Raw genomic sequence first — 57,671 nt, 5'->3', positions numbered from 1 at the left:
TAAGACAGCAAGGTAATCAGAGAAAAGGCTGGAGCCGAGATGGCTATGGATATTAAACAACTGCAAAATCAACCCAGGGTGAACACAGGTTCAGTCCCCAAGAACACAGCTCAGAGCAGCCAAACAGCTCAGCAAGGTGCTGCTCCGCAGAAAGCTGACTCTGTTGTGGTGTCACAACAGGCGCAGCAACTGCAAGGAGTACAGAGTAAAATGGCCTCCCTGCCGGAAATAGATCAAAAGAAGATCACCGAAATTAAATTGGCGATCGCCGAAGGCAGATATAAGGTTGACCCGGAAAAACTGGCAGCCAACATATCTCAATTCGAATCAGAACTGAACGAACTCAATAAAGGGTCCTGATGCCTGATACCCCGGATATCACCAGCCTGATAGCACAGCAGACGACTCAACTCGAGCGTCTGCTGAACTTGATTGAGCAGGAAAAAAACGCCCTGCTGGATCGCAATGCCGATAATCTGCTGCAACTGGCCAAAGACAAGGGCGACCTACTCAATGAGGTCAAGGCGGTAGATGAAGCGCTCTCTTCTCATCCTGAACAAGTCAAACTCAGTCAGCCACCATTGGCCGAACAGGTCAGTGAAGCTCGCGAACTATTGGCCGCTTGCCAACTGCGCAATCAGGAAAATGCCGGCCTGATAGAACTGAGCATGGCCAGTATCAATCGCCTGGCGCAAGCGCTGCAGGTCAGCCGTAACGCCTCCAGCCTGACCTATGACGGCAAGGGCAAAACCTCAACCATCGCCACTCTGGGTAATGATCTCAAGGCTTGATTAAGACCCGGCTGCTGTTGCTTATAGCTTATTGCGTAAGCTCAACTCTTTAGCGAGAATCACCTCCTGTGGCCCCCTGCCCTAGTCTGAAATCAAGGTGGTTACTCTGGGTACTCGACCCGGAACGCAAAGCTCGGCTCAGAACGTAAAGCTCAGCCCTCAATTCAGCAACGCATCTTAAGCCATAAAAGGCCACAAAAAAGCAGCCAAACAAGGCTGCTTTTTGCTTATGCCAATTGAAGGTGCGAGCCACTCTCTCTACAAAATTTACAAACGAGGACTTATTCGCACCAGCCTAAAAATAAGTGATCTCTTTGACTCGCTGGGGGCGATTTTGCTGCTGATACAGATCCCACACCTGGGCGAAATCCAGCTCCAGTTCGGTCACATAATGATCTCCGGCCGGATAACTGCGCACTACCTTGGCACCGCGGATCACCCCGGAAACCGAGGCCTGGATATTATCGCCTTTCAGCATCCAGTCACTGACCTTGCTGTCGGCCGACAACCGCTGACCATAGACCTGTTCGGCCAATTCACGATAAGCGGCAATCTTGGATGCCTGCATCGCCATCAGCACCTTTTGCGACTGTTCCTTGGCCGGTTGGCTGGCCAGCGGGGCATAGCCTATTGCCGTCAACTTGGGAAAACTGCTCGGCGCCTCAGTCTCCCACTGCACATATCTGTCCTTATCGGCGCAGCCACCCAGAATTAACGCCAGCGCCAGCGTGGCCAATGACAGTGTTTTGTTCCAATGCTTCATTACTTGTCTCCCACTATCCGGCCCTTATCCTCACCACGGCTTTCGTAGCGATAAAGCAGCCCTTCTTTTGACACCACCTTATTGGAAGGCGCCAGGTAGCCGGGCAGCTCTTGCTCCTGTACCCGCACACCGGCTGCCGAAAGCACCCGGTTGTTGTTGACGTTGACAATTCGGCTGTTGAACAGCATTTCACCTTTAGCCTGACTCATGCTGGTGACCAGTACATGCTCCACCGCAATATCGGTCGGCAGTTGCTGCCAATCACGGGTAAGGATGAAATCCCCCTGTGGCGTTACCCGCACCGCATCGGCCAGGTTCAAATCCACCAGGTTGAAACCGCGCTGATGAAAGGCCGTCATCAGCCCCTGCTGCAGTTGTGAAGCGAGCGCATTGCTGCTCAGCATGTCTTCCACCATCACAGGTGTCATCACCAATAGCGGCTGGGTCGACTTGAGAGCGTCATTATGAGCTACCAACTCATCAACCAACTGCTGCGCCAATAGATTGACTGGCGCCGCTTGCGACTTGACCTCGGCCTGCTGTTGCGGCGAAGTCATGCTGCAAGCAGGCAGCAAGAGTAAAGGCAATATACACAGGGCTTTATACATAATATCCATCCCACTTGTACCCTGGCGGGCACTTGCTTTATTGAGGAACCTGGCGACTCTTGGACCTGGCGTGAACCTTGACCGACCTGACTTATGCCGCGCTTTCTCCGAGGTTGTCATTAAGCACCACGGCTAACTCGATTAGCGCCAAGTTCCTTACACTGGGGTAAAGCTATGCAAATAAAATACCAACCTAAGTTAGGGAAGGTGCGAGCAAGTCCCATGTGTGCTCTGCGTCGGCTTACGGGCTTGGATGCAAGGCGTGGTTCGCCGCAAATGGCCTTAGTCCTTTGCAAGAAGCACAACACAGCAGGCAGGCCTGTAAGCCACGCCCTTCGGGGCTTTCACAGCAACCGGCTTTCTGCGTTATCCGACTTTGACAGGCCCCGGCATGCCTTCAGTCAGATGCCTTGAACGCCAATTGCTGTGCAAGCCAGAGTGCCACGAGGACTTATTCGCACCTTCCTTAGGCCTGCAGACCAAGTACAAACAGATGACACCGGCGAACAAACCCAGTTGCCTGGCAGCTTATTACAGGCTTTTACGAAGATGTTTAAGGGGCTTATCTACGCCTTTTCATTACCCACACCCTCATTTGCCCCTTCAATTTACCCACTGGCGGGCAATGGGAACTTATATTCTCAGTTCCCTTATCGGCAAACTCTTGCCGCGCTTTAGTTATGGTCGCAAACTGCTCTGCATCAGCTGTGAATGGATGGCGCTGGCATAAAATTTGAATAGCAAGCGATACCAGTTTAAGTGGCGGCAAAATTCCGTCACCCTGACTCCTATTTTGAGGAACCGTCTTATGAGATTGCGCCCCTTGCTCTTGCTGCCGCTGCTTGGCATCAGCCTGAACGCCATGGCAGAGTGGACCGAGGCCCGAGGTGAAGCCAAAATAATCAATGGCAATTTGACCCAGGCACGGGAAGCGGCAATGGACAACGCCATCAACATGGCCTTGCTCTCCCGTGGCGGCAGTTTTCAATCAACCCAGAGTGTCAGCCAGGGGCGCTTGACCCAAAACGATTTCAGCCTCTCCAGTCAGGCGCAGATAAGCAGTGTCGAACTGGTCAGCGAAATGCGCCAGGGAGACAAGCTCAAGGTGGTTATGCGGCTCGATATTCTCGATGGCCCGGATAACAAGTGCCAAAGCTCAGCCATCAAGGCCGCTATCCTGGTGCCACAGGCCAGTATTAAGGACAGAAGCCAACTGCGTTATGGTCAGTTGGAAAACTTCCAGCGAAGCCTGTCCGAGCGGATAGCGGCAACGCTGGATAAACAATCCTCCACCAGTTTTGCCCACTTACATGCCAAAGAGCGGCTTGATATCAAAGAAGAACTTATCAATATCCGGGGTTACCGTTTGCCGACCTGGATAAGTGAAATTACCGACAGCCAGTATCTGTTGCTGCCGCAAATCATAGATATCTCCACCGAACCGGCCGAGTCCGGCTTTATGGGCCTGTGGGACAGCGAGCCGCAGCGACTGTTTCAGTTGCAGCTCAGCCTCTATCATGGGATCAGCGGCGAGCAGATCTGGTATCAGAACTACAGCATTTCCGCACCCTGGGAGTTTGCCAAAAATGAATCCGTCGCCCCCAACAGCGACAGATTCTGGCGTGCCAGTTATGGGCAGGCCATAGATAAGGTGCTGGCCAATGCCAGTAAAGATATCGATATGGCACTGGCCTGTAGACCTCTGCTGGCGCAGATAGTCGTGCGCCAACAAGATAGAGTGATACTCAACCTGGGGCGACGCAACGGCATCCGCGTTGGCGATCAGTTCCAAATCGTGCTGCAACAAAACCTGCCCGACCGCATGAACCAGATGCGCGCCGTGGCCGGAGAAACCCGGGCGAAAATCACCATAGATCAAGTCACAGAGGAAAGTGCCACCGCAGTGCTCAGCGGTGAAAATGCCGCCCTCAACATTCAGGTGAATGACATCGCGATTAAGATTTAAGCAATTAAATCCAAAGCCTTTTCATCCGGGTGAAAACCAGTATAATCACTGGCGTCTCCCTATAGCTCAACAGGATAGAGCAGTCGCCTCCTAAGCGACCGATCGGGGTTCGAGTCCCTGTGGGGAGACCAGCATTTTCTTTTTGTGCCTGCTTGCACAAATCTCAAGCTTCTTTTGGAACCCATCCACTGCCGATTCAGGCGCTTCAAATTAATGATTTTGTTCTCTGATAGTTTTCTCTTTGGGAAAACGTTGAGTTGGTCATGTGGCCATCGTGGCTTTAAAGCCCAAAACTGTAGTGGCATAGTGAATTTGGCCATCTAAATAGACAGAACATCCAAACCACTTTCTGAGCTGCAAGGAAGCTCGTTGCAGGGTGTCAGTCTCTGATAAATAACGACGGATTTTTGGAGATGAGCCTTTCTGAGACGACTAATCTGCGAGGTTCATGCAAAAACTGCGGTTGCCAGGCATGCCTACGGCAGGCTTAGGCCTGTTTCTGCAAAATCACCAACGGTTTAAGGTTAATGAGGGTGTATTGCTTGGCTTTGTTGCTTACCCCGGCACCATTTACCACCATATTTGGCCTTCATGGCACACATGGCATCCCATCGGCCACTCATGCCACTGTACTGACGGCGAAACTCCTTGGCGGAAGTTATCCAGGCATCGTCACTGATACCAAGCTCAAGCAATAGTTTGGGCCTGGAAGAGGCAATAAAGCCACGCTTGTCTTCCCGCACCGCCCGACCTGTCCAATCAATCAGCTCCAGATAGTCGGCAAAGTGAAACGGAATGCCGCTTTGTTCGGCGGCAGTGGCTGCACCATCAAATTGCGGCAGTGGCTTAAGTGAAACGTTGGCAGTTGCAGGCTCAGCAACTTCTTCTAAGCGCTCCTGAATGGATGTGTAATCAGAAGCTTGCAGCGAATCTGCAATACCGGCGCGAATGGGATTTAAATCCACGTACATCATGCAGGCCAGCAGCGCCTGTTCATCGAGCAGCGCCTGCGACTTAAAGCGTCCTTCCCAGAATACGCCCTTGCAGCCATCTTCTCGATTGGACTTGCGGGCAATATCTTCGTTTAAACAGCGCATAAACCAACTGATACTGCCAAGGCGTTCCTGCCAATCACCAATCAGCGTATCCAACAACATTCGCTCACCTTCTAAGAGACTATCGCCCTTGAGGAACTTTGCCGCTACAGGATTGCCACTAAAGAGCCAGGTCCAACGCTCAATGACTTCAAATGGCGACAACGCTTGTTGTGCAGCAAGGTCGATTTTGAGCACCAAATGGTAGTGATTACTCATGACCGCATAAGCGCAAACGTCGATGCAGAATATTGACGACAACTGCCTGATTTTATCCACTATCCAGCCACGTCTATGCTCGTAACTGCGCCCAGACAGAGCGTCTTCACCACACAAAAATGCCCTTCTCACGCAACGGTTAATCACGTGGTAAAAGGGCGTACTTTAAGCATCTATCAACTGGCGACGGGCAGTGGTCATAACCAACCTCGACTGAGCTTTGATGGGTATTTCACAGCCTAGTCAAGGCTTGGCGAAACATCAAAGAGATTTGGCTGTCCTGTATTTTGTTAACCCCAAAATCGGGGCGGACTGGATGCCCAAAGGGCAGCAAAAACGTGTTGTCACCCCAGGTAACAACCGCAAGCACTACTTGGCTGGAACGCCGCATACCAAGACAGGAAAAGTGCTTTATGTGAGCAGCGCCAGCAAAGCATCGGAGCTGTTTATTGCGGTGCTGGAAAAGCTCAAACGACATTACCGCAAAGCCAAAACTATCACGCTAATTCTGGATAATTACATCATTCACAAGAGCCGTAAAACACTGGCTTGGCTCAAGAGCAACCCCAAGTTCAGGTTGTTGTTTCAACCGGTATACTCACCTTGGGTCAACAAGATAGAGCGCTTATGGTTGGCACTACATGAAACGGTAACCCGTAATCACAGTTGCCGAAACATGCGGGAACTTCTTGGCAAGGTATGGCATTTTATGGAAACCGTTTCGCCTTTTCCCGGCAACGGACACGGCATCGCGAAAATGTAGCAGTATTCGGATCAGCTATTTAGTCGACGCTGGGCGAAACATCAAAAAGATATGGCTGTCCTGTATTGTGTGCCAAATCGACATAGACACCTTCGTTAACGTTAACGGGAGGGTCTAAGAACATACTCTTTAACGGCTTTATTGCCTTCGGCATCCTGTTACAACTGGCACAGATGCTTGCTGGTCTGTCTGAATTTGGCGACTACTTATGGTCACATAACGAGTCCAAAGCTCAAATTAATCAAGTAGGTGGGAAGTTGTTCCAAATCAAATCCATCTAAAACCATCATTATTTTCGATTGTTTTTCAACCTAGAAGCAGAGTAAGATTATCTTTGACTTCACTGCTACTGAGGATGAGTAATGCATACATCACCACTACTAAATAGCTGTTCCAAATAGTAGAGCACTGCACTGATATCGTCTCCAAGTAGTAACTTGACGAAGTTAAAACACCAAGCCTGATGAGCTGGGCTTCAGGAGCAAATGTCCGGAAACTCTTGCGCCACAAGGGTTCAGCAAGATGTAGCACAAATAGAAGCAGTTATTTAGTTTCAGCCGTTCTTAAAATAAATAGTAGGAACATCGCATTATCCAACAACGCTCCGCAAGATTTCTCAGAAATAAAAAAATATTTATAAATTGAAGAAAAAAGTCTACGCATCTTTAATAAGGAAGAAAAAAGGAGATATCACTCATCACTTTAAAGAGCAACCGAAGCCCTATTGAAAATATAACAAATACGCAAAACACATATCAAAAATAATTTAAAACCATTTGGTAAAACCGTAAACAGCTGCATTTGATAACACTAACATTTTAAAATAAAAGAGAAAAATATGTCGAAAGATCTGAGACGTAAAACAGCAATGGTTCTACATCAAATTGAAGAATCTTTAGGCTCCTTTGTAATAACGGAAGGACAAATAGAAAGCTTAAACCTAGAATCTCTTGAAAATATCCATAGAAGGGAAGCTGATAAAGGCAGAGATTTTAATAAATCTTCAATAAAAGATGTTGTAGAAGCAACATATCTTGATGAACTTTTTGGATTTGCGTTAGATATAGCTCAGGACACTTCGACTTTAGACTCTATAAACTATTTATATTCATTATTTCATCAACTCGACATCTATGAAATTCGAAACGCGATATCACACCCCAACCGCCCATTTTGGGATTGTTATTGGTATAGAATTGCAACCATTGCAAGCGATCCGGTTCATGAACGACTCGGGTTATCAGAGATCAAAGAAGCATTAGTTAGCGCTGAATCCGGTACCATAACATCTCCGCCTGACGAATGGTTAAATAGAGTAATATGGCAGATACCTAATAACCTACCAAAGCACTTTGAACATGGATTGACAGGTCTAATAGGTAGAAGCAAAGAGTTAATTGAACTGAAAAAATATATATCAAACCCAAGGGTTAATACTTTAGCTCTAGTGGCACCAGGAGGAGCTGGCAAAACAGCATTAGCACTAGATCTTTTGAATACAATAATATCCACACCATCATATACAAAATCTGTAAATGCAGTTGTATATGTGACAATGAAAACAGAAAAATTAACTTCTGAGGGGGTAGTTCCATTAGATACTATAGAAACAATTTCTGAACTACAGAATGAAATAATATATGGTTTGAATGATATATTTGATGAAAACTATGAGTCATTTTCTAAAGCAATAAGTGATAATTCCAACAAGAATATTTTACTTTGCATTGACAACCTAGAAACTTTACTCAGAGATAATCCAACTAGCTTTGATGATTTGAATTATTCTTTACCAATAACTTGGAAGATATTAGTAACAAGTAGAGTCGCCATTTCAAATGCTACTATTCTTCCTCTTTCAAATTTACAGCAAAAATCAGCAATACATTTGGCAAGAACATATCATTCAAAAAGAGGTGGAAGTTTTAAAGACCAAAAAGTTTATAAAGCTCTTACCGAACAGTGCTTTTTCAATCCCCTAGCCATTAGATTATCTATTGACCTTATATTAAAAGGTAAAGACATTCCAGAATCATTAAACGTGGCTAATAAAGAAATCGCAGAGTTTTCATATAATAACTTGATTGATGCTCTATCACAGACATCTGTAGAGATTTTAGAATGCATATTCGTAGAATCACTATCAACTCGATATAGCTTATGTGCACTTTTAGAAAAAACAATGGATGAAATATCTGAAGCGATAGGAGAGCTATCGCGTACTAGCTTAATTAGCAGGTTATCCGACGATGAAGGTGAGTCTTACCGCCTTAATGACTCTGTCAGAGAACTACTTCTTTTATCTCCTCGCAACCTTGATATTCGAGCTAAAGTTCAAAATTCAATTGAAAAAAGAAGAATACTTTCAAAAGAAATAGACAAAAGACAATCAGCAGAAGATTTTCCAGTATGGCATTTAGAACACATCCCAATGTCTACAGATGAAAATTTAAAAATTCTTATTACAGATTTTAATAAAAATTGTAAAAAAGCAAGAAAAAACAGTGAGATATCTGTTTATTTGTACAGAAAATTAAAAGATGTACATTTTATCCATTCAAACAATTCTCTTTTCCAGAGAACATTAGCCAGATCTCTAGAACTTTTAAAAGATAAAGCATCTGCCGAAATTCATTATAAGAAAGCTATTGAGTTGGATGATAAAAACCCAACAAATAAATATTTACTGGCTAGATTATACCACAATACAAATCGTTACTCATTAGCACATGAATTATATAAACCATTAATAAACTCAGAATGGACATCTACGGATGCAGAAGTTCTTCACTTTGGAAAATCCATCTATCAAGGTTATTTCTTAGCCTTATTATATGATGGACTTTGGGAAAGAGTTTTAAATGAGACAAAAGAATGGAAAGAAACGAAAGAATACCGAGGTATCATTGGCACCTTTAGAGCAAGTGCGTGGAAAAGGAAAATGGAACTAACAGTCGATAGCGATCCGAATGATACTGTAAAATCTCTTATTAGTGCATCAAGAATTTTAGCTGATATATTTAGAAATAATGGTTATCTACCTGTTACATCAGGACAGGCAGTAAAAGTCTGTGAAGAAATTGAGTATTGTTTTTCAAGATATAGTTACCAACAGAGTTTTAAGGAAGAAGCGAGTGAACTTCTTAATTTTGTTTTTTCACATATAACTGAAATATCTCGCTCTCTTGAGCATAAAGATCTAACCCCTCTTCTTAAGAAAATAGTAAAAATTGATATACCTCAAAACCCGTTTAATTCATCAAACTTCGAAGGGTATCAAGTCCAAAATTCATATTTAGATGTTGAGCAACAAGACTTAAGTAATGGCCTTATATCTGTAGTCATAAGCAATAGACCAAAAGATAGAGCTAGCTATATGTTTGCTAAAGACTGCAATCAGAAAACATACTTTCTTCACTTTGATTGTTATAATGATGGAGAATGGAGAGATTGGACGAAGCTATCAATCGGTGATAACCTTCACGTCATACCAGATCTAGAAAATTCAACTAAAGACAAAGCAATTAAAGTAAAGGATATTTACAACCCTAATTAATTCAATATAGAAACCTCTGTCAACCTTAAACATTAAAGGTTGACAGAGTCAATTTAACGAACCATTCCCATTAAGGCTTTAACTTCATCATAAAGCTTATCAAATAAATTAATTAGTGTATCTATATGATATTGTATAAATCCATGCTCAATTGTTATACTTTTCCCAAGATTCCCATTAAAAAATCGGACTTTCTAATAATTCTAATTAAATTATGATTTTCTTCAGCAGGCAGTTTACCTCCAGCATGAACAATGCAATTCCTAACATTCTGTGTTTGAGAAATTAGATCCCTTTCCACCGCAACACAATCTAAATTAAACTCAGCTACTTTAGATAAAATTTAAATGAGCAAAAAACTCCTGAATTTTTCAGGTCTGAATGTTTAAATTTACTACCCATTGTATATGCGACTATCTTACATAATTCATCAAGTATATACTCTAATGAATTATGAGCCGTTATAACGATTGAATTTCGATACAAAACTTCACATTCAAAAACTTTAGCAAAGTCAAGATTAAAACTTTCACCGATGCAATATTCCTCTGATTCATTATTTGCATTGCTTATAGCCTTCTCCATCTGGTCATTAAGTTTTTCGCTTTCTGTTAACCATAAAGACTCAATCAAACCAAAAGCGTAGCTTATAGAATTAAGCTCATTTTTAGCTGTATTGCAAAATGTACATAAGCCCGACCTAAAAAATCAAGTGTGTCTATAGTCTCTAATTTCGGAAGCATTTTAATACTCTCCTCATTCCTTGAACCACTATATAATTCTTTCTAACAATTCTTTTTTTTCATCAGTCGTCAGCAAGTCGATCTCTCTCATCAACCTATCCACTTTCGACTCCCGCTGCTCTGCACCCAACAAAGCCGCTGTGGTGATCCCAAGCTCTCTTCTTACCTGCTCTATTTCTAAGTGGGCATAGTGGTGCTAAGACGGTCATTCTCAGTCCTTGTGCGAGTGGTGGGTTTGTTTGGCGATAGATCTGATCGCTCAAACAGGACTGAGTTCCCTTCCTGTGATCTACTATTTAGAACAGCTATTTAGCGGTCGATTCATCACGTCAGTGCAAAGACACACTCCCCCATCTTTAGCGAGCAGCCCAAAGTGGATTGTGGCTGCCACGATTACAACAAGTTCAATGAGCTCGCTGCAGATATCTATCCCATTGATTGTACGGGGCCTTCAACTCTTGTAAAATACGGTAGCAAGCTTGAGTGCGGGCCACTTTTGTGGTCACTGGAAGGAAAATCGGTAAATGGAATTAGTCAGCTCTTCGCATTGCGCAGCATCTTATGCTGCTACTCCATCTGTAATTGTCGATGTCATATTCGGTGCACTTTTCGATGCACTTTACCGGGCATCTTGCAATCCATCTCGTTCCACATTTTCCGGCGCACTATCGACAGCGAATCAGGCCAAATCCAGGGCTTATGTCCCCCTAAGCTCAGCTAAATCAGAAGGATAAAACTACGGCGTCAAGCATCTGCAGCGGCCAACAGGCTAATAACCATACCCTACAATAAGTTGTTTATATTATGTCCCAGTTTATAGAATCCCTCCCCGACTACTTTAATGCTGTTAAAAACAGTGACGGCTTTCCTGAAAAGTTCATCAACGACCTTTTCTTGATTGGCAAATGCAGTGCCGATACCGACTGCGTGAAAGAGATCCGTCAACTGCTGAAACAGCATGCGAGCCAGGATATTCAGAATGCCTTCAAGTGCCGCAAGAAACTGATTAAAGGCGAGAAAGAGCCTGATATGAGAGATGTCTTCTGTGTCCTTTGCGAATATGCCAGCCTGTCGGCCGAGCTGGATGTCGATTACCTCTATGCCAGGCTGGGACATACCATTATAGATATTCGAGCCGGTCAGCCACTGGAAGCACTCTGCGAACGACCCGAGCTGTTGGCGCGTTTCCCCTCGGTGACTTTTCTGGCCATCGAAGAAGTGCCCTTTTGTGGACAACAGTTACCTGAAAGTATCGGTAACCTGCCACTGCTTGAAAAGCTCAACATTGAAGGCGATTACAAGACACTGCCCAAGAGCATTGAAAAGCTAAAGAAACTGCAAGAGTTTAAAATTAACTCAGTGCCGCTGGAAAGTCTGGATCTTGATTTTCGCCAACTGACAAGCCTTAGCAGCCTAACCTGGTACGATACCCCTATCTGCGGCGCCGAGCTGTTTGATTTACCGGCCGGATTGACCAAGATTGATTTGGGGTTAGTCCCTGATTTACAACGCCTTGGCACTAACTTGGATAAGCTGCCACAGCTGCAACACTTGAAAATCTCATGCTGTCCCCAATTTGCATCTATTGATGAGCAACTGACCTTAGCCAACCTCAATAATCTGACACTATGGAAGAACCCGTTATTGAGTTCAATCCATGCCAATACGGTTCTTGGCAATCAAAAAACATCTTTCACTAATGGCATAGATATCCGCTTTGCCCCAAAGGTACATGAACATATAACCCGGCTTCAGATCCAAGAAAAGAAACTGCTGGCATTGGTCTGTGAGCATGCTGCATGTTTTCCTCATCTCAAAGAGTTGCACCTGGGTTATACCAGAGACTTAACTGGCATTCGCTTCCCTTTTGGGGCGTTTTCGCAACTGGAGAGCATCTGGGGGGCAGATTTCGGCGACGACGGCTTCTGGGATGAACTGCCTCTATGTCAAAGCCTTAAAAATCTTAGTTTTAATTCGACCAGCTCGGAAACCATACCCGAGTCGTTTAAAGAGATAGCGGCGCTGGACAGCCTCAGCATAATAAACGGCCAAAAACTCACCATAGATGCATCATTGTTGCCACGAAACATCAAAAAGTTGGAAATCGACCGCTGTCATCGCCTTATTGCCCCAACCGAGAGACTAACCCTGGATGAACTCATTCTAAGCCATTGCCCGGTGGACAATGAACGGCAGCTGTTCAGCAATATTTCTACAGCTGTGATGAAATACTACCCTGACGATGACACGCCAAACACGGAGGAAGAGCTGTCTCAATACCTGTCTCAGCCAGAGCGACTCACCTCCTTCACCACTAGACTGGCGACAGCTAAAATCGCCGATCTATTAATGCATTGCCCCAATCTAGCGTCGCTCAATATTGACCCAGCCCAAGTTGAGACTGAGCTTGAGGATGGATACGCAGACCAAAGGGAGACTTTACCTGGTTTGAATTGCCCCGCCGTTACCCAGTTGACCTCGCTGGAGCTGCACAATACCAACGTCGTTACTCTTGGCCCATTGCTAACGAGTAGCCCCAAGCTTAAGACAGTTAAACTCAACAAATTCGACAATTTCCCTGCCAATGTTTCGCTGCCACGGCTGAAAACCCTGTTGATTTCACGCAGTGATCTTAAAACCCTGGCCTCACTCGATGCGCCGGCATTGGGAACCTTGAAACTGGCCCTGTGTTATGAGTTTGGTCTGGAGGCCACCAAGGCCCTGGTGAAATATACCCACTTGCATCACCTTAAACTGATGGGAATGCACAAAAGCCTGGATCATTTCCCCATGGAGCTGAAAGCACTACCGTTAAAACGGCTTTCTCTGAGAGGCGGCGATATCAAGGTTATCCCTGATTTTATCGGTGAGTTTAGCGAGTTGGATACTTTATCTCTGGAGGACTTTGTCACTGAGTCTCTACCCGAGTCCATGTTGGCGCTTGAGAAGCTGGAACGCTTGAGTATCGATTGCTGCAAATTCCTCAAACCTATCCCTCCCAGCTTCAGAAAGCTCAAGCTGAAAGTCCTTTGCTACACCATAAGCAAATTCAGCGGTTTCAACATGAACCCCAAGCTGTATCAAAACTTACTGACCCCGAATTACACCGAGCAGACCAAGTATCTCGACGATTAAGTTATTAGGTCGATTCAACAGAGCCACTCAGCACCCCAGTAAGACTTAAACTCGTAAAAGGTATACAAACTGGAACGCGATTTGCTGCACTGAAGCGCCATGGAGTCATCAAAGCCATTTTTTTGACAAGCGGTTGCCAGGTGGGTAAAGCGCAAGAGATTGCAGCCGGTAAACGCCTGTCGGCACTCGAAGACCTGCGCATTGAGCCGCCAAATGCTGTGTTATGTGCCCTAATAGGCTGATTGAGGGGAAATCCCATTTGGCCAGGGCCATTAAGCTTCCAGCTTCTTGGCATACAACAAGGTGCTTACCGCTCTAAAATGAGTCGGGTATTTGAAGCTATGCTCTCTGGTACAGATTAAGACTTTGGCAAACGCTAAGTACCAAGGTACTGTATTATTTAAACTTTAAAGTCAGAATCCTATCGTCTGCCAGGCGGGGATTACATCTGGGTTTTAACACAGCCCATCTTCAACGAGGAAACCTCCATGACAGAGCTGTTTGCAGCCAATTTGCAAATCATCCAGTCCAGATGGCCACTGGCGGGGGCAATACTCAAACAACAAGCGCCCGGCAGCCTGGATGCGGCCTTGGTGACAGGGCAAAATCAGACCATCAGCGTCGATGGCATTCAGCTCAGCAGCCGTCACAACCGTTTGGCAGAAGCCAAGCTGTATATTGATACCCTACCAGCCGGTGCGACCGCGGTCAGTCTCTATGGCGTAGGAATGGGCGATGTACCCAGCGTATTGTTGGATAATCCTGCCATCACCAAGCTGACGGTAAATGTTCTCAACCCGGCCATTTTCGCTCTGATACTCAGCTACACAGATCAATCCGAGTGGTTGACCCATCCGGCCGTCACTCTGGAGTTGCAGCCGGGACAACTTAAAGTGACCCAGCCCTATATCGCCCTGATAGCCGACCTGGAACTCTGCAGTGATGATAATGCCAGGCTCAGGGATCTCTTGGTGCTCGAGCAAAATCTGCCTTATATCAACCGCCGCCATCAGGCGACCGACCCTGCGATAATCAAGCGTCTGCAGGACAATCGCCCTTTTCTGCTGCACGACCCAGATGTAATTGAGCTTAAGCGGCAGGTTCATAGCCATAAGGCCCTGGTCATAGGCGCCGGGCCTTCGCTGGAAGAACATTACGATTACCTGGCCAAGTTGCAAACGCAGCGGCAAAGGCCGCTGATTATCTGCGCCGACACCGCCATGAAGGGCTTGCTGCACCACAATATCCGCCCCGACATAGTGGTTTGCATCGACGGACTTGTCGGCGAATACCACCTGCCTTTGGCACTCAGCGAAGGGATAGCACTGGCTTATTATCCCCGGGTCGCCCCCGAAATCCTCAATGGTTGGAGAGGCCCCAGGTTTAACGCCTATGGCAATAGCGCGCTTTATGATGCGCTGGGCAAAGAGATACCCAAGACTCGCCTTTATACCAATGGCAGCGTGATCCACCCGGCGATAGATCTGGCAGTACTACTGGGCGGACGGGAAATTACCCTGCTGGGCTGCGACTTTTGCTATTGCCACAACAAGAGCCACGCCTTTTGGGATGACTTTGCCAAAACCACTCAGGATAAAATGACCCAAACCTGGGTAAAATGCACCACCCAAAAAGTGCAAAATGCCAGCCACTGGGTACTGGATGGCCATGGCCAAAGGGTGGCAACCGATCTCAACCTCAGGGCTTACCTGCGAAACCTGGAAACCTACATAGCCAAGCGGCCCCATGTCAGGTTTTATCAAACCAGCCTCTCAGGCGCCCGAATTAAAGGTTGCCAATACAAGGAGTTGAAACCATGATCCAAGATTCATTGGCACAACAGCTGCTCGACACAGCCACCGCGTTCAGGCTTGGCAAAGAAGCAGAGGCCTCCGGGCGGCTGAAAGATTGCATAGAGCAGATGCAAGCACGACTGGAACAGCAACAGCTGCCAAGCGAAGCGTTGCAACTGGTGCCCGGCATGTTGGCCTCGCAACAACGCCATGACTGGCTGGGGCTGGCCGACACCCTGGAATATGAACTCGTGCCTTTACTGGCCTAAGCACTCAGGAATACTCTTTCAGTGCCGATAAAGCACTTGAATCACCCAAGCGGAAGAAACTGATGAAACATACGCTTTTTATTGCCGAAGTATCCAGCAATCATCACAGGGATCTGGAACGCTGCTTTGATTTTATCGCGTCTGCGGCGGCCATCGGCTGTGATGCCGTCAAGTTTCAGTTATTTAAAATTGATCAGCTGTTCGCCCCCGAGATCCTCGAAAAGAGCGAAATGCACAGAAAGCGCAAGGATTGGGAACTGCCAGTCAGTTTTCTGCCACAGCTGAAACGCTGCTGCGATAGCCACGGCATTGCGTTTTCCTGCACGCCTTTTTATCTCGATGCCGTCAAAGAACTTGAACCCTATGTCGATTTCTACAAAATCGCCTCTTACGAGCTACTGTGGGATGAACTGCTGATCGCCTGTGCTAAGACAGGAAAACCCGTGGTCATTTCTGCCGGCATGGCCAACTTCGACGAAGTTGATCACGCTATCTCTGTGTTGAAAGACTCAGGTTGCCGCGATATCACCCTGCTGCACTGCGTATCGGCCTACCCGACGCCTAAATCCGACTGCAACCTGGCGGTAATTGGCGCTTTTCGCGAGCGCTATGGAGTTAAAGTGGGTTGGTCTGATCACAGCGTATCAGCGGCAGTGATTCGCCGCGCCGTTGGCCGCTGGCAGGCCGATTGCGTGGAATTTCATATCGATCTGGATGAACAGGGCGCCGAATACGCCGCAGGGCACTGCTGGCTACCCCAGCAGATGCAGCCGGTGATCGCCGAATGCCGCGAAGCCGAGCTTATCGACGGTCAGAGCGACAAATTGCTGGCCCCCAGCGAAGCGCCGGATCGCGACTGGCGCGCCGACCCCAGCGATGGTTTGCGGCCGCTAAAGCATATGCGGCTAAGCTATCAAGGCAATTGATAAAAAACGGGGGGCATAAGCCCCCTGTCTATTCATGCCAAGTCGCGTTTCAGCATGCCGTTATAAAACGGATCTGCTCATAAACCCAAGTTACCCTCTGTTCCAGCTCTTGCATATTATCGGCCACGACAATAAACACCCCGGCGCGATCGGCATGACTGGTAACAGGTTTAATCTGCTCTCCTGGCTTGACAAAAAACTCCAGCTTTTTGACAAAGTCTTGTTTGCTAACTTCAGCAACACCTTCAATGGCCAACAATTTTCCAGGCTCAGGAAAGAAGTATCGATTGGCAACCATCTGGTTAACCCTAGGGGTTAACGCCTCGAAGTCAGGTTTCTGCCCCAAGGCGATTTCCAGTGCCGTTTTGACATAGTTGATCCCCAGCCCGAGTGGTACCAGACTCTCGGAAAAATCCCCCCCGCTGAGGCGGGTGGCCACTTCTATCACCTTGGGACCATTCTGGGTATAAACGATATCGCCTTTAATCACCCCGGATGTTACACCCAAGGCATCAGCAACCTGATCTATCAAAGTCTCAACTTTGTTCCTTAGGCTTTGCGACAATCGGCTGGGTTGCCAACCGCCATTTTCAATGATGTAGGGCGAGAACCTCTGCAGCATTTCGTAATTGCGGTCCACAAACCCGGGAGTAACGCTTTTTCCCTGATAAAACAAAGTTTCGGTGCTGATTTGTGGACCCGGCAAATACTCCTCAACCATGACTTGACCGCTAAAGGATTCATTGACCGAACGCTCATAGAGCATCTCGATATCCATTCCCTCTGTAAGAAGGAAAACCCCTCTCGCACCCGAGCGGTCAACCGGCTTAATGATCAGCGGAAGGCCACGTTCAGCAATCACTTCCAATAGCTGTTTCAGGCTATCTACGGCGCTGAACCAGGGTATAGGCAATCCATGAGCAGCGAAACACTGCTTCATTTTCAATTTATCTGTTGCTATCTCTGCCGCCTGCAAGGGAATACAGGGCAAAGACAGATGTTCAGCCAGGGCCGACACATATTGGGAAATATCACTGCCCATCACGGCGACACCGTGGACAGGATAGGTCAACCCATCAACAAATTGCTTTAACGCCGGCAAGTCTCTGGTACTGACAACCGCATATTCATCGGCCAACGCAAAGCCGGGGGAGCTGGGATTGCCATCCACAACAACGACCTTGAGCCCCATGCTCTTGGCGGTTTTGATTGCATACAGCTGATCTGCACTGCCGCCGAGCAACAAGATAGTTTTGTGCTCAGTTATCAAGAATGGCTCCTCCACTCACTGCAAGGATCTGACCGGTCATATACTGTTGCTCGTCCGATGCGAGCATAATGCAAGCGCTGGCAATATCTTCAATCCGCCCGGCCTTTTTCAACAGCGTCATATCCAACACCCTGGCACCTGCCGGAGAGTCAATTTCATCTGCAGTTTGATCTGTTCTAACCAAACCTGGCGCTACGGCATTCACCAGGATATTGTGCTCAGCGCCGTACCGGGCCAGGATTTTGGTCAGGCTATTCAGTCCGGCCTTGGATACCGCGTAATGCACGGTTTTAGGCCCGTGATACTGTCCGGCCACCGAGGAGATATTGATGATGCGGCCACCACCGTTTGCCTTCATCAGGGGAAAGATTTCCTGGCAACAGATAAAAGGCCCTTTGAGGTTGGTTCCCAAAATAAGATCCCAGGCCTCATCTGTGACTTCTTCAAACCAGCCCCTTTGATTAATACCGGCATTGTTGACCAGGATATCTACCCGACCGAAAACCTTTTTGCTCTCTTCAAGCATCGCCTTGATATCATCACGCTGCGAAACATCGGCCTTGACCTTCAATACCTTGCGGCCCATAGCTTGGATCTGTTCCGCAACAGAATTGGCGGCAGCATCATTGGCACGATAGTTAAGAATAATGTCGGCTCCCTCGCGGGCAAACGCCAGGGCTAACCCGGCTCCAATGCCTCTGGAGGCTCCGGTTATCAGAGCCACTTTTCCCGCCAATCTACCCATGAGTCGTCTCCAGATACTCAGGCCAGCGTTGCCCAATTTGCTCATGAATTTGTGCCACACTGATCCCGGCTTCCTGGCTGCATTCCTGTTTACTGCCAGGGCGAACAAAGGCATCATTGACCCCGGTGCGCAATATTCTAACTCGAATATCTGCATCTCTGAGCGTTTCCAGTACCGCGGTGCCCAATCCGCCCGCCAGAACACTCTCCTCCAATGTCACTATATCCATGCCCGGCAACAGCAGCTCTTTGAGCCTTGCCTCAGGGAAAGGCTTGATACTCTGAATGCAAATGATGCCGAAGTCTTTACCAGACTGTTGCAGCTTGGATTTCAACTCCCAGGCACTGGCCAGGGTGTTGCCTAAAGCGATCAAATAGCCATCCCGCCCTTCGGCGGCCACCGACAGACCACAAGGCTCCATCTGCCCGATAGCGGGTTCGGTTGCCAAGATGGGTTCATAAGGATGCAGGATCACCATAGGCCCCTTGGGCGCCGCAAGCCTCTGCGCCAGTATCTGCTCCGCTTCAGCAGAGTTGGCCGGATAGATAATCTGCATATTGGGGAAAGAGCGCAGATAGGGAATATCATATAGACCATGGTGGGTTGAACCATCGTAACCGGCAAACCCGGCTCTGACCCCCAACACTGTGACCGGCAGGTCCATGTAACAGGCATCGTGCAACAATTGGTCAAATGCTCTTTGCATAAATGTGGTTTGCATGCACACAACCGGCTTTTTCCCTTCCAGGGCCAGGCCACAGGCCATACCCACGGCATGCTGCTCTGCCATCCCCACATCTATGACTCGGCCCGGATAGGTTAAAAATAACTTGTCCAAAGACGATGCATAGGGCGTTGCCGGTGTGATGACCTCAATATCACCATCTTTTTGCATCAAGCTCTCAAGCTTTTCAGCAAGCACTACGGCATAAGTTTTGCCCGCAACGGTAGGCGCAGCCCCCTGCCCAGTGGCAGGATCAAACGGCATGGAAAAGTGCAACTTGTATGGATGCCCGGCAGCACATGCCAGACCGCGGCCTTTTTCGGTTTTCAAATGAACGACACAAGGTCGAGCTAATTGCTTGGCGGCCTCAAGAGCTTTCACTACGGCTTCAACATCATGGCCGTCAGCCACAGCGATATACTGATAACCCAAGCCTTCAAAGAAATGCCGCGACTTTTGCTGCCAATCTTTTCCCGTGGTGACGTTTCTCACGCCACCAACCGATGGCGCTATCGCCATTTCATTATCATTCAGCACCAAAACCAGTTTGAGGTCTTGTGCGCTTCCCACGAAGTTCAATGCTTCAAATGCCATCCCTTCCACAAGAGAGCCATCGCCAATAACCGCAACCGTGGAAGCCGTTTCATCCCGAGAGCGCAGCGCCGAGGCGATACCGCTTGATAATGAGATGGATGTACCGGCATGAGACGCATCTATGGTGTCGTGTTCACTCTCTTCTCTGGCTATAAATCGGCTCATGCCACGATAGGTATTCAAGGAGTCAAAAGCCGGCATTCGGCCGGTCACCAGCTTATGGGTATATCCTTGGTGGCCGGTATCGAATATGATTTTGTCTCTTGGTGAATCAAACACATAGTGAATAGCCAGCGTCATTTCCACCACAGAGAGGTTGGCGCCAATATGCCCACCAGTGGCAGATATTTTCTCGATAAGAAAATGGCGAATAGCGTCAGCCTGAGAGGCCAAGGCAGCTACAGGTAACGCCTTGAGTTCGGTTGGAGAGGTTGCAAACGGTTTGCAGGCATTATTTGCCATAGAAGTTAATCCTCAGCAATTATCGAATAGGATTGATACAGACCAACACGGTGTTTGTGCCGTAAGGATCGGCATTATCGTAGATAATCCCGGCCTTGATCCCTATAACCTTGACGATATGAAAATATTCGCCGACCAGCTTCAGGAGATAGTCCAAGTCATATTCCACCAAGTGACAGGCATTAACGGGAATATGTCCCAGACTATTTTGAGGCGTACTCAACACCAGCATGCCCCCGGGGCGAATAATACGCTTGAGCTCACTGAGACACTCACGTTCAGGTACATGTTCCAGTGTTTCAAAGCTGGTGACCGCATCATAGCTGTTATCCGCAAAAGACATGGCGGTGATATCTTCAACAAAGAAATCCACGTTCTTTTGTGGTGAGTGTGCTTTGGCAAAGGCAACACTTTCCGGATCCAAATCGGCTCCGTGAACTTGCGCCAGACTCTCGGACATCATCCTCACGCCATACCCATCGGCACAGGCGATATCCAATACTTTCATATTGGGCTTCAAATAACGGAGCGCCAGTTCGTAATGAAAGCCCAACCTGTCTCCCGAGGCTATCCGCTTACCATTGACCTCCTGACGGGGGATCTCGTAAATAGCATTGGCCAGACGTCGACACTCAGACAGGTATTCATCCGAATAACTCGGGGTTGAAAGCAGGTACTCAAAACTGAATTCATGCCTGTTGAGGGCAAAATAACATTTGGGATGGACGTGAAACTTGGCATCTTCCGGAGCCTGCAATTGAGTGACAAGTTTTCTCAGCGCGCCGACTCTAAACACTTCGGAACTGAAATGGACCGGAAAATCATCGGGTAACTTAACGCAATCCAACTGACGGCTTTGAGCCAGCGCCAACATTTCCTTGCTGAGATCCGCATCAAAACAGAAGTGGATGCCATCGGCCCTTAGAATGTAATCCTCATCATTGAGATCTTCCGCGGCCGCCAGCATTCGCTTTAGCGGGCTTTCATCATAGCCATAAAATGCGGTTAATCTGGGATCATTCAAGTCACTGACAATCTGATCCAAGGCGCCACTTCGATCAAATTCCGGCGCGGCAAGACGTACCTCATACTCAGGGAAAGCACTCAGGGCACGCTTAACGGTTCTGACAACGGCGATTTCGCCATCAACCAGTCCCATACATATATCGGTTCCCCCGGCCCAAGAGCGGGAGCTGGCCTGAATCAGTACTCTGACCTTATTCATTGTTTTCTCCTTATTTTGTCGCGTCTGACTAGACCTTTCTGGCAAATAAAACTACTTCTCTTCCCAAGCCGGCATTGGCCAAGGCTTGATAGAAGGCCCGTTTACTCGAGTTACGACCTGCTTTATTCAATTGTGTATCGAATCTGATCCGTTTTTGATGACACGCCCGCCCCAACTGGCCGTCATCAACATAGTTGTCACCCATGAGTAAAAACATATCCATCGGAAATGTGGTTTCTTTGAGGAAGACGTCGAACCCCATCTTTTCAAGTAAGTTACCGAGTGAGTCAAAATCAAAGAAATTCAGATGATGAGGCGGAGCAACCCACCAGGGACGATATCCCTCAATCTCTCTCAGTGTCTCTTGAAAGGGGTTATAGTCGTTGGGAACAACAACGCATAGCACTCCCCCGGAAACCAAAGAATCCCTCATTAAGGCTAACATTTCGATGGGATTGGGAATGTGTTCCAGCACGGCGTTCGCGTGGATAGCGTTAAACTTACCCAGTTTGGCAGCGCTACTTTCGGTGAAGAAGTCTTCAATAACCTCAGTACCCAAACTGCGGGCATGTTCACAAGCCCTAACTGAGGGTTCTATGCCGATGGCTGACCAACCGCGTTGCTGGCCGTGTTGGATGAAAAACCCCGGACCGGAACCCACATCCAGTATTCTGCGCTCATTCTCCGGCAAGCAATCTTCCAAAGTATCAAATCTATCAGAATACACCTGCTGCCACCATTGGCTATCTGCGGTACCTTCCTTGATAAACAATGGCTTATCATTGACATAGTATTCGTGCCGGTATACGGTTTCCAGCTCGGCTGCTGTGGGTAGCGGGTGCACATGTTTAAAACCACACACTTGGCAGTCTATGACCTGAAACCCGCCAACCTCATCGAGTAATGGGCCAGAGTGCTTATCACAACCAATTGATACCATGTGCTTTCCTCAATGCAATATGTGTCACTAATCCAACGCTGTCCGTATTGAATGCAAGTTATAAGCCAGGACTTATATATTCCTGGTTATCGGCCTCATTCACCCGGAATTGAATAATCTGTATCTAGTTTAGCGAGTTAAAGCGGGTAAAAGCGACTACTAACCTCGGATGGGCTTATCAAGTTGTTACTGGTCATCTCCATCGCATTTGTTATTATTCAAACATATACAGCTTTGACATCGACAAATGACCAGCCAAGCATCCATGCCAGCTTCAAACATACGGGTAGCCCTATACACGGTTTTTCACCTCAACCTGGCGTTTTCCTCCGTTGAAACAGAGCAGCACTCTGAGGTGGTAAAACGCTGCTACTGGCCATTGCTGCAGTTGGCTGAGGGGGGCATACCTGTTGGTCTTGAGCTAACCGCTTATACACTCGAGTGTATCAACGCGGTAGACCCAGCCTGGGTCATTCGCTTCAAAGAACTGTTGGAGCAACAAAAATGCGAGCTGGTTGCCAGCGGCGACAGCCAAATCATAGGGCCGCTGATCCCGGCCGAGGTCAACTGTGCCAACTTGAGGCTGGGTCAAGAGGCTTATCAGCGCCTGTTGGGCATAAGCCCCAGACTCGCCTATCTCAATGAACAAGCGGTTTCAGCCGGCTTGCTTGATATCTACATAGATGAAGGCTTCGAAGCCGTGGTGGTGGAGTGGGACAATCCCTTTTCCCATAACCCAGAGTGGCAACGAGAGCGGCTAATGCGGCCGCAATCGTTAAAGAGCGCCAGCGGCCGACAGATCAAGGTCATCTGGAACCATGCCATCGCCTTTCAAAAGTTCCAGCGCTATGTTCACGGCGAGCTAACTCTGGAAGATTATCTGCAATATCTGCGCAAGGTGTTGAAACCCGGCACTCTGGCATTTCCGGTTTATGGCAGCGACGCCGAAGTGTTTGACTTCCGTCCCGGGCGCTACCATACCGAAGCCGAGCCAATAAGCGGCGAATGGCAGCGCATAGCGCAGTTGTTCATGGCCCTCAATGACATGGATGGCTACCAGTGGAGCCTCCCCTCCAAGCTGCTTCAACATTGGCAAGGCTTAGAACCCCTGGCACTCACCAATGCCCAGCACCCGGTTTCGGTCAAAAAACAGGCCAAATACAACATTACCCGTTGGGGACTGAGCGGCCGCAATGATCTCCACCTCAATAGCCTTTGTTACCAAAGGCTGGCTGAGCTCAAGGCGCAGCCCAATACAGACGATGAGAGTTGGCGAGACTTGTGCCGCCTCTGGGCCAGCGATCTCAGAACCCACCTGACCCAAGCGCGCTACGATGCGCTGGCATTACCCCAGATGGCTTCGGCCGCGTCAACATTTACGCCCTGGCAAACCCGTAAAGACATCCACATTCATTATGATGAGGCCAGGCGTAGGCTGGAGGTGCAAACCCCGGACATCAGGCTGACACTCAACGGCAACCGCGGTCTGGCAATTGATACGCTGGCCTTTGCCAGCCATGACTTTGAAGCCGTTGTCGGTACCCTGTCACACGGCTACTTCGACCATATCAGCTATGGCGTCGATTTTTACAGCAATCACCTCCTGCTGGAGCGTTTTCGCGACCGCGACAGAGTGGCCGATCTCAACCGTGTGGAATACCAGCTAGGGGAGCAAGACGGCTGCCTGGTCATCTATTGCCGCCAAGCGCTCAAGAGCGGCGCGATATTAAAGTGGTATCGGCTCGAAGGTGAGCGCCTCTTTAGCGGCTTTCATTTCGAAGAGAGCAGCCGCCCGGAAGCCTCGGTACGCTTGGGCTTTATGACCCTACTCGATTGTGAGCAGCGGGCCTGGTATCAGACTCGCCTCGGTGGCCACAGGGATGAATATTTCCAGATAACCAGTGACATGGATCAGGGCGCGCCAATCTCCTCGATAGTCTCCTCATCCAGCGCCTTGGGGGCAACCTCGGGCTCCATCTGTTTTGGCACCCGGGCAAGAGGCATTCGCATTGACTGGAACCCCGCGCTTTGTGCCGCCTTGCCGATGATTTCCAGCAAAAAAATCGATGAACAATATCTGAATCGGCTGTGGTTTTCGCTGGCTGAGGCCGATGAAACCCTCAAACCCGGCGGGCAACTGTTGAGCCTTGAGCTGTGCATCAGTCCAGTTAGCCAAACCTCTCGCCCTTCGGCAACAGAAACACCCAAAACAGAGGAACAGTCGCTATGACCAAGACACTTGCCATTGTCGGGGCCAGGCTCAACTCCAGTCGCCTGGCGGGAAAACACTTATTGCCACTGGCCGGCGACCCCATGATTAGCCATATTTGGCGAAGGCTGATGCAATGCCAAGAAGTAAATGACTGTGAACTGGCCACAACCGCAGATGACTTTAACCGCCCGCTGCTGGATTGGGCTACTGAGCATAGCGTCGAATGTCATCCCTATGAAGGCGATGTCAACGACCTGATGGCAAGGCTTGATTGCATAATCCAAAGGCAAGATCCGGATTATATTCTCTACGTCTGCGGTGATTGTCCACTGATAGATCCCGGCTTTATCGACCATGGGCTGAAAGCGCTCAAGGCATCGGGGAAAGACAGCATTGAACTGAACCCAGGCGTTGTTTCTATGCATGAAGGGATGGCCTTCTATAGCCGCCGAGGCTGGGACAAATTGATGTCGGTCAGTCAATGTGCCATGTCCAGAGAACACGTAGGCTATGGGGATAAGTTAACCCCGATACTCGAACGTTTGAGCATTCCCGACAGCGGCGACTATTCAAAAGTCCACCAGCGAATCTCTGTCGATACCCAGGCCGATTACCGCTTCATGACTGAGGTCTACCGCCGCTGGTACGCCGAGCATCCTGCAGACTCTATCGTTAGCCTCGTCTGGGTTCAGGAGCAACTGCTCAGTGACCCGGCCTTGAGTGCCATCAACGCCCATGTGCAGCAAAAGGCCGCTGATCGTCAATACGCCAAGGCCGGCATCTATTGTCACTTGGGAGCGGAGATCGGCCTGGGACACTTCAAGCGCGCCGAGTTAATCGCCGATGCCTTGCAGGAGTATCTGGCCATAGGTGCCCAAGTTCATGCGCTCTACGAAGGCTCGACACCTAACTCACTCGCCCAGACATCATCAGCAAAAGTCACTTGGTATCAAACAGAAGCGGAATGGCTTACTGCGTTGAAGGCCGATGCCAGCCCGCTGATCATACTGGATCTCCACCCGGATTTTATCGCTCTACCTGCCATCAAGCAGGCGCTGCAAAACCTAAGACACAAGGGATGCAAACTTGTCGGCATAGACAAACTGGCGCCGCTGTTACCTGAGTTGGATTGGCTGTTCATTCCCAGCTTCAATACCTCACTGCAACATCCCAAGGTATCTTCCGGCTGGCAAAACTACCTGTTCAGTCCCCTTCCCCAAAGGCCGAAGAAGCCTCAAATTTTGGTATTGACCGGCGGCAGCGATGCCCTGGGGTATGGCCAAGCGTTGCCAGGGTTACTGAGTCAACTGCATACCGATTGGCCGATAGTCTGGATCCAGGGGCCATTGGCACCGAGGCCACGATTGCCCGCCGGGTGTAATATCCAAGTGCTTAAAAATCCGGAAAATCTCAAGCAATTGATTGCCGAATCCGAAGTGGTGCTGAGCTGTTATGGCTTGTCGCTGTTTGAATCCATCTATGCAAGGGCGGCGACTTTGCTGCTGCCGCCCTTGCATCTGTGCGATGACGCCGAGCTGGCACTGTTGGAGAAAACGCAATCTTGCCTTATCAGCGACTCGCTCTCTGATGCCATTCACAAACTGGAACTGTTGCTCAGTGATGCCAAAGTGCGCGAAAATTTGCAAACAGAGGCCGCCAGGGTCTTTGCCAACCATGGCGGCATCAAGCAGCTGATGGCTGAAATCAGCTCGCTACTAAAATAGCGACAAAGCTAGTGGCAAAGCTAGTTGTAAAGAGAGCGGCAAAGAGAGCGACAAAGCTAGTCGCAAAAAAATAGTCGCAAAGGGTAAAGCAAACGGCAGCACGACAGTCTGACAGTCTGACAGTCCCAAGCTGACATTTTCGAGTTTACATTCTCGAGCTTAAGATGCCGCCCTGGTATTTAGGCTGGCGGTCAACTCATCAAGCACCTTTTGCTGAGCGGTTTCATCCAGAGCCGGATACAAAGGCAGAGTCAATATCTCATGATAAAACTGCTCTGCTGCCGGGAAAGCGCCTTCTTTGAAGCCAAGAGAGAGGTAATAGGGTTGCAAGTGCACCGGGAAGTAATGCACGTGCACCTGAACGCCTCGCTCTCGCATGGTATCGAACACCGCCCGGCGCCGCCCGGCCTCCTTGAGACGTATCATATAAAGATGACGAGCACTCATACTACCGGGTAAAGGCTCCACGCCCACAACCGGCAACTTGACCAATGCTTGGCTGTAATAAGTGGCCAGTTGGTTGCGCTTGCAGACAAATTCATCCAAGCGCTTAAGTTGCGAAAGCCCCAGCGCCGCCTGCAGATCTGTCATACGGTAATTGAAGCCCAGGGTATGTTGCTCGTAGTACCAGCCGCCTTCATCGGGGCGCAATAGGGTATTGGGTTCTCGACTGATCCCATGACTGCGAAAAAGCGTCATCTTATCGGCCAATACCTGACTCTTGGTCAGTGCCATTCCGCCTTCGGCGCTGGTAATTATCTTGACTGGATGAAAGCTGAAAACCGTGATGTCCGAAAACTCACAGCTGCCAAGCTTATGCCCCTGATAACTGCCACCGATACCATGGGAGGCATCTTCGATGATCTTGAATCCATACGCTTTACCCAGTTCGGCGATAGCAGCCATATCACAGCTGTGACCACAAAGATGAACCGGAATAACCACCTTGGGTAGAGTACCTTCTCGTTTAGCCTGATCCAGCTTGGCCTTTAACGCTTCAGGGCACATGTTCCCGGATTCGGGATTGACATCAACAAAGTCCACTTTCGCGCCGCAGTACAAGGCACAATTGGCGGAAGCCACAAAGGTAATGGGGGATGTCCACACCCTGTCGCCTGGCCCGACATCGAGTGCCAGGCAAGCAATATGCAAAGCCGATGTGGCGCTGTTTACCGCAACGGCGAATTTGCCGCCAGTATAGTTACATATCGCCTGTTCAAACGCCGGCACCTTGGGGCCTTGAGTCAGCCAGTCGGATTGCAAAACTTCAACGACAGCATCAATATCGTCTTGGCTGATATTCTGTTTGCCATATGGGATCATACATCTGCATCCAGCTTGACTATTTCATCCCCGACCAGAAAATGAGGGTTGGTTCCCGAGTTATATTCAAATCCCATTGCTACCGGCTGCCCTGTCTCTCCAAGCGCATTGGTACAGAAATCGGTTTCCCGGCCAAAGAACCGGATGCTTGGCGTGATAACAAAGTGATCGTCAAACTCCAGAGTATGGTGTGAGTCATCTGCAGGGCACATGATTTCGTGCATTTTCTCGCCGGGACGGATACCGATAATCTCATGCTCCAGGTGCGGAGCATAAGCCTTGGCCAACTCGGTAATACGCACAGAAGGAATTTTGGGCACAAAGATCTCCCCGCCCTGCATCCGCGCAAAGTTCTTCAGCACAAAATCCACCCCTTGCTGCAGGGTGATCCAAAAGCGGGTCATCTCCGGATGGGTTATCGGCAAGGACTCAGCGCCATCGGCAACAAGCTTCTTGAAAAACGGCACCACAGAGCCCCGGGACCCCACCACATTGCCATAACGCACCGCTGCAAAACGTGTTTTGCTGGTGCCGACGATGTTATTGGCTGCAATAAACAGCTTATCGGAGGCCAATTTGGTGGCACCATAGAGGTTGATAGGACTGGCCGCCTTATCGGTCGATAGCGCGATCACTTTCTTCACTTTATTGCTGATCGCCGCCTTAATTACATTCTCGGCGCCATGGATATTGGTCTTGATACATTCCATAGGATTGTATTCAGCAGCCGGAACCTGTTTCATCGCTGCGGCATGAATCACATAGTCCACATCCTGCATCGCCTGCATCAAACGGTCACTATCGCGCACATCGCCGATAAAGTATCGCATGCAGGGATCATTAAACTGCTGCTGCATCTCGAACTGCTTGAGCTCATCACGGGAAAAGATAATTAAACGCTTGGGTTTGTAGCGAGCCAGCAGAGTTCTGGTGTATTTCTGTCCGAAGGAACCTGTCCCACCAGTAATGAGTATTGTTTGGTTGTTGAACATATATTATCCAGCCCTCTGCTTTTACGCTGACGATAAACCTGAATGGCTTTACGTCATCCTCTTATCCCGGTCAATATACAAAATCTGAGCCAAACCAGGCTATTAACCAACAACTTAAAGTATGCACAGTATAGGTTTCATTGTATAACAAAAACTTAGGAGACAAAGTCAAAAGCCGATTTTCAATACAGAGATCACTTCACCTCTTTGAAAACTGGCACATATCTTGAGATTATGGACTCAAGCACAGTAAAACGTCAGACAATTGGCGTCCAAGCCATCAGGGGCCCAGATGCAAAGCACTCCATCAGCCATGCTCAATACCTTTGCCGTTAGCCGTTTCAACGAAACCTATCTGCCGGCGATCAACCGGCAGATGTTTGAACAATTCGACTCGGCAAGCCAATATCGCAATAAATTCGCCAAGCAATTAACGGCTGAAGACACCCTTTACATCTTCACCGGCATGGATTCTGGCTTGTTGGCCAACTATATACTGTCTATGGAGCTTCCAGCCGGAAGCCGCTTTATCTTCGTCGAACTGCCGGAAGTGTTGAACCTACTCAATATTGACCTTCCAGATTCACTCAAGAGTAAGTTATGGATCACTACAGAAGCCGAATTGCCCGAGATACTCAAACAAGCCGGTAATGATATTTGTATCGCCAAAGGCCAATACCGCCATTACCACTCTATGGCCGCAGCAGCCGAGACGCTTCCCGAGTATATTTTGCTAAAAAGTGCTATTGCACAGGCATTGGATCACGAACGTTTCAATCAAGGTGTCAACTACAACCAGAAAGAGTTTGTACAGCGGCAACTGGAAAATGTCTGCGATAACCACTCTCCGGTAGAAATACTGCGAGGGCATTTTGAAGGGGAAACCGCCATTATAGTCGCGGGCGGCCCTTCAATGGACTTACAGCTCGATTGGCTCAAGGCCAATCAACAGAGAATGACCATATTCGCGGTTTCCCGCATTGCTGCCAAGCTCATCAATCACGGGATAAAACCTGACATAGTCGTGACAGTGGATCCACAGGCATTCAGCTTTGATGTCAGTAGAGAGATGATGCAATACCCCGAAGATTTTCTCCTGGTTCACTCTTACCACGCTCACCCTTGGATAGTGGGCCAATGGGCCGGGGAAAATCTCTATCTGGGTGACCGCTTCCCCTGGCAAACCAAGCACAGCAATATCATCACCAAAGGCCCAACTGTTACCAACAGTTCATTATTGCTGGCAATAGAGATGGGCTTTAGCCAAATACTGTTTACCGGCATGGACCTGTGTTACTCAAGGCATGGCGTTTCCCACGCATCCGGCACTCAGGAAGCGAAATTGGGTCCCAGCCTTGGGCATATGTGTGAATGGGTGGAGACCTACAGCGGCTATCTGGCAGAGACCCCTCTTCAGTTACTCCATGCCAGGCAGGCGATTGAAGATGAAATCGCCGCCCATCCCCAGCATGAATATATAAACCTTTCCGAGGACGCCGCCAGAATAGCGGGCATTGGTTTTTGCTCTCACGAGAACATAAAACTACAACAGCGCAAAAAACCCTTGTCAGAGCGGTTTTCAAGCTCAAACTTGAAACAAGTAAATAAGAAAGCCGATCTGCAACTGTGTTTTCAACAACTCGAACAAGCCAAGCAAAAGTTGACCCGAATTGAAAACCTTACCCATAAGGCATTCAAAGCCTGTCAGGCTGAAATCAATTCAAAAAACCCTTCGAACAAACTGTTAAAACAACTGCAGACCACAGAGGCCAAACTCAACAAAGACTTCAGTGACATGGCTCAACTGATCAAGTTTTATGGTTACCGGGAATTTTCAGCATTTCTAACCGCTCGCAGCAGCGACGAGTGGACTCAAACCCAAATGCAGCAGATGAACCTGGATTACTACCAGGCCTATTGTGTCATTGCCAAGCACTTGGGCGGGCTTGTTGATAGCGCCTTAACCCGGGTGAAATCCCGCCAAGAAGAACTCAGCCCGGATGCCAAACTCGAGTCACTGGCCAAGCAGTGGCAGCAGGATAACACGCCAGGCAGAGTGCATATTTGGCGGCAAAACCATCAAATACGGCCTCAGGAACTAACTCTGGCCGATGAACTCGATAAGAACTTCCACAGGATGTTGACTACTGCACGCCAAGTTTATCGCGACGTCTTGGCCGACAGTAATACTCAGGACAGAATATTTGACAAGATAATGCTGTTTAAGAGTCAACGGCATCAACACGGTCTGCAGCAAATGGTGAATAACCTCGAATTCGTACTGCCGGAAAAACCCGAGCTCAAACGCCTCTATTGGCTGGCCAAGGCCAATTTGGAGGTGCTTAAACAAGCCCCTGAACAAGCACTGCATGCACTGCAACAGATAGATCAGCAACAAACAACCGAAACCGAGCTCAGAATGATTTCAGTGCTGGCGCTGCAGCTCAACATGCTGCCTCTGGCCGAAACCACTCTGGCGGAATTAAGCCACTTGAATGACAGTTTTCTGCCGCAATATGCCCACATTTTACGTCTGGGTGGTAAAGGGCAACAGGCACTGGAAACCTATCTGGATTATCTAGGTAAATATCCGCAGGATCTGCAGGTATGGCTGAAGTTAGCGCAGTTCATGCAGGCCGTGCAGCAGGATGAAGCCGCAGTCACGGCGTTTCATAAAGTACTGGAGCTTGACCCGGATAATCTCAGCGCCAAGCAGGGATTAACTGAACTGCAAAACAGAAACTAAACGCCAAAGGCCGTTTCCTGCGGCCTTTCTTTTCCCCTTTCGCCACCGTTATAATGCCCCGGCAAATAAGCGCAGTTCCGGAGAACAAAACTTGAATCACAGCTATATTCCACTCGATCAGTATCGCCGCAAATGGATCTTCAACCATAAGGATCTACCGGTCAGTGACCAGGACAAGGCGGCCATATTGCCGCTGGATCAGAAGAGTGCCATGGAAGTGTGGAATCGCTGGATAAGCAATAAGAGCAGCTGCGCCGAGGATTTTACCAAGGGCGACTGGGCCAGCCGCAGTTCCACCTGGCATCAAACGGAATACTGGCAAAGCCATTGGGACAGTGAAGACAACAGCCTGCCGGAACCTCTGGCCGAATTCATCGACTGGCCGGCGAATGCCCCTGTATATTTCTGTTATGAAAAGTATCAGGTGATCCAAACATGCTGGGAAGTCTTCGCCCGGAACTGGAAATGCTTTCTGTTTTTCGACGATGGTCCCTTACTGATAAGCCCCAAACACAAGCAAGCCGTCTGGTTCAGTCAGGATGGCAACTTCAAAATGGGCCTGCGCGGATAGTTTTGACAAGCATTCAATCAACAATAAAACCCTTGTCAGTTCATTAAGATACAAGCGACCAAGAGAGCAAGAGAACAAAATGAAAAAAATAGCCTTAACCGCCCTGCTGTTGGGATTGTCTCTATCCACCACAATCAATGCCCGCGAAATTGCCGGTGAAAATATCCCGGAAACCCTCAGCATTCAGGCAGCAACCCCGCTTAAGCTCAATGGTGCCGGGGTACGCAGCAAGTTCTTTATGGATCTCTACATTGGTGGGCTCTATCTGCCTGCTAAGGCGACTACCACAGCCGCAGTATTGGAGCAGCCACAGGCAGCAGTCAGCTTAAAGATAGTCTCGGGTCTTATCACCGCAGATAAGATGCGCTCGGCGATTACTGAAGGCTTCGATGACGCAACAGGCGGTAAAACTGAGGCCATACAGGCCGATATCGACCGTTTCATGAGCCTGTTTCAGGAAGAGATCAAAGAAGGCGATACCTTTCTCCTGTATACCAGCCAGGAAAGTGGTGTCAGTGCCTATAAGAACGGTGAATTGCAGGACACCATCGCCGGGGAAAACTTTCGCCGCGCGCTGCTGAACATTTGGCTCGGCGATGAACCGGCCCAGAGCAGCCTGAAAAAGGCGATGCTGGCTAACTGAGCCTCTGAATGAATTTCCCGGGTCAATAGCTTAGCGAATGCCCGGTTGAATCGATGAAACTTGCCCGCTCCTACGGGCAAGTCAATCAAAAACGATAGCTGAGATGGACAGCGCCGGCCAGATAGTTATCCAGCTCCCGCTTGATCTCAGGCTCGCTCAATTCAAGCTCGGGGTTGATGAAGTAACCCACATAGGCGTTGAGATTGAATCCTTGTCCCAACTGCCAGCCCAAACGGGCGAAGCTGCTTATTTCCGTCAGCTCCAGTGTCTGTTCGTTTTCCCCCACCAAAATCCGCTCAGTCCGATGAGATGACCCCAATCCCAATTCCATCTCAGGCGAAATCCGATAACTGAACTCTATCCCTGCCGGGCCGGTAAAACCTGCCTGAAAGGGGTTGCCCACCCGCCATCTGTCACTGAGTTGCCAATCGATAAGCAAGTAAGGAACAGTTCTTACCTCACTGATATCATTGAGATAAGCAACCCCAAAACCCAACATGTTACCCGAATTAAACCTGTGAACCGCGCCGGCGATGACACCATAGCTTCTGGCATCAGAAGAGGAAACATCATCACTGTAAGCATACTGCAACTGAGGCGCCAGCATCAGACTCCAATGCCGGTTCAGGGTATATCTCAGGCTGACAGAAGCCGAGTAACGCTGGGCCGATTCAAACTGACTGGCAGCAAAAGCCATATCACTGGCGCCATTGGTTGGCAAAGCAGAGAAATCCCAATCCAGTTTGTCATAGCCAAGGCTGACACCCAGACCCCAACGTTGATCCAGTTGCCAATCTCCGCGCGCGCCCAGAAGATAGCTGCGGCGTCCCAGCTCTCCGCCACCGTCAATATCCGTATCGGCATTTTCAATGGCCGCCAGGCTCAGGGTATAGCGGGAGGTTGGTGCCTCTGCGGCCAATAAGCCAGTGCTGGCACTCATAGCGCCCAATAAGATAAATGCGGCCGTTTTTTTCATTTCATGTCCTTTTGCCGTTCAAAGAAAGCCCAATTATAACAGTACGCTATTCCAACCTATGCGCTTTGAGAAACAATCCCGCCGTTTCAATGCAATAATCCCTGTGTTGCGCCTCGAGTTGCCCTGTATCCAGCCCCAACTCTTTTCTGAGCCGCAGCTCACCAAACAACATTAGGCTCAGCCTCACCGCGGCCTGACGCTTGTTGCCGAAGTGATACCCGCCATGACGCTCAACCTGGGTAAAGAAATCCACCAACAGACCCAACATGTACTCGGGTCCGGCATCGAAATAAAGCTGCGCCGGTTCTGGATGAGTATCCACCTGGGAAACACAGGCGCGATAAACCGTAATGGCATCCTCACTGACGATCAGCTCACCGAAATACTCAGCAAACACTGCCAGCGCCTGCTCCGGCCGGGCAGCGTCGGCCAACAGCACTTCCGCAATCTGGCGAACCACGCACTTGGATTCAATGGCCGCCACAAACAGCTCATCCTTACAACCAAAATGAGCGTAAACCGTTTGCTTCGACACCCCGGCGGTTTTAGCCACTTCATCCATGCTGGTATTGGGAAACCCTTGAGCGCAGAAGAGCTCGATTGCGGCTTCCAGTATCTGAGCCCTCTTCTGTTCACTACGACTTAATTGCTGAGTATTCATATCGTTATAACTAGTACCTAATTCGGCAACGCCTTGGCATGCATTAGACCACAAAATAGACTAGACAGTCCAGTTCCATCAAACTAGACTAGTAAGTCCAGTTTAACCCATCAATAACAATTATCAGTCAAAGCAGGGAGAGGACGTTGCAACAGACCATCAAGGACGCCGGAAAACCCAAGGTACCCCGGCCTGAAACCAAATACGTTAGCCACAGGAGCCTGGGCAGCGGTGCGCTGGTTGCCACCCTCACTTTGTTATTATCCCTATCCGCTTGCCAACCACAGCCATCTGAGCACAGTGAAACCAAACCCCCAGTGGTCAACAGTGCCAATCTTGTGTTAAAGCCAGGTTACACCAAGCTGCAGCAATTCAGTGGCAGCGTGCGGGCCGGCAATACCACAGGCATAGGTTTCGAACTCGCAGGCAAGTTGCAAAAACTCCTGGTAGATACAGGTGACAGAGTTAAACCCGGACAATTGTTGGCACAGTTGGATACCAGCTTGCTGGAAGCAGAGCAGACCGAATTACAGGCGGCACTGGATCAGAATCAGGCCGATATCTCGCTGGCCCGGGCAACGTTGAAACGCTCACTGGAGCTCAGTGCCAAACAATATCTTTCCGAGCAGCAACTCGACGAGCTCAAAGGCAAACTGGCCAGCCTGGAAGCCGGGCACGCCAGGCTGGAAGCCTCACTGAAGGCCAATGAGCTCAAGCGGCAGAAATCGCTTCTCATCGCCCCCTTTGCCGGTGTGATAGCCGCAAGAGAGCATAATCTCGGCGAAGTCATCGCCCTGGGCAGCCCGGTCTTTACCCTGGTGCAGAGCGACAATCTGCAGGCACTGATAGGTGTGCCGCTGAATATTGCCGAGCAGTTGCAACCGGGAGCCATTCTCAGTCTCAGAGTTGCCGAACACTACTATCAGGCCCAACTGCAAGGGATCAGCGGCCAAATCAATCCCGTCACCCGCACAGTGCAGCTCAGGTTCAGCATCACCCCCACATCGGAAACGACACCTATCAATGGCGAACTGGCTTATTTGCAGTACCGCCGTGAAGTTCCCCGTGAAGGCTACTGGGTTCCGGTATCGGCGCTCACCGACGGTATTCGTGGTCTGTGGAATCTGTACGTACTCAAGCAAGATGTCGAAGGATTTAAACTGCAGCGCCGCGACGTGGAGATTCTCTATACCGAAGGCGACAACGCCTTTATTACCGGTGCCATCAGCCCGGGAGAGCAGTTTGTCACCACAGGCCTGCATAAACTGGTTGCCGGGCAACGGGTCTCACCGGGAGCGGCATTGACCGCAAGAGGTGGGCAATGAACGCTGTTATCAAGGCTTTTGTCGAGAATGGCCGCCTCGCCAGCCTGTTGATAGCCCTGTTGCTGGTTGCCGGGCTCGGCGCCATTTCCAGCCTGCCACGCACCGAAGACCCCCATATCACCAACCGCTTTGCCTCTGTGATCACCAGCTATCCGGGCGCTTCCGCCGAGCGGGTCGAGGCACTGGTGACTGAAGTACTGGAAAATGAGCTTAGGCGACTTGAGGAACTCAAGCTTATCCAGTCTACCTCAAGACCCGGGGTCTCAGTGATTCAACTCGAGCTCAAAGATAACGTCATAGAAACCGAGCCGGTCTGGTCGAGAGCCAGAGATCTGCTGGCCGACAGCAGCGGCCGCCTGCCACAGAGTGTCAATCCGCCGGTACTGGACGATCAACTGGGTTACGCCTACACCGCCATCATAGGCCTGGGATGGCACGGCGGCGGAGAAGCGCGCCCCGACATTCTCAGCCGTTACGCCAAAGAGTTGCAAAGCAAACTGCGGCTCTTGAGCGGCACAGACTTTGTCAAACTCTATGGCGCGCCGACGGAGGAAATTCTGGTAACGCTGGATGGCGAGCGTATCAATCGTCTCGGACTGACACCGGGAGCCGTTGCCGGAATTCTCAATCAGGCCGATACCAAGGTGTCGGCCGGTGAAATCAACAACCAGAGCTTCCGGGCGTTGGTGGAAGTTTCCGGTGAACTGGACTCGCTGGAGCGTATCCGCCAGGTGCCGCTGAAGACCGACAGTTTCGGGCAACTGATCCGCCTTGGCGATATCGCCGTTATCAGCCGCCAGCCCAAGGATCCGCCGGATAATCTGGCGCTGCTGGACGGTGAGCCCGGCATCATGGTGGCCGCCCGCATGCTCAACAACACTCGGGTGGATATCTGGAGTGAACAAGTCCGCCAGGTTGCGGCCGAGCTGGAACAGGGCTTCCCCGCCAATATCCGCATGCAATGGCTGTTTGAGCAAGAGGGGTATACCAATGAGCGTCTGCAGGAGTTGCTCGTCAACCTGCTGCAAGGGTTTGTGCTCATTCTCCTGGTGCTACTGGTGACTGTCGGCATGCGCAATGCGCTTATCGTCGCCTTGTCGCTGCCACTGACGGCGCTGTTTACCCTGGCCTGCATGAAGTTTACCGGCCTGCCCATTCATCAGATGTCGGTCACCGGCCTGGTGGTGGCCCTGGGGATCATGGTGGATAACGCCATTGTGATTGTCGATGCCATTGCCCAGCGTCGCCGCGAAGGCATGAGCAAGCTGCAAGCGGTCAATGCCACCATCAGGCACCTGTGGCTGCCGCTTGCCGGCTCCACCATCACCACCATGCTGGCATTCGCGCCGATAGTGCTGATGCCGGGCGCCGCCGGCGAGTTTGTCGGTGGCATTGCCATTTCGGTGATCTTTGCCCTGCTCGGCTCCTACCTCATATCCCACACCCTGATAGCCGGTCTCGCCGGACGCTTTAGCCGCGCCAGGGACAACAACCGCTGGTACCACCACGGAGTGAATCTGCCAAGGCTTGCCAGAGCCTATCGCCAGACTCTGCAACTGGCGCTTGATTACCCGAAAACTGCCGCGCTGCTGATCGGTATCTTGCCGTTGACAGGCTTTGTGGCCTCCGGGCAGATGACAGAGCAGTTTTTCCCGCCATCGGACAGAAACATGTTCCAGCTGGAGCTCTACCTCTCGCCCCATGCCAGCCTGGCGAGAACAGAGCAGAGAGTCAAGCAGCTCGATAGTGAGCTGCGCAGTACTGACGGCATAGAAAGCGTCAATTGGGTCATAGGCGGGAACGTGCCCTCCTTTTACTACAACCTGACTCAAAAGCAGCAAGGCGCCAGCCAATACGCCCAGGCAATGGTAAGAACCCGCGACTTTCGCACCGCCAATCGCTTAATCCCCGAGTTGCAACAGCGGCTGGATAAGGACTATCCGGATGCGCAGATCCTGGTGCGTAAACTGGAGCAGGGCCCTCCCTTCAACGCCCCTGTGGAGTTGAGGCTTTATGGCCCCAACCTCGACAGGTTGGCCGAGCTTGGGGATGAGGTGCGGCGAATGTTGGCCGAAACCCGGGATGTGATCCACACCCGGGCCACCCTGAGCCCGGGGGCGCCCAAGGTGTGGCTGCAGCTCGATGAAGATGCCAGCCTGATGGCCGGCCTGAGTCTGGGAGAAATCGCCTCGCAGATTCAGATGTCCACCACAGGCATCACAGGCGGCAGCCTGCTGGAGCAAACCGAATCGCTGCCGGTGAGAGTCAAGCTGGGTGCCGGTGTCGGCGAGCAGCAATCCAGGCTGTCACAGATAAGTCTGCTGTCGCCCAATGGTGAGTCGATTCCACTTTCGGCCGTGAGTCAAAGCCATGTCAATGCCAGTCGCGGCGCCATTCCTCACTATAATGGCCAGCGGGTCAATATTCTCGAAGCCTATATCGCCTCCGGCGTGCTGCCGCAAAAAGTGCTGGAGCGAGTCAAACCCAAACTGGCCGAGCTTAAACTGCCCGCCTCCTACCGAATAGAGATAGGCGGTGAGAGTGCCAAACGTGATGAAGCCGTGGGTAATCTGCTCTCCAATATCGTCTTGGTGATCGCCGCATTGCTGACAGTGCTGGTACTCTCTTTCAACTCCTTCAGGCTGACGGGGATCATTCTGCTCAGCGCCCTGCAATCGGCGGGGCTCGGGCTGCTGGCGGTCTGGGCTTTGGGTTATCCCTTTGGCTTTACCGTGATAATAGGTCTGCTGGGCTTGATGGGTCTGGCTATCAATGCCGCCATAGTGATCCTGGCCGAACTCGAGTCCGAGCCTATGGCACGCGCCGGCGACACCGAAGTCATTCTCGCCGGGGTGATGAGTTGCAGTCGTCATATAGGTTCAACCACTATCACTACAGTAGGCGGCTTTCTGCCACTTATTCTGGGTGGCGGCGGTTTTTGGCCCCCCTTTGCCATAGCCATTGCCGGAGGCACGGCACTGACCACCCTTTTGTCTCTGGTTTGGGTACCTGTGGTCTACTCTCTATGGCTGAAACCTCGGCCCGAATGCTCCCGCGATTTGGCGATGGCGAACCAATATTGATCAAAAAAGGCACACCCAAACGGGTGTGCCTGAAGATCCAACGAGGATCAAGGGAGCGGCGTTAAAACGCCTGACGGAAGCCAGCCCAGTAGGTTCGACCGCGGATATCGTACAGGTTGGAGTTATAGCTGCCGTCGTAGGCCAGCACTGGGTCCTCATCGGTGAGGTTGGTTACTCCCAGCGACAAGCTGTTGTTCCAGGGTAAGGTATAGGTGTAACTGAGGTTGTGATACCAGATACTGTCGAGTTCATAGAGCTTGCCGTCATCAATAGTTTGCCCCGTCGCCGGATCCCAACTGTCATCAAGAACATCCCAGCTGGTTTGACTACCGATAAAATTACTGAAATAGCTGACGGCATGGTCGCCATAGTTCCAGTCCAGCGTCAGATTCAATCTGTCCTCCGGGGTGCCCTCTCGCCCGGCGACATCATCCCCCAGCACCTGTTCTCCGGCGCTGGCATAGGTATAGGTATACTTGAAGTAGTGTGACCAGCCGAGGCCCAACTTCCAGTCACCAAACTCTGTTTCCAGAGTGCCACTGAAGCTGAGATCCAGCCCCTCACGCTCACTGCGGCCAAGATTGAGTTTCTGACTCTGCACATAGTCGATACGGCCATTACCCAAGCGGGAAATCGCAGTGCCAGGATAGATATCGCTGACATCGGGTCTGGGCTGCCCCTGGGCATCTGCCGCCTGCCAGAGTCTTGCCTGGGTGCGGACGATTTCACTGGCCGACAACTCTTCGATCATATTGGTGATCTCCAGCGACCAATAATCTACCGAGACATTGAAATTGTCATTGATATCCCATACCAGCCCCAGATTGTAGGATTCAGACTCTTCGGCTTCGAGTTCCAGATTGCCGCCGGTCAGGGTCGGTGCATTGTCGGTGCGGCTGCAAGAGTCGATATCTTCCTGATTATCGTAACAACTCAGGTAGTTGGTAATATCGCCATAGCTTTCGCTGGTGCCCTGATAGAGATCCGACAGAGTAGGCGCTCTGAATCCTGTGCCCCAGGATGCCCTCAACATCAAGGACTCCAGCGGCCGATAACGCAGCGACAACTGAGGGTTGAAGGTACCGCCGAAATCCGAGTAATCATCGTAGCGCCCGGCCAGATTCAACTCCAGCGAGTCAAACAGTGGCAGCATAAACTCGAAGTAGGTAGCCCAAACTTCACGCTCGCCCTCGCCGCCACTGCCACCGTTGCCGCCGGTTATCATGCCGGCCTCAGCCAAGGCATCCACCTTGGAATCCAGTGATTCTTCACGATAGGAAGCGCCAACATACAAGGCACTGAAGCCACCGGGCAACTCGAACAAATCCATGGAAGCGCCGCCATTGATATCCAGATAGGTGGCCGTCATGCGCTTATCATAGTTGGCGGTAGCGCCCCCGGGCATGGGGGAATTCGGGTCTCTGGGATCCCAGCCGACAAAGCTGTTGCTGTTTGTGTCCCAATGACCGATAAGATCTGAGCTGGCGCCCTTGAGTTGATAGCCAGTCCCCCAAGTGAAGTTGCTGTATTTATTGTAGTTGAATGCAAGATCCCAACTGATAAAGTCGGCAGTGCCGTTGAGCGCCAGCAGATAGTCAAAGATGTTGTCATGATGCTCGGCGACCCTGTCACCCGCGGTATCGAAGCGAAAGTTCATTCCGGCAGAAGGGTCGGCCATCAGCTCAACCAACTCGAGCCCCTCGGCTGTGGTATAGGCGGGTAAACCGTTGGGAATGCTGATCCAGGCCGGGACCGGCGCCGAAATATCCCGGGTTTCATTGGCTGCCCAATAGGCTCTGGCAGTCAGTTGCAGCGAATCACTCAGCTCATAGGTATAGTGCAACAGCGTATTGTTGCGGCTCTGATCCACTGTAGTGGCTGCGGCCTTGGTATAGTCATAGGCGCACAGGGTATCGCCGGGATAATCGCTGTCGTTCAGCACACCGACAAACTTATCACCATAAACATCGGCGCAGCCTCTGCCACTGTTGGCAAAGGGAGCCGAATAAACCCAGTTTCCTGCCGCCCCTTGGGTCAGCACCCTGCCGGTGGGCGAAATATTGACCCAATCCTGATAGTCGGATGCATCGCCACCCGGTACCACAAAGGGTTGGGTAAACCAGCGCTGCGACTGCATGATGGGTTTCTGCTCATAGTGTTCAAAGGTGAACACCAGGTGGCCCTTATCGGAATTGAGTCCACCGGTGAACGACAGATTGGAGGAATCACCGCCTTCATTGCTGGGCCTGTCCATCCGACCGTCCAGCTGGATACCCTCGAAGTCCTTCTTGAGAATAATATTGACCACACCGGCAATGGCGTCTGTACCGTAAATCGCCGAGGCGCCGTCTGTCAGTATCTCAATCCGCTCGACCGCCGCCATCGGAATAGTATTGATATTGGCCGCACCGCCATCCAGCACAGGGGACTTGGCCATACGTTTGCCATCCAGCAGCGTCAACGTATTGAAGGCCGAAGCCCCTTTGAGTTGTACCGTAGCCTGGGAACCCCAACCATTGTTGGAACCACCACCCCAGGAACCGAAGGCGTTGAGGTTGGAGGAACGCAAGGCATCGCCGACCGTGGCAAACCCGGACTTGGCCAGCTCATCGGCGGTAATAGTGGTGATCGGGGTCGCGCCTTCCATATCGACACGCTTAATCCTCGACCCTGTGACTTCAATCCGTTCCACCTGTTCTGCCGCGCTCTGTTCGGCCCAAGCCGATGCCGAAGCCCCCAACAGGCAGGAAATGGCGATAGCCAATGGCTGCATTCTCATACTCGTTCTCCCTTCCTCTAATATTAATCAATCAGTTAGCTCTATTTATCTTTCTACTCCCTGGCTTGCCCCACTTTTGTTTTAACCCGTAGCGGTAACAAAACCGCAACTTTTATATCACATATTTTATTTTGTATACAATATAAAGAACTAAAAACTTGCCCAAACTGTACTGCTGTAATCAAGCTTCCTCTAAAATAAAGGGGCGAGCCCATAGTTAGATTCAGGTCAAAACTTGTTTAACGTGAATGAGATAAAGTTCAACAAACCGGTCATACAGGAATAACGATAATGAATTACCGCAACTGGCCTATCGCCAAACAGATCGGCACACTGGCTTTTGTGCTGACGATTTTGGTGTTTGGCATCCTGAGTAGCATCTCCTACCTGACAGCCTCATCGACCTTGAAAGAGAAAGCGATAACCGCCATGGAGCAACAGATCCATGGGGTCGATGATCTGCTGGCATTGCAATACGAGAGCCTGTTGTCCCTGGCCCGTCGCAATGCCGATGTATTCAGGGCCATGTATCCAGGCCAATTCCATAAACCGGAAAACAAAACTGTCAGAGTCCTGGGGATAGATACCCCGGCATTGATGCATGAAAAGGAACAGCTCAATTCCTCCCGCAGTAAAGTCGACAGATATGCCAACCTCACAGGCGGGAATGCCACTGTGTTCGTTCGTGACGGCGATGACTTTCTACGTATTGCCACCTCACTGAAAAAGGCCGATGGCAGCCGCGCTCTGGGGACTTATTTGGGAACAAAACACCCGGGCTATCAAAAACTTATTCAGGGCCAGGTCTATGAGGGCTATGCCAAGTTGTTCGGCCGCGACTATATGACGGTTTACCGTCCGGTCAAGGATGTTCAGGGCTCAGTGATAGGTATTCTCTACATAGGCTTCGACATCAGTGACTCTCTGGTGCAGTTGCAGCAGTCGGTCAAACAGCTGCGCCTGGAAGAAAGCGGCAACTACCTGCTGCTGCGCCGCGCCGACAAGGTGGTAGTGGCTCACCCCAGCCTGGCTCAGGGACAAACCGTGACAGAGGCAGAACTCGATGGCTTGCCACTCGATGAGCTGATGAACAGTGAAGGGGTCAAGAGCTATCACAACAGCAAAGGCGTGGAGATGATTGCCTACAGCGCCACCATCCCCGGCTGGAACTGGGAGCTTATCGGTCAGGTCAAAGCCGCCGAGTTGAATGAGGAAAGCCAGACTCTTTTACTGATCAACGCCCTGGTTGCCGTGATTGGTATTCTGGTGATCACCGCCCTGCTCTCTGTCGTGCTGGTACGCACTGTCAGACCACTGCAAACCTTGCAGCGCCACATGGAAAACCTGGGCAAAGGCGACTTCAGCCATGACCTGCCCAAACTAGACAGCCGCAGCGAAAACGAAGTGGTGCGGATAAGCAACAGCGTCACCGAAATGACCCAGGGACTGAAACAGCTGATCCAGGCATTGCAGGGCTCAGTACAAACTCTGGAATACCAGGCCGAACAGGCCCAGGAAGTTGCCCGTCTCAACGGCGACGAAGCTCAGGCGCTAATGGCTCAAACCGATCAAATAGCGACTGCCATTGAGGAGATGTCCACTTCGATACGCGATGTGGCCAACCACGCCGGTGAAAGCGCCAACCAGAGCCAGCAGGTAGATGAAGCCTCCCGCGCCGGACACCAGCAACTGACCCAGGTGGTGCAAGGGCTGGAAACCCTCAGCAGACAGTTGAGCGAGAGCCATACCGCCGTCGAAGGGGTAGCCAAAGAGAGTGAAGCCATCAACACCATCACTGAAGTTATCAATGGCATCGCCGAGCAAACCAACCTTCTGGCACTGAACGCCGCCATCGAAGCCGCCCGCGCCGGCGAACAAGGGCGCGGTTTTGCAGTGGTGGCCGATGAAGTGCGCACTCTGGCAAGCCGCACTCAGGCATCGATTTCGGAAATCGGCCAGACCATCACCTCACTGCAGGCCAAGGTCAAGGACACGGCTACACGCATGGATCAGAGTCATCAGTTGGGTAATCGCTCCGCCGAGCAGGGAGAGGAAGCCAACAATCAGTTGACCGCCATTGCCCAGCGAATTGCCGATCTGGCGGTATCTGTCAGCAGTATCGCCAGTGCCACAGAGCAGCAAAGCGCGGTGGCCGATGAAGTCACCCGTAATCTGCACCAGATAACAGATCTGGCCCGCGAAGGCGATATCCGCGCTACAGAAACCGTCAACTCCGCCAGAGAGTTGACCGAGCTGGCCGCCGCCTTGAAGAAACAGATAAGTATTTTCAGAGTGTAACAAGTAAAAAAGGCGCCCAAGTGGCGCCTTTTCATATCCTGCGGCAACGCTTAACGCTGATCCAATTGCGGTAAAGGCACCGCCTTCATCAGCACTTCGGTGGTAAATTTGTCATTGTTGATCACAGGGTATCTGTCATAGGTCTGGAATATCACTCGCCCCTGATACTGGATCATGGCCACCACACCATAGTTGACATTGGACTCAACGGTTTCCGCCGGCAAAATGAATTTGAACGGCACCGGCGCCCTGGCAATATCAAAGCTCTTTTGCGCCACGATTACCCCTGGGGTATCCAAATCTATGATGGCAATTGTGATACTTGAGCCTTGAGGCAAGGCCACTCTTTCCAGGTAGCCCGCCGCCCCGTTGACGATAACCGGTGCCTTGGGGTCAACCGTAACACAGGCACCGAGAAAGACTATCCCGGCGGCAACGACCAGCCCTTTTACATATTTAATCATCTTTCATTCCCTTATTTGGCAGTCATACGTATCAGGCCTTCCTGAGTGGCCGAAGCCACTAGTTCTCCCTGTTGGTTGAAGAACTGCCCTCTCACATAACCCCGGCCACCACTGGCATTGGGGCTCTCTATGGCATACAGCAACCACTCGCCCATATTGACCGGACGATGGAACCAGAGTGAATGATCTATGGTGGCCATCCGCATCCCTGGGGTCAGAAATGACACCCCATGAGGCTGAGCTGCCGTCACCAAAAAGTTGAAATCCGAAGCGTACGCCAGCAGGTAATCGTGCATTTCATGCTCAGGCGGCAAGGCGCCATTGGCCCGCAGCCAAACATGGCGTACAGGTTCAGTCGCCGCAGGTGCCACAGGGTTGAGCGGATTGACCAGGCGCATCTCTATGGGGGCATCGGCCATAAACTTCTCCAGCATTCTGGCGGGCACCTTGTCCCTCATGGTCATCGCCAATTCCTGCTGATTGAGTATCCCTTCAGGGCCGGGAACCTCTGGCATTTCTGCCTGGTGGCTGAAACCCTCCTCCGGCTCCTGGAAGGAACAGGTCATGTAGAAAATCGGCCGCCCTTTCTGAATCGCCTTCACCTGACGGGCACTGAAACTGCCGCCGTCACGCATGTTTTCGACTTCGTAGACTATCGGCAACTTTTCATCGCCTGCCCGTAAAAAATAGGAATGCAGTGAATGCACCTGGCGCTCTTGCGGCACAGTGCGACGGGCAGCGCTGAGGGCTTGGCCCATGACCTGACCGCCAAACACATGACCAAAACCCAGATCCTGGCTCTGGCCCCGATAAAGTCCAATTTCTATCTGTTCAAGCGCGAGCAGTGACAAGAGATCATCTAAAACCTGGCTCATAAAATTCTGTTAACTGGCTGACATATACCGCAAAGATTAACCCAGAACCGCCCTTCGTGACCAGAAGCCTTTATTCTATCTCTATATCATGCTCGGCAGCGGCCTGCCTGGCCCATTTGACGATTTGTGCCTCTCCGCTGTCGCTGAATCCCAGCGGAGTGGCCACACTCAGCTCCGGCCATGCTCTGGCCAAAAGCTCAGGCGTACAGGCGCCGGCATGGAAATAACCCGGCTCGGTTTCAGCCATTCTCACTCGGCTGATACTGCCGGCCGCCGCCAAAAGATGCTGGCCATTAGGCGCCTGTTCACTGAGCAGAAACAACCCGGCTGCCAAAGGTGCATTCACCCCAAACAGGGGTTGCACCGGCAGTGCCAGATGTTTTTCCGTCATGGGAGTGGTGACCATGGGGCAGAGGCTGTTCACGCGGATATTGTGAATACTGCCTTCACGACTGAGACTATTGGTTAATCCAAGCAAAGCCATCTTGGCACTGGCCCAGGCACTTTCGAACAGATCGCCGAAAACACCACTGACACCGCCGAGCAGCAGGATCCGGCCATACTCCTGTGCCTTCATTCGTGACCAGAGGCCGTGACAAAGGAAGAAACTGCCATCGAGATCCACCTGCAACTGCCGTCGCCACTGTTTGGCAGTCAACTTTTCAAATGAGCAGGGATGGTGGATCCCGGCGCAGGCCACCAGCAGCTCTATGGTACCAAAGTGGTCGCAGGCTTCCTGCAACACCTTGGCGACCCGCTGTTCGTCGGCAACATCACATTGCCAGGCTTTGGCATCTGCCCCCAAAGCAGAAAGCGCATTCAAGGTATCTTTACAGCTGTCGATATCCAGCAGCGCCAGGCTGGCGCCCCTTTGTGCCAATCCTATGGCAAAAGCCCGCCCCAAGCCCGAGGCGGCACCGCTGATAAGGGCTGTCCTGCCCCCAAACCCCATCATATTAACCTCTGCATTAGCATTAAGCCCATGAAATACCGGGTATTCTTTAACAATAAGAACACATAAAACCCAAGGGTAATTTGATTATGGCTGCATTTTTTTAATCCGCACGGGTACAAATGTGCGCTGACTCAAACTCTGTTAAATGCATTTATCCGATTGTGCTAACTTTCAAGTGGAAAATTGGTATCCTTAGCTTGTTTTTCCGTCTTTAACTCTGAAGAAAGGACAAGATGAACCCCTGGATTTTAGCCTCACGGCCGCGCACCTTGCCTGCGGCGATAGGACCCTTGCTGATAGGTAACATACTGGCTCTGCAACTGGAGAGCTTCAGTTGGGCCATTGCAGTGGCGTCCATGGTCTGTGCCCTGTTACTGCAGATTGCAGTTAATCTGGCCAATGACTATTTTGATTTTAAAAACGGTATAGATACCGAGGAGCGACTGGGGCCGATAAGGGTCACCCAGAGTGGCTTGCTCGATCCGCAGAAAGTACGCAACGCGATGATTTTTTGCCTCTTGCTGGCATTGGTTGTGGGGTCTTTCCTCATTTGGCACGGAGGCTGGCCGATTGCCATTCTGGCGGCGGCTTCCATTATGGGCGCCCTGGGTTACAGCGGCGGCCCATACCCGCTGGCCTCACACGGCCTTGGCGAAGTGGCGGCCTTTATCTTCTTTGGCTTGGTAGCCGTTGTCGGCAGTTACTACCTGCAGGCCGGTGATACCAGCACCGCAGCCTGGATTTTGGGTAGCGCTGTGGGCCTGCTCAATGCCGCCATCTGTCTGGTTAACAACACCCGCGATATCTATACCGACGAGAAAGCCGGCAAGCGCACTTTGGCGGTACGCATAGGTGAGGCCCAGTCCAAGGTGCTGTACCAGGCGTTGGTTTACTTACCCTTCGGTCTGATTATCGCAGGCTTCCTGCTGGGCTTGCTGCCTGGGCTGCCTGTGCTGCTGACGGGCCTCGCGCTGCTGATGGCCCGCAGGCTGTCCAGCGATTTCACGCAAGTATCGGGCGCGGCGCTGAATCCCCTGCTGGGACGTACAGCCAAACTGACCATGATGTTCAGTGCCCTGTTCAGCTTAGGCTTGGTGTTTACCATTTAACCCAGGGAAGCAATAACAGAGGGATAGCAATAACAAAGGCTTCCACTGCCATGCAGTTGGAAGCCTTTTTCGTTGGCCGGTGATAGTGTTCTGCCCGGCCCGTTTTCCCTCAATCCAGCTTAATCAGCGGCCGCTTGGGGTCACTCCAATCCAGGTGATAACGCTCGTTGGCAGCTTGGTCTATGCGCTCAAAACTATGCGCTCCGAAAAAGTCCCGTTGCCCCTGCAACAGATTGGCTGGCAGCGTTTCACTGCGATAACTGTCGTAGTAAGAAAGCGCCGATGAGATGCAGGGCACAGGCACACCAGCAAGTACCGCCTTGGCAACCGTTTGCCGCCATGCCTGCTGGCGCGCCGAAAGCGTTGAAGCAAAGCCATCGGCCAACAGCAAATTGGCCAATTCCGGCTCGCTGTCGTAGGCTGCGGCTATGGATTGCAGGAATCTGGCGCGAATAATACAGCCGGCGCGCCAGATCCTGGCGATGGCGGCAAAATCCAGCTGCCATCCCTGCTCCTGAGCCTGCATCGCCATCAACTGGAATCCCTGGGCATAACAGCTCACCTTGGCGCAATAGAGTGCACTCTCCAGGCCATCAATAAAGCTTTGTTGCTCGTCCGAGGCCGCCGATTGAGTGTCTCGCGCTTCGGGACCGACCAACTTGCTGGCCAAACTCTGGCGCAGAACCTTTTGAGTGCTGATGGCGCGGGCATAAACCGCTTCTGCGATAGTGGGCGCCGGGCAACCTATCTGCAGGCTGCTGACAGCCGTCCACAGGCCAGTGCCCTTCTGCCCCGCCTTATCGAGGATCATCTCTACCAGAGGCTTGTCGCTTAATGGGTCCTGTTGCCGCAAGACCTCGGCGCTGATTTCCATCAGATAACTGGAGAGCACACCTGTATTCCAGCGCTCGAACACCAGGGCAATGGCGTAGGCATCAAGGCCCAGCACTTGGCTTAGCAAATGATAAGCCTCGCAAATCAACTGCATGTCGGCATATTCAATGCCGTTGTGCACCATCTTCACATAGTGACCGCTACCGGCCGGGCCTATGTAAGCCGTGCATGGCTCCCCTTGGGTAACCGGGTTGCCGGGCTCGAATCGCTCCAGCGGCAATCCGGTGTCACCATCCACCTTGGCAGCTATTGCCCGCCAAATGGGAGCAACCCGCTCCCAGGCCTTGATATCACCGCTTGGCATCAACGAGGGCCCGAATCTGGCCCCCACCTCACCGCCGGATACGGCTGAGCTGAAGAAGATAAACTGATCGCGATAGCGCTGCTCCCGCGCTATGGTGTCTGTCCACAGGCTATTGCCCGTGTCTATGACTATATCCTCGCGCTCAATCCCGGCATCAAGCAGGGATTGGCATACGGCATCGACTGCCGTACCGGCCGGGATGGACAGCAGCAGGATGCGCGGTGTTGCTAAATTTGCCATCAAATCAGTAAGATTATTACAGCCAAACAGCAATTGTTCCCTCTCGGTCACTTCCACCTTGGCCTGGTTTTCGGCAGCAGTCACTTTGCGACTGTCCAGATCGAACGCCGCGACCCGATAGCCGTTATCTATGATATTGAGAGCGAGATTCTTGCCCATAACACCCAGGCCTATGACCCCGATGTCAGAAAGATGCTTGTGGGTTTGCATTGTTATTAATTCCACGGGTAGCAGAGGAGCCGGCCGTTTTGTGAGCAAACAGCCGGCCTTGAGTGGATTAATTATACTGATTAACGAAAGTTAATTACCAGTCGCCCTTGGCGATAACCTTGTTTGAAAAACACGATTAACAGGCAAACCTCCGGGTTCAGCTGGCCAGTTTCAGCCCCAAGACACCAATAAAAATCAACAGTAAACTGCCGATTTTCATCAGGCTGGTGCTCTCGCCGAACAGCCAGATACCCACCAATGCCGTGCCCATGGCACCTATGCCAACCCAAACACCGTAAGCCGTGCCTATTGGCAATGACTTGGTCGCCAGCCCAAGCAAACCGACACTGATGGCCATGGCACCCAAGGTCAATAGACTGGGAACCAACTTGGTAAAGCCATGGGTATATTTAAGGCCTATGGCCCAACCGATTTCGAACAAACCAGCGAGGATTAAGAGTATCCAGTTCATGGACTCGTCCCTTTTTAAAAAGGGGTCGTCCCCGGTAATAGATAAGGCGCTTGCAAGGTCGTCCCTGCGGCCGGAATGATAAGGCTACATAGTGAGCTTAAGTTGCAAGCCTGAATGTAAAACTTGGATGCAACTACTTTGTATGTAACTACTTGTTGTCGCCCCGAAACGGAGCAGCGGCATCTTAGCAAAGGCCGACTAAAAGGGCAAAGTGTAAGAGGCGCGCCTTTGCAACATGAAAAACAGCTAAAAAAACGCCTGCCGACGGCAGGCGCAAAAGGAGAAAGTCAACCTCAGGCGTGCTCTTTCACCAGAGAATCGGCATAGCCCATGCGGGTCAGCGCGGTGCGTACCAGATCCAGAGTAGCGGGATCCTCTATGGTTGCCGGCGCCTTGAACTCCTGGTTGTCGGCAATTTTACGCATGGTGCCACGCAGTATCTTGCCGGAGCGGGTCTTGGGCAACTTGGGCACGGCGCTTACCAAACGAAACGCCGCCACCGGGCCTATTTCCTGGCGCACCAGGGCCACCAGCTCCTTGTGTAGCTGCTCTTCGCTCAGGGTATTACCCATCTTGAGCACCACCAATCCCAGCGGCACCTGGCCCTTGAGCTTATCTTCCACACCGATAACCGCTGCTTCAGCCACTGCCGGATGCTGACAAAGCACCTCTTCAAAACGTCCGGTCGATAATCTGTGACCGGCCACATTAATGATGTCATCGATGCGACTCATGATGTAAAGATAGCCCTCTTCATCCATATAGCCGGCATCTCCGGTGAGATAATAGCCGGGATACATGGCCAGATAGCTGTCATGGTAGCGCTTATCTTTTTGCCACAGCGTGGTCAGGGTTCCGGGCGGCAGAGGCAATTTGATCACCACATTGCCCGACTGCCCGGGAGCCACCTGCTCACCCATTTCGTCCAATACTTCCACCTGATAACCGGGCACGGCTCTGGCCGGTGACCCGGCTTTGACCCGAATAGGGGCAACACCCATCAGGTTGGCGGCAATCGCCCATCCTGTTTCGGTTTGCCACCAGTGATCTATTACTGGCTTGGCCAGCTTCTCGGCCGCCCAGTTGAGGGTATCCGGGTCACAACGTTCGCCGGCCAGAAACACATTTTTCAAGCAAGAGAGATCGCTTTGAGCCACATAGCTTGCCTCCGGATCCTCACGTTTGATGGCACGAATCGCAGTCGGTGCGGTGAAGAAACTCTTGACCTTGTACTTGGATATGGTGCGCCAGAAAGTGCCGGGATCCGGGGTGCCCACAGGTTTGCCTTCAAACAGCAAGGTGGTGGCGCCTACCAGCAGCGGTGCGTAGACAATATAGGAGTGGCCCACCACCCACCCCACATCCGAGGCTGCCCAGAAGACATCGCCTGCGTCTATGTCGTAAATAGCCTTCATCGACCAGGCCAGTGCCACGGCGTGGCCGCCATTGTCGCGCACCACACCTTTTGGCTGCCCTGTGGTGCCGGAGGTGTAGAGAATGTACAGGGGATGAGTGGCTTCGACCGCCACACAATCGGCCGGGCTCGCCTGACAGATGGCATTCTGCCAGTCATGATCCCGCCCGGGCTGTAACTCGGCCTGATACTGACTGCGGCCGAGAATAAGGCAGTTTTCCACCTTGTGCTCGGACAGTTCCAGCGCCTTGTCCAGCAATGGCTTATAAGGCACAACGCCTGAGGGTTCTATACCGCAGGAGGCAGACAACACCAGTCTGGGTTTGGCATCGTTGATCCGGGTTGCCAACTCATTGGCGGCAAAGCCGCCGAACACCACTGAATGTATCGCGCCTATGCGGGCACAGGCCAGCATGGCAAACACGGTTTCCGGCACCATGGGCATATAGATAACGACTCTATCGCCCTTATTAATCCCGACTGATTGCATCCAGCCCGCCAGGCGGCTCACCTGCTGCTGCAATTCGTTATAGCTGATGCCATACTCGGTATCTGTTACCGGGCTGACATATTGAATGGCGGTCTGTTCGCCACGTCCTGCGGCCACATGCCTATCCACCGCGTTGTAGCAAGTGTTGAGCATGCCACCGCTAAACCAGCGGTAAAATGGCGCCTCACTCTCATCCAGCACCTGCTCCCAGGGCTGTTGCCAATCTATGGCACGGGCACACTCGCCCCAAAACTGTGTCCTGTCCTCGAGTGACGCCTTATGCAGGGCTAAACCCGGATCTATCATTATCTGTCCTCCCAAAGGACGCCGTTCTGCGACGGCACTGCGTTCCCTTCCTTCCTGGGACAATTAATAGTCTTTTTTGGCCCTATCCCCAATTAGACGTTAGCCTAAAACCCTGCTCTAACTGCGCCTTTTGGCTTGCGGGCATTTTGCTGTTCATCCGCTCCGGCCTTCAACAACGATTGGAATGCAAACATAGGCATAGCGAAGGGCAGCATGTATCGCTATCTGCTGCTGTGAGATAAATGAACAGCCAACTGAAACGAGTGTTTCAATACGGGCAAAGGCCGATGGCAGCAGGGATTGACACCTCACAGTTCGCAAAATGCCACAACAAACTTTACCTTTACGTAAACTTCATATATCTTGCCAAACAAGTTCCATTTTATGGTGTTATCGATGAGCGCAAACCACAATCCACAAACCACTTACTCCATCAGTGATCTGTCAAAGGAATTTGATATCACCACCCGCAGCATCCGCTTCTATGAAGATCAGGGTCTGCTCAAACCCAGGCGTCGTGGTCAGACCCGTATCTATAGTCTCAAGGACAGAGTCAGACTGAAACTGATCCTGCGCGGCAAGCGTCTGGGCTTTTCCCTAGCGGAAACCCGCCGACTGTTTGAACTCTACGATGCCGACAAGAGCAGCCATGCACAGCTCAATACCATGTTGGCCCTGATCGAAGAGAAGAAAACCTCACTGCAACAGCAGATGGACGATATCAAGGTGGTGTTGATGGAACTCAATTCTGCCGAACTTCAGTGCCGTCAGGCGCTGGATGACATGGAGCAGGAAAAAGCCTGAGCCATTGACCAAACACCATAATAATAAAATAAAAATATTAACTTACAGGACATCAAGCCAATGAACTCTCTCTACTCAAGCCTCAACTTTGGACTCGGTGAAGAAATCGATATGCTGCGGGATGCAGTCAACGGTTTCGCCGCCAATGAAATCGCCCCCATTGCCGCCAAGGTGGATCAGGACAACGCCTTCCCCAACGAGCTTTGGCCTCAGTTCGGCGACATGGGGCTGCTTGGGATAACAGTCCCAGAAGAGTTCGGCGGTGCCAACATGGGTTATCTGGCGCACGTAGTGGCCATGGAAGAGATATCCCGCGCTTCGGCGTCCATAGGTTTATCCTACGGCGCCCACTCCAACCTGTGCGTCAACCAGATCAACCGCAACGGCAATCAGGCCCAGAAGGAAAAATACCTGCCCAAACTGGTCAACGGCGAGCATATAGGCGCACTGGCGATGAGTGAACCCAACGCAGGTTCGGACGTGGTTTCCATGAAGCTGCATGCCCGCAAGGAAGGCGACCGTTACATTCTCAACGGCAATAAAATGTGGATCACCAATGGCCCGGATGCCCACACCTATGTGATTTACGCCAAAACCGACTTGGACAAGGGCCCGCACGGGATTACCGCCTTTATCGTCGAGCGCGGCTTCAAAGGCTTCTCCCAGGCGCAGAAGCTCGACAAGCTGGGAATGCGCGGCTCCAACACCTGTGAACTGGTATTCGAAGACTGCGAAGTCCCGGAAGAAAATATTCTCGGCGGCCTCAACCAGGGTGTAAAGGTACTGATGAGCGGCCTGGATTACGAGCGGGTGGTGCTCAGCGGCGGCCCTCTTGGGATAATGACCGCCTGCATGGACATAGTGATGCCCTATATGCACGAGCGGGTGCAGTTCGGCAAATCCATCGGCGAATTCCAACTGGTGCAGGGCAAACTGGCCGACATGTATACAGGCATGAATGCCGCTAAGTCCTATATCTATAACGTCGCCAAGTCCTGCGATCGCGGCGAAACCACACGTAAAGATGCCGCCGGTGCCATTCTCTACAGCGCCGAGCTCGCCACCAAGATGGCACTGGACGCCATTCAGCTGCTGGGCGGCAACGGCTATATCAATGAATACGCTACAGGTCGCCTGTTGCGCGATGCCAAGCTCTATGAAATCGGCGCCGGTACTTCGGAAATCCGCCGCATGCTCATCGGCCGCGAGCTGTTCAACGAAACCAAGTAATGGCGAATGCCGGGGCCGTTCAAGCGGCCCTTCACGCTCCCCCATTCAGTCGAAAAGGATGACAAGTCGTGCCTCAAATCAGCAGTAGAATCAACGCCCGCAGCGATGAATTCAGGGAAAAACAAGCCGCCATGTCCCACCTGGTGGCCGATGTCCAACAAAAGCTCAACAAGATAGTCGAAGGCGGTGGCCCTGTGGCCATGGAGCGCCATCTGTCTCGCGGTAAACTGGCGCCGCGCACCCGGGTAGAGAAACTTCTGGATCCCGGCTCACCATTTCTGGAACTGAGCCAGTTCGCTGCCTTCGAAGTCTATGACGAAGAAGTGCCCGCCGCCGGCATCATAGCCGGGATCGGCCGGGTCAGCGGAGTCGAGTGCATGATTATCGCCAACGACGCCACGGTCAAAGGCGGCACTTACTACCCGCTGACGGTGAAAAAACACCTGCGGGCTCAGGAGATAGCCGAGCGCTGTCACCTGCCCTGCATCTATCTGGTGGACTCGGGCGGTGCCAACCTGCCGCGCCAGGATGAAGTATTTCCGGACAGGGATCACTTCGGCCGTATCTTCTTCAATCAGGCCCGCATGTCCTCCAAAGGGATCCCACAAATCGCCGTGGTCATGGGCCTGTGTACCGCAGGTGGCGCCTATGTGCCGGCGATGGCCGATGAATCGATTATTGTCCGTGAACAGGGCACCATCTTTTTGGCCGGCCCGCCGCTGGTGAAAGCCGCCACAGGTGAAGAGGTCAGTGCCGAAGAGCTCGGCGGCGCCGAGGTACACACCAAGATAAGCGGTGTGGCCGATCATCTGGCGCAAAATGACGACCACGCGCTGGAGTTGGCCCGCAATGCCGTCTCCCGCCTCAATCACCAAAAGCAGATTGCCCAGACTCTGAGCCAGGTAAAGCCACCCAAGTACGATATTCATGAGCTCTACGGCATAGTCGGCACCGACTTGAAAAAGCCCTTCGATGTCAAAGAAGTGATTGCCCGCATCGTCGATGACTCGGACTTCGACGAGTTCAAGGCCGGTTACGGTGCCACTCTGGTGTGCGGTTTTGCCCGTATTCATGGCTACCCGGTAGGCATAGTGGCCAACAACGGCATTCTGTTTTCCGAGTCGGCGCAAAAAGGCGCTCACTTCATCGAGCTCTGCTGCCAGCGCAAGATCCCACTGCTGTTTTTACAAAACATTACCGGCTTTATGGTCGGCAAGAAATATGAGCATGAAGGCATAGCCAAACACGGTGCAAAAATGGTGACCGCAGTATCCTGCGCCACTGTGCCCAAGTTTACCGTGATCATCGGCGGTTCCTACGGCGCCGGTAACTACGGCATGTGCGGTCGCGCCTTTGAACCCACCATGATGTGGATGTGGCCCAACGCCCGCATCTCAGTAATGGGAGGCGAACAAGCCGCCGGAGTGCTGGCCACAGTACGTAAAGACGGCCTGGCCCGCAAGGGGCAGACCATGAGCGCCGAGGAAGAAGCCGCCTTCAAGGCTCCGGTGATAGCCCAGTACGATAAAGAGGGTCACCCCTACCATGCCAGCGCCCGTTTGTGGGACGACGGCATTATCGACCCGGCCCAGACCCGGGATGTGGTCGGCCTGGCATTGTCGGCGGCGCTGAATGCGCCCATAGAGGACACACGTTTCGGCGTGTTCCGCATGTAATGGAGGCCGGAATGGATTATCAATATCTGACCTTAACCACCGACTCCCGCGGCGTTTCATCCCTGGTGATGAATCGCCCTCAGCTGGCCAACGCCTTCGATGAAGTGATGATTGCCGAGCTCATTCATGCGCTGGAGTCCCTGGCCCGGGATCCCGCCTGCCGGGTGCTGCTGCTGAAAGCCAACGGCAAACATTTCAGCGCCGGCGCCGACCTGAACTGGATGCGCAAACAGGCGGCGATGGACTTTGACGACAACCTCAAAGATGCCGCCGAGTTGGCCCGGTTGATGGCCACTCTGGATCAATTCCCCAAACCGTCATTGGCCCTGGTGCAGGGCGCGGCCTTTGGCGGAGCGCTTGGGCTGGTGTGTTGCTGCGATATCGCCATTGCGACGCCCAAGGCCAGCTTTTGCCTGTCAGAGGTGAAGCTTGGCCTGATCCCGGCGGTCATCAGCCCCTATGTGCGCCGCGCCATGGGCGAGCGTCAGGCGAGACGTTATATGTTGACCGCAGAGCGTTTCGATGCCGAAGCCGCCAAGACTTTGCAACTGGTGCATCAGGTAGCAGACGATCTCGAGGCCGCCGCAGCGCCCCTTATCGAGTCACTGCTGGGCAACAGTCCGCAGGCGCTCAACTGGTGCAAACAGCTGATAAGCGATATCCGCCACGGACTGATAGATGAACAGACGCTGGCGCTCACCGGCGAGGCCATCGCCCGGATCCGGGTGTCTGCTGAAGGCCAGGAAGGGCTGAACGCCTTTTTCGAAAAACGCCCGCCGAACTGGCAAGGCACAAGTAACAATACGGGCAGCAACTCCAGTTGCAATCCAGGCAATAGCTCGAACCCGCCAGAGCGCCGTGACTAAGGAAGGATGTAAGATGTTCAACAAGATTCTGATTGCCAACCGCGGCGAAATTGCCTGTCGCATCATACGTACCGCCAGGTCATTGGGTGTACGCACTGTCGCACTGTTCTCGGATGCCGATCGCCATGCCGCCCACGTGGCCATGGCCGATGAAGCCTTTTATCTGGGGGGCTCGGCACCGGCCGACTCCTACCTCAAGGGCGATGCCATTATCGATATCGCCAAGGCCTGTGGCGCCGAGGCGATCCACCCGGGTTATGGTTTTCTGTCGGAAAACGCCGCTTTTGCCGCCGCCTGTGAACGGGCCAATATCGCCTTTATCGGTCCCAAGGCCGATTCCATAGAAGCCATGGGCAGCAAGAGCGCCGCCAAACTCATCATGGGCCGCGCCGGAGTGCCGCTGGTGCCCGGCTATCATGGTGATGACCAGAGCGATGAAGTGCTGCTCAGTGAAGCCGAAAAAATCGGTTTCCCGCTGCTGATCAAGGCCGCCTTCGGTGGCGGCGGCAAGGGAATGCGGATTGTCCGCAGCCTGACGGAAGTCAAGTCGGCCATCGACTCGGCCCGCCGTGAAGCCGCCTCCAGTTTTGGCAATGACAAGCTGTTGATGGAGCGTTATCTGGAGCAGCCGCGCCATGTGGAAGTACAGGTATTTGCCGACACCCAGGGCAATGCCATCTATCTGTCAGACAGGGACTGCTCGATTCAGCGCCGCCACCAAAAAGTGGTGGAAGAAGCGCCGGCCCCCGGCCTCAGCGACGCCCTGCGTCGCCGCATGGGTGAAGCCGCCGTGGCCGCCGCCCGCGCCATCGACTATGTGGGCGCAGGCACGGTCGAGTTTCTGCTGGACACCCATGCCACAGAGGAAGACGGCAGCTTCTTCTTTATGGAGATGAATACCCGTTTGCAGGTAGAGCATCCTGTTACCGAGCTGGTGACAGAGACAGATCTGGTGCACTGGCAACTTTTGATCGCCGCCGGAGAGCCTCTGCCCCTGACTCAGGAGCAAGTTGCCATTAATGGCCATGCCTTTGAAGTGCGAATTTATGCCGAAGATCCGGATAACGACTTCCTGCCCGCCAGCGGCAAGCTCAACTTCCTGCGCGAGCCCAAACCATCGCGCCATGTGCGTATCGACTCAGGGATCCGTGAAGGCGATGAAATCTCCAACTTCTACGATCCCATGATAGCCAAGCTGATTGTTTGGGATGAGTCACGCCCAAGAGCGCTGCAGCGCCTGCAAAGGGCTCTGGATGACTTCCAGCTCACCGGCCTGAAACACAATATCGGTTTCCTGGGTAAAATCGCCGCTCACCCGGCCTTTGCCGGCGCCGACTTCAGCACAGATTTTATTGAGCGCTATCAAGCACAGCTGCTGCCTCAAGCGAAAGACAGCGCCCTGCCCTTGCCGCTGCTGGCCAAAGCCGCCCTGTATGAAATGCT

General features: G+C 51.6%; 41 protein-coding genes, 1 tRNA gene and 1 pseudogene (1 of these 43 only partly in view). 24 read left to right on the top strand and 19 right to left on the bottom strand.

Going from position 1 to position 57,671, the window contains the following annotated elements; genetic code table 11:
* Nucleotides 1-39 precede the first annotated feature (39 nt).
* A complete protein-coding gene (flgM, locus tag E1N14_RS06900) occupies nt 40-360 on the top strand; it encodes a flagellar biosynthesis anti-sigma factor FlgM (protein ID WP_025011043.1) in 321 nt (106 codons plus the stop codon).
* Nucleotides 360-791, top strand: a complete 432-nt coding sequence (locus E1N14_RS06895) for a flagella synthesis protein FlgN (RefSeq protein ID WP_025011042.1) — start codon at nt 360-362, stop codon at nt 789-791. Before flgM ends, E1N14_RS06895 begins: the two co-directional genes overlap by 1 nt.
* A 295-nt stretch (nt 792-1,086) precedes the next feature.
* Here the strand turns inward: E1N14_RS06895 and E1N14_RS06890 are convergent, their stop codons facing one another.
* Nucleotides 1,087-1,554: an LPP20 family lipoprotein gene (locus tag E1N14_RS06890; RefSeq protein ID WP_044734071.1), complete on the bottom strand. Its 468-nt coding sequence runs from the start codon at nt 1,552-1,554 to the stop codon at nt 1,087-1,089.
* Entirely contained in the window at nt 1,554-2,171 is a 618-nt protein-coding gene (locus tag E1N14_RS06885; RefSeq protein WP_247600965.1) for a FlgO family outer membrane protein, read from the bottom strand. Before E1N14_RS06885 ends, E1N14_RS06890 begins: the two co-directional genes overlap by 1 nt.
* Nucleotides 2,172-2,970: 799 nt before the next feature.
* Here E1N14_RS06885 and E1N14_RS06880 point away from each other — a divergent pair.
* Complete coding sequence (locus E1N14_RS06880; protein ID WP_025012158.1) at nt 2,971-4,128, top strand: flagellar assembly protein FlgT; 1,158 nt, start codon at nt 2,971-2,973, stop codon at nt 4,126-4,128.
* 55 nt (nt 4,129-4,183) lie between these two features.
* Nucleotides 4,184-4,259: transfer RNA gene (locus tag E1N14_RS06875), tRNA-Arg, on the top strand.
* Nucleotides 4,260-4,652: 393 nt separating this feature from the next.
* On the opposite strand, the gene E1N14_RS06870 is transcribed toward E1N14_RS06875, so the two are convergent.
* Nucleotides 4,653-5,588: a transposase gene (locus tag E1N14_RS06870; RefSeq protein ID WP_223828926.1), complete on the bottom strand. Its 936-nt coding sequence runs from the start codon at nt 5,586-5,588 to the stop codon at nt 4,653-4,655.
* Nucleotides 5,589-5,730: 142 nt separating this feature from the next.
* Between E1N14_RS06870 and E1N14_RS06865 the strand changes: the two are divergent.
* The 6 genes and pseudogenes from E1N14_RS06865 to E1N14_RS06840 form a co-directional block, all read left to right on the top strand.
* Nucleotides 5,731-6,204: pseudogene (locus E1N14_RS06865) on the top strand (IS630-like element ISSen5 family transposase); the annotation flags it as partial.
* Between the two features lie 838 nt (nt 6,205-7,042).
* Nucleotides 7,043-9,760: a tetratricopeptide repeat protein gene (locus tag E1N14_RS06860; protein WP_223828925.1), complete on the top strand. Its 2,718-nt coding sequence runs from the start codon at nt 7,043-7,045 to the stop codon at nt 9,758-9,760.
* Nucleotides 9,761-11,307: 1,547 nt separating this feature from the next.
* Nucleotides 11,308-13,638: a leucine-rich repeat domain-containing protein gene (locus E1N14_RS06855; RefSeq protein WP_025009374.1), complete on the top strand. Its 2,331-nt coding sequence runs from the start codon at nt 11,308-11,310 to the stop codon at nt 13,636-13,638.
* A gap of 488 nt (nt 13,639-14,126) precedes the next feature.
* The gene (locus tag E1N14_RS06850; protein WP_025009375.1) at nt 14,127-15,458 is read left to right on the top strand and encodes a motility associated factor glycosyltransferase family protein; all 1,332 of its coding nucleotides are present in this window, start codon (nt 14,127-14,129) and stop codon (nt 15,456-15,458) included.
* Nucleotides 15,455-15,700 carry a hypothetical protein gene (locus E1N14_RS06845; RefSeq protein ID WP_025009376.1) on the top strand — a complete coding sequence of 82 codons (246 nt, stop codon included), beginning with the start codon at nt 15,455-15,457 and terminating at the stop codon, nt 15,698-15,700. The genes E1N14_RS06850 and E1N14_RS06845 overlap by 4 nt, the downstream gene beginning before the upstream one ends.
* A 62-nt stretch (nt 15,701-15,762) precedes the next feature.
* A complete protein-coding gene (locus E1N14_RS06840) occupies nt 15,763-16,626 on the top strand; it encodes an N-acetylneuraminate synthase family protein (protein WP_025009377.1) in 864 nt (287 codons plus the stop codon).
* 49 nt (nt 16,627-16,675) lie between these two features.
* Here E1N14_RS06840 and E1N14_RS06835 read toward each other — a convergent pair whose 3' ends face one another.
* From E1N14_RS06835 to E1N14_RS06815, 5 genes are read right to left on the bottom strand one after another with little or no spacing between them, the layout of a single operon-like run.
* The gene (locus E1N14_RS06835; protein WP_025009378.1) at nt 16,676-17,896 is read right to left on the bottom strand and encodes an ATP-grasp domain-containing protein; all 1,221 of its coding nucleotides are present in this window, start codon (nt 17,894-17,896) and stop codon (nt 16,676-16,678) included.
* Nucleotides 17,886-18,641 (bottom strand): SDR family NAD(P)-dependent oxidoreductase, encoded by a 756-nt coding sequence (locus tag E1N14_RS06830; protein WP_025009379.1) that lies wholly within the window; start codon nt 18,639-18,641, stop codon nt 17,886-17,888. Before E1N14_RS06830 ends, E1N14_RS06835 begins: the two co-directional genes overlap by 11 nt.
* A complete protein-coding gene (locus tag E1N14_RS06825) occupies nt 18,634-20,421 on the bottom strand; it encodes a 1-deoxy-D-xylulose-5-phosphate synthase (protein ID WP_062793293.1) in 1,788 nt (595 codons plus the stop codon). The genes E1N14_RS06830 and E1N14_RS06825 overlap by 8 nt, the downstream gene beginning before the upstream one ends.
* Before the next feature lie 19 nt (nt 20,422-20,440).
* The gene (locus E1N14_RS06820) at nt 20,441-21,646 is read right to left on the bottom strand and encodes a class I SAM-dependent methyltransferase (protein ID WP_025009380.1); all 1,206 of its coding nucleotides are present in this window, start codon (nt 21,644-21,646) and stop codon (nt 20,441-20,443) included.
* 28 nt (nt 21,647-21,674) lie between these two features.
* A complete protein-coding gene (locus E1N14_RS06815) occupies nt 21,675-22,586 on the bottom strand; it encodes a class I SAM-dependent methyltransferase (protein ID WP_062793294.1) in 912 nt (303 codons plus the stop codon).
* 265 nt (nt 22,587-22,851) lie between these two features.
* On the opposite strand from E1N14_RS06815, the gene E1N14_RS06810 reads away from it, so the two are divergent.
* The gene (locus tag E1N14_RS06810) at nt 22,852-24,816 is read left to right on the top strand and encodes a glycoside hydrolase (RefSeq protein ID WP_062793295.1); all 1,965 of its coding nucleotides are present in this window, start codon (nt 22,852-22,854) and stop codon (nt 24,814-24,816) included.
* Nucleotides 24,813-26,522 (top strand): cytidylyltransferase domain-containing protein, encoded by a 1,710-nt coding sequence (locus E1N14_RS06805; RefSeq protein WP_037436401.1) that lies wholly within the window; start codon nt 24,813-24,815, stop codon nt 26,520-26,522. Before E1N14_RS06810 ends, E1N14_RS06805 begins: the two co-directional genes overlap by 4 nt.
* 159 nt (nt 26,523-26,681) lie before the next feature.
* Here E1N14_RS06805 and pseC read toward each other — a convergent pair whose 3' ends face one another.
* Complete coding sequence (gene pseC, locus E1N14_RS06800; RefSeq protein WP_025009381.1) at nt 26,682-27,845, bottom strand: UDP-4-amino-4,6-dideoxy-N-acetyl-beta-L-altrosamine transaminase; 1,164 nt, start codon at nt 27,843-27,845, stop codon at nt 26,682-26,684.
* Nucleotides 27,842-28,837: a UDP-N-acetylglucosamine 4,6-dehydratase (inverting) gene (gene pseB, locus E1N14_RS06795; RefSeq protein ID WP_062793296.1), complete on the bottom strand. Its 996-nt coding sequence runs from the start codon at nt 28,835-28,837 to the stop codon at nt 27,842-27,844. Before pseB ends, pseC begins: the two co-directional genes overlap by 4 nt.
* A gap of 292 nt (nt 28,838-29,129) precedes the next feature.
* Here pseB and E1N14_RS06790 point away from each other — a divergent pair, with 292 nt between their 5' ends.
* From E1N14_RS06790 to E1N14_RS06780, 3 genes are all read left to right on the top strand, one after another.
* A complete protein-coding gene (locus E1N14_RS06790; protein ID WP_025009382.1) occupies nt 29,130-31,583 on the top strand; it encodes a 6-hydroxymethylpterin diphosphokinase MptE-like protein in 2,454 nt (817 codons plus the stop codon).
* 91 nt (nt 31,584-31,674) lie between these two features.
* Entirely contained in the window at nt 31,675-32,154 is a 480-nt protein-coding gene (locus E1N14_RS06785; protein ID WP_025009383.1) for a DUF2947 domain-containing protein, read from the top strand.
* 79 nt (nt 32,155-32,233) lie between these two features.
* Nucleotides 32,234-32,797 (top strand): chalcone isomerase family protein, encoded by a 564-nt coding sequence (locus E1N14_RS06780; RefSeq protein ID WP_025009384.1) that lies wholly within the window; start codon nt 32,234-32,236, stop codon nt 32,795-32,797.
* Nucleotides 32,798-32,882: 85 nt separating this feature from the next.
* Here E1N14_RS06780 and E1N14_RS06775 read toward each other — a convergent pair whose 3' ends face one another.
* Together E1N14_RS06775 and E1N14_RS06770 are read right to left on the bottom strand one after the other, a co-directional pair.
* Nucleotides 32,883-33,773, bottom strand: coding sequence for a DUF6268 family outer membrane beta-barrel protein (locus tag E1N14_RS06775; RefSeq protein ID WP_025009385.1), 891 nt, complete (start codon nt 33,771-33,773; stop codon nt 32,883-32,885).
* Between the two features lie 46 nt (nt 33,774-33,819).
* Nucleotides 33,820-34,434 (bottom strand): TetR/AcrR family transcriptional regulator, encoded by a 615-nt coding sequence (locus E1N14_RS06770; RefSeq protein ID WP_025009386.1) that lies wholly within the window; start codon nt 34,432-34,434, stop codon nt 33,820-33,822.
* Nucleotides 34,435-34,670: 236 nt separating this feature from the next.
* Between E1N14_RS06770 and E1N14_RS06765 the strand changes: the two genes are divergently transcribed.
* Together E1N14_RS06765 and E1N14_RS06760 are read left to right on the top strand one after the other, a co-directional pair.
* Nucleotides 34,671-35,759, top strand: a complete 1,089-nt coding sequence (locus E1N14_RS06765; RefSeq protein WP_037436431.1) for an efflux RND transporter periplasmic adaptor subunit — start codon at nt 34,671-34,673, stop codon at nt 35,757-35,759.
* The gene (locus tag E1N14_RS06760; RefSeq protein WP_062793297.1) at nt 35,756-38,842 is read left to right on the top strand and encodes an efflux RND transporter permease subunit; all 3,087 of its coding nucleotides are present in this window, start codon (nt 35,756-35,758) and stop codon (nt 38,840-38,842) included. The genes E1N14_RS06765 and E1N14_RS06760 overlap by 4 nt, the downstream gene beginning before the upstream one ends.
* Before the next feature lie 61 nt (nt 38,843-38,903).
* Here E1N14_RS06760 and E1N14_RS06755 read toward each other — a convergent pair whose 3' ends face one another.
* Nucleotides 38,904-41,621, bottom strand: coding sequence for a TonB-dependent receptor domain-containing protein (locus E1N14_RS06755; protein ID WP_025009388.1), 2,718 nt, complete (start codon nt 41,619-41,621; stop codon nt 38,904-38,906).
* 291 nt (nt 41,622-41,912) lie between these two features.
* Between E1N14_RS06755 and E1N14_RS06750 the strand changes: the two genes are divergently transcribed.
* Nucleotides 41,913-43,919: a methyl-accepting chemotaxis protein gene (locus E1N14_RS06750; protein ID WP_062793298.1), complete on the top strand. Its 2,007-nt coding sequence runs from the start codon at nt 41,913-41,915 to the stop codon at nt 43,917-43,919.
* Nucleotides 43,920-43,969: 50 nt separating this feature from the next.
* On the opposite strand, the gene E1N14_RS06745 is transcribed toward E1N14_RS06750, so the two are convergent.
* The 3 genes from E1N14_RS06745 to E1N14_RS06735 form a co-directional block, all read right to left on the bottom strand.
* Nucleotides 43,970-44,383: a YbaY family lipoprotein gene (locus E1N14_RS06745; RefSeq protein ID WP_025889849.1), complete on the bottom strand. Its 414-nt coding sequence runs from the start codon at nt 44,381-44,383 to the stop codon at nt 43,970-43,972.
* Between the two features lie 11 nt (nt 44,384-44,394).
* Entirely contained in the window at nt 44,395-45,258 is an 864-nt protein-coding gene (gene tesB, locus E1N14_RS06740; protein WP_025889848.1) for an acyl-CoA thioesterase II, read from the bottom strand.
* A 70-nt stretch (nt 45,259-45,328) separates the two neighbouring features.
* Nucleotides 45,329-46,213: an SDR family NAD(P)-dependent oxidoreductase gene (locus E1N14_RS06735; protein WP_051472579.1), complete on the bottom strand. Its 885-nt coding sequence runs from the start codon at nt 46,211-46,213 to the stop codon at nt 45,329-45,331.
* A gap of 233 nt (nt 46,214-46,446) precedes the next feature.
* Between E1N14_RS06735 and E1N14_RS06730 the strand changes: the two genes are divergently transcribed.
* A complete protein-coding gene (locus E1N14_RS06730; RefSeq protein WP_025009392.1) occupies nt 46,447-47,322 on the top strand; it encodes a 1,4-dihydroxy-2-naphthoate polyprenyltransferase in 876 nt (291 codons plus the stop codon).
* Nucleotides 47,323-47,431: 109 nt separating this feature from the next.
* Here E1N14_RS06730 and gndA read toward each other — a convergent pair whose 3' ends face one another.
* The 3 genes from gndA to E1N14_RS06715 form a co-directional block, all read right to left on the bottom strand.
* Nucleotides 47,432-48,970, bottom strand: a complete 1,539-nt coding sequence (gndA, locus tag E1N14_RS06725; RefSeq protein WP_025009393.1) for an NADP-dependent phosphogluconate dehydrogenase — start codon at nt 48,968-48,970, stop codon at nt 47,432-47,434.
* 157 nt (nt 48,971-49,127) lie between these two features.
* On the bottom strand, nt 49,128-49,442 hold the full coding sequence (gene sugE, locus E1N14_RS06720; protein WP_025009394.1) for a quaternary ammonium compound efflux SMR transporter SugE: 315 nt from the start codon (nt 49,440-49,442) through the stop codon (nt 49,128-49,130).
* Between the two features lie 293 nt (nt 49,443-49,735).
* Entirely contained in the window at nt 49,736-51,652 is a 1,917-nt protein-coding gene (locus E1N14_RS06715; protein ID WP_062793299.1) for a propionyl-CoA synthetase, read from the bottom strand.
* Between the two features lie 396 nt (nt 51,653-52,048).
* On the opposite strand from E1N14_RS06715, the gene E1N14_RS06710 reads away from it, so the two are divergent.
* The 5 genes from E1N14_RS06710 to E1N14_RS06690 all read left to right on the top strand — a co-directional run.
* Nucleotides 52,049-52,456 (top strand): MerR family transcriptional regulator, encoded by a 408-nt coding sequence (locus tag E1N14_RS06710; protein WP_025009395.1) that lies wholly within the window; start codon nt 52,049-52,051, stop codon nt 52,454-52,456.
* A 60-nt stretch (nt 52,457-52,516) separates the two neighbouring features.
* Entirely contained in the window at nt 52,517-53,686 is a 1,170-nt protein-coding gene (locus tag E1N14_RS06705) for an isovaleryl-CoA dehydrogenase (RefSeq protein ID WP_025009396.1), read from the top strand.
* Between the two features lie 68 nt (nt 53,687-53,754).
* On the top strand, nt 53,755-55,362 hold the full coding sequence (locus tag E1N14_RS06700; protein ID WP_025009397.1) for a carboxyl transferase domain-containing protein: 1,608 nt from the start codon (nt 53,755-53,757) through the stop codon (nt 55,360-55,362).
* Between the two features lie 11 nt (nt 55,363-55,373).
* Complete coding sequence (locus tag E1N14_RS06695) at nt 55,374-56,228, top strand: enoyl-CoA hydratase-related protein (protein ID WP_238336388.1); 855 nt, start codon at nt 55,374-55,376, stop codon at nt 56,226-56,228.
* A 13-nt stretch (nt 56,229-56,241) separates the two neighbouring features.
* Nucleotides 56,242-57,671, top strand: partial view of an acetyl/propionyl/methylcrotonyl-CoA carboxylase subunit alpha gene (locus tag E1N14_RS06690; protein ID WP_037436433.1) — the 5' portion only. The gene runs 628 nt beyond the window's last position; only the first 1,430 of its 2,058 coding nucleotides appear in the window; it begins with the start codon at nt 56,242-56,244; its stop codon lies beyond the right edge, outside the window.

This window comes from Shewanella algae (genome assembly GCF_009183365.2).
In the GTDB taxonomy this organism is placed as follows: Bacteria; Pseudomonadota; Gammaproteobacteria; order Enterobacterales; family Shewanellaceae; genus Shewanella; species Shewanella algae.
Note: the sequence above shows the minus strand (reverse complement) of the source record. Positions and strands in the feature narration are given on the sequence as shown.

Excerpts from the sequence above, each read along its gene's own strand:
- E1N14_RS06705 (WP_025009396.1), top strand. The coding sequence starts at position 52,517 with ATGAACTCTCTCTACTCAAGCCTCAACTTTGGACTCGGTGAAGAAATC.
- E1N14_RS06780 (WP_025009384.1), top strand. The coding sequence starts at position 32,234 with ATGAAAAAAATAGCCTTAACCGCCCTGCTGTTGGGATTGTCTCTATCC.
- E1N14_RS06760 (WP_062793297.1), top strand. The coding sequence starts at position 35,756 with ATGAACGCTGTTATCAAGGCTTTTGTCGAGAATGGCCGCCTCGCCAGC.
- E1N14_RS06755 (WP_025009388.1), bottom strand. The coding sequence starts at position 41,621 with ATGAGAATGCAGCCATTGGCTATCGCCATTTCCTGCCTGTTGGGGGCT.
- E1N14_RS06895 (WP_025011042.1), top strand. The coding sequence starts at position 360 with ATGCCTGATACCCCGGATATCACCAGCCTGATAGCACAGCAGACGACT.
- gndA (WP_025009393.1), bottom strand. The coding sequence starts at position 48,970 with ATGCAAACCCACAAGCATCTTTCTGACATCGGGGTCATAGGCCTGGGT.
- E1N14_RS06710 (WP_025009395.1), top strand. The coding sequence starts at position 52,049 with ATGAGCGCAAACCACAATCCACAAACCACTTACTCCATCAGTGATCTG.
- E1N14_RS06695 (WP_238336388.1), top strand. The coding sequence starts at position 55,374 with ATGGATTATCAATATCTGACCTTAACCACCGACTCCCGCGGCGTTTCA.
- E1N14_RS06745 (WP_025889849.1), bottom strand. The coding sequence starts at position 44,383 with ATGATTAAATATGTAAAAGGGCTGGTCGTTGCCGCCGGGATAGTCTTT.
- E1N14_RS06715 (WP_062793299.1), bottom strand. The coding sequence starts at position 51,652 with ATGATAGATCCGGGTTTAGCCCTGCATAAGGCGTCACTCGAGGACAGG.
- E1N14_RS06805 (WP_037436401.1), top strand. The coding sequence starts at position 24,813 with ATGACCAAGACACTTGCCATTGTCGGGGCCAGGCTCAACTCCAGTCGC.
- E1N14_RS06810 (WP_062793295.1), top strand. The coding sequence starts at position 22,852 with ATGCCAGCTTCAAACATACGGGTAGCCCTATACACGGTTTTTCACCTC.
- E1N14_RS06815 (WP_062793294.1), bottom strand. The coding sequence starts at position 22,586 with ATGGTATCAATTGGTTGTGATAAGCACTCTGGCCCATTACTCGATGAG.
- E1N14_RS06735 (WP_051472579.1), bottom strand. The coding sequence starts at position 46,213 with ATGATGGGGTTTGGGGGCAGGACAGCCCTTATCAGCGGTGCCGCCTCG.
- flgM (WP_025011043.1), top strand. The coding sequence starts at position 40 with ATGGCTATGGATATTAAACAACTGCAAAATCAACCCAGGGTGAACACA.
- pseC (WP_025009381.1), bottom strand. The coding sequence starts at position 27,845 with ATGATCCCATATGGCAAACAGAATATCAGCCAAGACGATATTGATGCT.
- E1N14_RS06845 (WP_025009376.1), top strand. The coding sequence starts at position 15,455 with ATGATCCAAGATTCATTGGCACAACAGCTGCTCGACACAGCCACCGCG.
- E1N14_RS06730 (WP_025009392.1), top strand. The coding sequence starts at position 46,447 with ATGAACCCCTGGATTTTAGCCTCACGGCCGCGCACCTTGCCTGCGGCG.
- pseB (WP_062793296.1), bottom strand. The coding sequence starts at position 28,837 with ATGTTCAACAACCAAACAATACTCATTACTGGTGGGACAGGTTCCTTC.
- E1N14_RS06840 (WP_025009377.1), top strand. The coding sequence starts at position 15,763 with ATGAAACATACGCTTTTTATTGCCGAAGTATCCAGCAATCATCACAGG.
- E1N14_RS06790 (WP_025009382.1), top strand. The coding sequence starts at position 29,130 with ATGCAAAGCACTCCATCAGCCATGCTCAATACCTTTGCCGTTAGCCGT.
- E1N14_RS06770 (WP_025009386.1), bottom strand. The coding sequence starts at position 34,434 with ATGAATACTCAGCAATTAAGTCGTAGTGAACAGAAGAGGGCTCAGATA.
- E1N14_RS06825 (WP_062793293.1), bottom strand. The coding sequence starts at position 20,421 with ATGGCAAATAATGCCTGCAAACCGTTTGCAACCTCTCCAACCGAACTC.
- E1N14_RS06750 (WP_062793298.1), top strand. The coding sequence starts at position 41,913 with ATGAATTACCGCAACTGGCCTATCGCCAAACAGATCGGCACACTGGCT.
- E1N14_RS06890 (WP_044734071.1), bottom strand. The coding sequence starts at position 1,554 with ATGAAGCATTGGAACAAAACACTGTCATTGGCCACGCTGGCGCTGGCG.
- E1N14_RS06850 (WP_025009375.1), top strand. The coding sequence starts at position 14,127 with ATGACAGAGCTGTTTGCAGCCAATTTGCAAATCATCCAGTCCAGATGG.
- E1N14_RS06885 (WP_247600965.1), bottom strand. The coding sequence starts at position 2,171 with ATGGATATTATGTATAAAGCCCTGTGTATATTGCCTTTACTCTTGCTG.
- E1N14_RS06820 (WP_025009380.1), bottom strand. The coding sequence starts at position 21,646 with ATGAATAAGGTCAGAGTACTGATTCAGGCCAGCTCCCGCTCTTGGGCC.
- sugE (WP_025009394.1), bottom strand. The coding sequence starts at position 49,442 with ATGAACTGGATACTCTTAATCCTCGCTGGTTTGTTCGAAATCGGTTGG.
- E1N14_RS06830 (WP_025009379.1), bottom strand. The coding sequence starts at position 18,641 with ATGGGTAGATTGGCGGGAAAAGTGGCTCTGATAACCGGAGCCTCCAGA.
- E1N14_RS06775 (WP_025009385.1), bottom strand. The coding sequence starts at position 33,773 with ATGAAAAAAACGGCCGCATTTATCTTATTGGGCGCTATGAGTGCCAGC.
- E1N14_RS06880 (WP_025012158.1), top strand. The coding sequence starts at position 2,971 with ATGAGATTGCGCCCCTTGCTCTTGCTGCCGCTGCTTGGCATCAGCCTG.
- tesB (WP_025889848.1), bottom strand. The coding sequence starts at position 45,258 with ATGAGCCAGGTTTTAGATGATCTCTTGTCACTGCTCGCGCTTGAACAG.
- E1N14_RS06855 (WP_025009374.1), top strand. The coding sequence starts at position 11,308 with ATGTCCCAGTTTATAGAATCCCTCCCCGACTACTTTAATGCTGTTAAA.
- E1N14_RS06860 (WP_223828925.1), top strand. The coding sequence starts at position 7,043 with ATGTCGAAAGATCTGAGACGTAAAACAGCAATGGTTCTACATCAAATT.